Origin of the sequence: Micromonospora sp. NPDC047548 (assembly GCF_040642975.1) — a bacterium.
Lineage (GTDB): Bacteria > Actinomycetota > Actinomycetes > Mycobacteriales > Micromonosporaceae > Micromonospora.
Genome location: NZ_JBEYTI010000007.1, coordinates 170,981 through 228,257, shown reverse-complemented (window position 1 = coordinate 228,257; position 57,277 = coordinate 170,981). Strand labels below are relative to the sequence as shown.

The 57,277-nt window shown below is 72.9% G+C and carries 48 protein-coding genes and 1 riboswitch (2 of these 49 cut by a window edge); of the genes, 19 read left to right on the top strand and 29 right to left on the bottom strand.

Annotated elements, in window-relative coordinates:
- Nucleotides 1–1,614 carry the 5' portion of a hypothetical protein gene (locus ABZ807_RS10690; RefSeq protein WP_357155134.1) on the bottom strand. 72 nt of this gene lie to the left of the window's left edge, so only the first 1,614 of its 1,686 coding nucleotides appear in the window; it begins with the start codon at nt 1,612–1,614; the stop codon falls past the left edge of the window.
- Between the two features lie 707 nt (nt 1,615–2,321).
- Between ABZ807_RS10690 and ABZ807_RS10685 the strand changes: the two genes are divergently transcribed.
- A complete protein-coding gene (locus tag ABZ807_RS10685; protein WP_357155132.1) occupies nt 2,322–6,575 on the top strand; it encodes an ExeM/NucH family extracellular endonuclease in 4,254 nt (1,417 codons plus the stop codon).
- 159 nt (nt 6,576–6,734) lie between these two features.
- On the opposite strand, the gene ABZ807_RS10680 is transcribed toward ABZ807_RS10685, so the two are convergent.
- The 7 genes from ABZ807_RS10680 to kdpF all read right to left on the bottom strand — a co-directional run bounded on the left by ABZ807_RS10680 (nt 6,735) and on the right by kdpF (nt 15,961).
- On the bottom strand, nt 6,735–7,556 hold the full coding sequence (locus ABZ807_RS10680; protein WP_357155130.1) for a hypothetical protein: 822 nt from the start codon (nt 7,554–7,556) through the stop codon (nt 6,735–6,737).
- Between the two features lie 225 nt (nt 7,557–7,781).
- A complete protein-coding gene (locus tag ABZ807_RS10675) occupies nt 7,782–8,480 on the bottom strand; it encodes a response regulator (protein ID WP_357155128.1) in 699 nt (232 codons plus the stop codon).
- Complete coding sequence (locus ABZ807_RS10670; protein WP_357155126.1) at nt 8,477–11,029, bottom strand: DUF4118 domain-containing protein; 2,553 nt, start codon at nt 11,027–11,029, stop codon at nt 8,477–8,479. The genes ABZ807_RS10675 and ABZ807_RS10670 overlap by 4 nt, the downstream gene beginning before the upstream one ends.
- A gap of 96 nt (nt 11,030–11,125) precedes the next feature.
- Nucleotides 11,126–12,007 carry a potassium-transporting ATPase subunit C gene (locus tag ABZ807_RS10665; protein ID WP_357155124.1) on the bottom strand — a complete coding sequence of 294 codons (882 nt, stop codon included), beginning with the start codon at nt 12,005–12,007 and terminating at the stop codon, nt 11,126–11,128.
- The gene (gene kdpB, locus ABZ807_RS10660) at nt 12,007–14,196 is read right to left on the bottom strand and encodes a potassium-transporting ATPase subunit KdpB (protein WP_357155246.1); all 2,190 of its coding nucleotides are present in this window, start codon (nt 14,194–14,196) and stop codon (nt 12,007–12,009) included. The genes ABZ807_RS10665 and kdpB overlap by 1 nt, the downstream gene beginning before the upstream one ends.
- 20 nt (nt 14,197–14,216) lie before the next feature.
- Nucleotides 14,217–15,872, bottom strand: a complete 1,656-nt coding sequence (gene kdpA / locus ABZ807_RS10655; RefSeq protein ID WP_357155122.1) for a potassium-transporting ATPase subunit KdpA — start codon at nt 15,870–15,872, stop codon at nt 14,217–14,219.
- Complete coding sequence (gene kdpF / locus ABZ807_RS10650; protein ID WP_262287437.1) at nt 15,872–15,961, bottom strand: K(+)-transporting ATPase subunit F; 90 nt, start codon at nt 15,959–15,961, stop codon at nt 15,872–15,874. The genes kdpA and kdpF overlap by 1 nt, the downstream gene beginning before the upstream one ends.
- 696 nt (nt 15,962–16,657) lie before the next feature.
- Between kdpF and ABZ807_RS10645 the strand changes: the two genes are divergently transcribed.
- Nucleotides 16,658–17,578 carry a hypothetical protein gene (locus ABZ807_RS10645; protein ID WP_357155120.1) on the top strand — a complete coding sequence of 307 codons (921 nt, stop codon included), beginning with the start codon at nt 16,658–16,660 and terminating at the stop codon, nt 17,576–17,578.
- Between the two features lie 107 nt (nt 17,579–17,685).
- On the opposite strand, the gene ABZ807_RS10640 is transcribed toward ABZ807_RS10645, so the two are convergent.
- The 3 genes from ABZ807_RS10640 to ABZ807_RS10630 all read right to left on the bottom strand — a co-directional run bounded on the left by ABZ807_RS10640 (nt 17,686) and on the right by ABZ807_RS10630 (nt 21,093).
- Nucleotides 17,686–19,275 (bottom strand): tetratricopeptide repeat protein, encoded by a 1,590-nt coding sequence (locus ABZ807_RS10640; protein WP_357155118.1) that lies wholly within the window; start codon nt 19,273–19,275, stop codon nt 17,686–17,688.
- Between the two features lie 137 nt (nt 19,276–19,412).
- Nucleotides 19,413–20,027, bottom strand: a complete 615-nt coding sequence (locus tag ABZ807_RS10635) for a hypothetical protein (RefSeq protein WP_357155116.1) — start codon at nt 20,025–20,027, stop codon at nt 19,413–19,415.
- Nucleotides 20,028–20,196: 169 nt separating this feature from the next.
- Nucleotides 20,197–21,093 carry a LysR substrate-binding domain-containing protein gene (locus ABZ807_RS10630; protein WP_357155114.1) on the bottom strand — a complete coding sequence of 299 codons (897 nt, stop codon included), beginning with the start codon at nt 21,091–21,093 and terminating at the stop codon, nt 20,197–20,199.
- Nucleotides 21,094–21,181: 88 nt separating this feature from the next.
- On the opposite strand from ABZ807_RS10630, the gene ABZ807_RS10625 reads away from it, so the two are divergent.
- Both ABZ807_RS10625 and ABZ807_RS10620 read left to right on the top strand, forming a co-directional pair.
- Nucleotides 21,182–22,027: an NAD(P)-binding domain-containing protein gene (locus tag ABZ807_RS10625; RefSeq protein WP_357155112.1), complete on the top strand. Its 846-nt coding sequence runs from the start codon at nt 21,182–21,184 to the stop codon at nt 22,025–22,027.
- On the top strand, nt 22,024–22,431 hold the full coding sequence (locus ABZ807_RS10620; RefSeq protein ID WP_357155110.1) for a Rid family hydrolase: 408 nt from the start codon (nt 22,024–22,026) through the stop codon (nt 22,429–22,431). The genes ABZ807_RS10625 and ABZ807_RS10620 overlap by 4 nt, the downstream gene beginning before the upstream one ends.
- 245 nt (nt 22,432–22,676) lie before the next feature.
- Here ABZ807_RS10620 and ABZ807_RS10615 read toward each other — a convergent pair whose 3' ends face one another.
- Nucleotides 22,677–23,636: a zinc-binding dehydrogenase gene (locus ABZ807_RS10615; protein ID WP_357155108.1), complete on the bottom strand. Its 960-nt coding sequence runs from the start codon at nt 23,634–23,636 to the stop codon at nt 22,677–22,679.
- 147 nt (nt 23,637–23,783) lie between these two features.
- On the opposite strand from ABZ807_RS10615, the gene ABZ807_RS10610 reads away from it, so the two are divergent.
- Nucleotides 23,784–25,115: a low temperature requirement protein A gene (locus tag ABZ807_RS10610; protein WP_357155106.1), complete on the top strand. Its 1,332-nt coding sequence runs from the start codon at nt 23,784–23,786 to the stop codon at nt 25,113–25,115.
- Here ABZ807_RS10610 and ABZ807_RS10605 read toward each other — a convergent pair.
- From ABZ807_RS10605 to ABZ807_RS10595, 3 genes are all read right to left on the bottom strand, one after another.
- A complete protein-coding gene (locus ABZ807_RS10605) occupies nt 25,060–25,287 on the bottom strand; it encodes a hypothetical protein (RefSeq protein WP_357155104.1) in 228 nt (75 codons plus the stop codon). The two genes, ABZ807_RS10610 and ABZ807_RS10605, sit on opposite strands and share 56 nt — an antisense overlap.
- Before the next feature lie 126 nt (nt 25,288–25,413).
- Nucleotides 25,414–25,632: a hypothetical protein gene (locus ABZ807_RS10600; RefSeq protein WP_357155102.1), complete on the bottom strand. Its 219-nt coding sequence runs from the start codon at nt 25,630–25,632 to the stop codon at nt 25,414–25,416.
- Between the two features lie 141 nt (nt 25,633–25,773).
- Nucleotides 25,774–26,442 (bottom strand): DUF1707 domain-containing protein, encoded by a 669-nt coding sequence (locus ABZ807_RS10595; RefSeq protein WP_357155101.1) that lies wholly within the window; start codon nt 26,440–26,442, stop codon nt 25,774–25,776.
- Between the two features lie 282 nt (nt 26,443–26,724).
- On the opposite strand from ABZ807_RS10595, the gene ABZ807_RS10590 reads away from it, so the two are divergent.
- The 4 genes from ABZ807_RS10590 to ABZ807_RS10575 all read left to right on the top strand — a co-directional run bounded on the left by ABZ807_RS10590 (nt 26,725) and on the right by ABZ807_RS10575 (nt 30,019).
- On the top strand, nt 26,725–27,966 hold the full coding sequence (locus ABZ807_RS10590) for a DUF2786 domain-containing protein (RefSeq protein ID WP_357155099.1): 1,242 nt from the start codon (nt 26,725–26,727) through the stop codon (nt 27,964–27,966).
- 117 nt (nt 27,967–28,083) lie between these two features.
- On the top strand, nt 28,084–28,443 hold the full coding sequence (locus ABZ807_RS10585) for a YciI family protein (protein WP_357155244.1): 360 nt from the start codon (nt 28,084–28,086) through the stop codon (nt 28,441–28,443).
- Entirely contained in the window at nt 28,440–29,684 is a 1,245-nt protein-coding gene (locus tag ABZ807_RS10580; protein ID WP_357155097.1) for a DUF6596 domain-containing protein, read from the top strand. Before ABZ807_RS10585 ends, ABZ807_RS10580 begins: the two co-directional genes overlap by 4 nt.
- A 101-nt stretch (nt 29,685–29,785) precedes the next feature.
- The gene (locus tag ABZ807_RS10575) at nt 29,786–30,019 is read left to right on the top strand and encodes a hypothetical protein (protein ID WP_357155095.1); all 234 of its coding nucleotides are present in this window, start codon (nt 29,786–29,788) and stop codon (nt 30,017–30,019) included.
- A 174-nt stretch (nt 30,020–30,193) separates the two neighbouring features.
- On the opposite strand, the gene ABZ807_RS10570 is transcribed toward ABZ807_RS10575, so the two are convergent.
- The 3 genes from ABZ807_RS10570 to ABZ807_RS10560 are packed head-to-tail and all read right to left on the bottom strand — an operon-like array spanning nt 30,194 to nt 33,702.
- On the bottom strand, nt 30,194–32,452 hold the full coding sequence (locus ABZ807_RS10570) for a heavy metal translocating P-type ATPase (RefSeq protein ID WP_357155094.1): 2,259 nt from the start codon (nt 32,450–32,452) through the stop codon (nt 30,194–30,196).
- A gap of 15 nt (nt 32,453–32,467) precedes the next feature.
- Entirely contained in the window at nt 32,468–33,457 is a 990-nt protein-coding gene (locus ABZ807_RS10565) for a hypothetical protein (protein ID WP_357155092.1), read from the bottom strand.
- 35 nt (nt 33,458–33,492) lie between these two features.
- Nucleotides 33,493–33,702 carry a copper ion binding protein gene (locus tag ABZ807_RS10560; protein ID WP_357155090.1) on the bottom strand — a complete coding sequence of 70 codons (210 nt, stop codon included), beginning with the start codon at nt 33,700–33,702 and terminating at the stop codon, nt 33,493–33,495.
- 95 nt (nt 33,703–33,797) lie between these two features.
- Here ABZ807_RS10560 and ABZ807_RS10555 point away from each other — a divergent pair, with 95 nt between their 5' ends.
- A complete protein-coding gene (locus tag ABZ807_RS10555; RefSeq protein ID WP_357155088.1) occupies nt 33,798–34,097 on the top strand; it encodes a metal-sensitive transcriptional regulator in 300 nt (99 codons plus the stop codon).
- A gap of 162 nt (nt 34,098–34,259) precedes the next feature.
- The gene (locus tag ABZ807_RS10550; RefSeq protein WP_357155086.1) at nt 34,260–34,487 is read left to right on the top strand and encodes an SHOCT domain-containing protein; all 228 of its coding nucleotides are present in this window, start codon (nt 34,260–34,262) and stop codon (nt 34,485–34,487) included.
- A 73-nt stretch (nt 34,488–34,560) separates the two neighbouring features.
- On the opposite strand, the gene ABZ807_RS10545 is transcribed toward ABZ807_RS10550, so the two are convergent.
- The 3 genes from ABZ807_RS10545 to ABZ807_RS10535 all read right to left on the bottom strand — a co-directional run bounded on the left by ABZ807_RS10545 (nt 34,561) and on the right by ABZ807_RS10535 (nt 37,953).
- Complete coding sequence (locus tag ABZ807_RS10545; protein WP_357155242.1) at nt 34,561–35,157, bottom strand: DUF305 domain-containing protein; 597 nt, start codon at nt 35,155–35,157, stop codon at nt 34,561–34,563.
- A 103-nt stretch (nt 35,158–35,260) separates the two neighbouring features.
- Nucleotides 35,261–35,890: a hypothetical protein gene (locus tag ABZ807_RS10540; RefSeq protein ID WP_357155085.1), complete on the bottom strand. Its 630-nt coding sequence runs from the start codon at nt 35,888–35,890 to the stop codon at nt 35,261–35,263.
- Nucleotides 35,891–35,919: 29 nt separating this feature from the next.
- A complete protein-coding gene (locus ABZ807_RS10535; protein WP_357155084.1) occupies nt 35,920–37,953 on the bottom strand; it encodes a heavy metal translocating P-type ATPase in 2,034 nt (677 codons plus the stop codon).
- 215 nt (nt 37,954–38,168) lie between these two features.
- Here ABZ807_RS10535 and ABZ807_RS10530 point away from each other — a divergent pair, with 215 nt between their 5' ends.
- A complete protein-coding gene (locus tag ABZ807_RS10530; RefSeq protein ID WP_357155082.1) occupies nt 38,169–39,509 on the top strand; it encodes a YibE/F family protein in 1,341 nt (446 codons plus the stop codon).
- A 166-nt stretch (nt 39,510–39,675) separates the two neighbouring features.
- Nucleotides 39,676–39,806: riboswitch (cyclic di-AMP (ydaO/yuaA leader) on the top strand.
- Nucleotides 39,807–39,810: 4 nt separating this feature from the next.
- Nucleotides 39,811–40,830, top strand: a complete 1,020-nt coding sequence (locus ABZ807_RS10525; RefSeq protein WP_357155080.1) for a hypothetical protein — start codon at nt 39,811–39,813, stop codon at nt 40,828–40,830.
- Between the two features lie 63 nt (nt 40,831–40,893).
- On the opposite strand, the gene ABZ807_RS10520 is transcribed toward ABZ807_RS10525, so the two are convergent.
- Complete coding sequence (locus ABZ807_RS10520; protein ID WP_357155079.1) at nt 40,894–41,556, bottom strand: carbonic anhydrase; 663 nt, start codon at nt 41,554–41,556, stop codon at nt 40,894–40,896.
- A 231-nt stretch (nt 41,557–41,787) separates the two neighbouring features.
- Between ABZ807_RS10520 and ABZ807_RS10515 the strand changes: the two genes are divergently transcribed.
- Both ABZ807_RS10515 and mycP read left to right on the top strand, forming a co-directional pair.
- Nucleotides 41,788–42,117 (top strand): helix-turn-helix domain-containing protein, encoded by a 330-nt coding sequence (locus ABZ807_RS10515; RefSeq protein WP_357155077.1) that lies wholly within the window; start codon nt 41,788–41,790, stop codon nt 42,115–42,117.
- Nucleotides 42,118–42,259: 142 nt separating this feature from the next.
- The gene (mycP, locus tag ABZ807_RS10510) at nt 42,260–43,498 is read left to right on the top strand and encodes a type VII secretion-associated serine protease mycosin (RefSeq protein ID WP_357155075.1); all 1,239 of its coding nucleotides are present in this window, start codon (nt 42,260–42,262) and stop codon (nt 43,496–43,498) included.
- Nucleotides 43,499–43,663: 165 nt separating this feature from the next.
- On the opposite strand, the gene ABZ807_RS10505 is transcribed toward mycP, so the two are convergent.
- The 6 genes from ABZ807_RS10505 to eccCa all read right to left on the bottom strand — a co-directional run bounded on the left by ABZ807_RS10505 (nt 43,664) and on the right by eccCa (nt 51,946).
- Complete coding sequence (locus ABZ807_RS10505) at nt 43,664–44,929, bottom strand: hypothetical protein (RefSeq protein ID WP_357155073.1); 1,266 nt, start codon at nt 44,927–44,929, stop codon at nt 43,664–43,666.
- Nucleotides 44,930–44,946: 17 nt separating this feature from the next.
- On the bottom strand, nt 44,947–45,504 hold the full coding sequence (locus ABZ807_RS10500; protein WP_357155071.1) for a hypothetical protein: 558 nt from the start codon (nt 45,502–45,504) through the stop codon (nt 44,947–44,949).
- A gap of 33 nt (nt 45,505–45,537) precedes the next feature.
- A complete protein-coding gene (locus ABZ807_RS10495) occupies nt 45,538–46,998 on the bottom strand; it encodes a S8 family serine peptidase (RefSeq protein WP_357155069.1) in 1,461 nt (486 codons plus the stop codon).
- A 111-nt stretch (nt 46,999–47,109) separates the two neighbouring features.
- Nucleotides 47,110–47,388 carry a WXG100 family type VII secretion target gene (locus ABZ807_RS10490; RefSeq protein WP_357155068.1) on the bottom strand — a complete coding sequence of 93 codons (279 nt, stop codon included), beginning with the start codon at nt 47,386–47,388 and terminating at the stop codon, nt 47,110–47,112.
- Nucleotides 47,389–47,416: 28 nt separating this feature from the next.
- Nucleotides 47,417–47,725, bottom strand: a complete 309-nt coding sequence (locus ABZ807_RS10485) for a WXG100 family type VII secretion target (RefSeq protein WP_357108410.1) — start codon at nt 47,723–47,725, stop codon at nt 47,417–47,419.
- A 258-nt stretch (nt 47,726–47,983) separates the two neighbouring features.
- Nucleotides 47,984–51,946, bottom strand: a complete 3,963-nt coding sequence (eccCa, locus tag ABZ807_RS10480) for a type VII secretion protein EccCa (RefSeq protein WP_357155066.1) — start codon at nt 51,944–51,946, stop codon at nt 47,984–47,986.
- Between the two features lie 169 nt (nt 51,947–52,115).
- Here eccCa and eccD point away from each other — a divergent pair, with 169 nt between their 5' ends.
- Complete coding sequence (gene eccD, locus ABZ807_RS10475) at nt 52,116–53,513, top strand: type VII secretion integral membrane protein EccD (protein WP_357155065.1); 1,398 nt, start codon at nt 52,116–52,118, stop codon at nt 53,511–53,513.
- On the opposite strand, the gene ABZ807_RS10470 is transcribed toward eccD, so the two are convergent.
- Nucleotides 53,497–54,678 carry a type VII secretion protein EccE gene (locus ABZ807_RS10470; RefSeq protein WP_357155063.1) on the bottom strand — a complete coding sequence of 394 codons (1,182 nt, stop codon included), beginning with the start codon at nt 54,676–54,678 and terminating at the stop codon, nt 53,497–53,499. The two genes, eccD and ABZ807_RS10470, sit on opposite strands and share 17 nt — an antisense overlap.
- A gap of 163 nt (nt 54,679–54,841) precedes the next feature.
- Between ABZ807_RS10470 and eccB the strand changes: the two genes are divergently transcribed.
- The 3 genes from eccB to ABZ807_RS10455 all read left to right on the top strand — a co-directional run.
- Nucleotides 54,842–56,311: a type VII secretion protein EccB gene (eccB, locus tag ABZ807_RS10465; protein ID WP_357155061.1), complete on the top strand. Its 1,470-nt coding sequence runs from the start codon at nt 54,842–54,844 to the stop codon at nt 56,309–56,311.
- 98 nt (nt 56,312–56,409) lie between these two features.
- The gene (locus ABZ807_RS10460; RefSeq protein ID WP_357155059.1) at nt 56,410–56,778 is read left to right on the top strand and encodes a hypothetical protein; all 369 of its coding nucleotides are present in this window, start codon (nt 56,410–56,412) and stop codon (nt 56,776–56,778) included.
- A protein-coding gene (locus ABZ807_RS10455) for a WXG100 family type VII secretion target (RefSeq protein WP_357155058.1) crosses the window boundary here: on the top strand, nt 56,771–57,277 show its start. 717 nt of this gene lie beyond the right edge of the window; 507 of the gene's 1,224 nt are visible here — the first part of the coding sequence; it begins with the start codon at nt 56,771–56,773; its stop codon lies off the right edge, out of view. The genes ABZ807_RS10460 and ABZ807_RS10455 overlap by 8 nt, the downstream gene beginning before the upstream one ends.

Genomic DNA, 57,277 nt, shown 5'->3' with positions numbered 1-57,277 from the left:
GACGGGATTCGAAAAGCCGATCACGTCGCCGTCGGCGTTCCTGATCTCCACCCGAATGTAGCGACTGGTCAGGGTTGGGAGCACCAGGTGCGCGCGCTGCTCATGCTGGTCGAGCTCAAGCTGGCGCGAAGTGGTGGCGGGAGCTGGGTCGACCAGGCCGGCGTAGTCGACCTCGCCGGTGATGAGGTGCACCGTTGCGCCGTCGGGAAGATCCGTGGCCGAGATCGTCACCGGCGCCTGGGCGGCCGGTGTCACCAGGACACCCCCCATCGCAACGGTGCCGCGAACCAGGATGTCCAGCTGGCCGCGCCATTGCTGGGGATCCCAGAACCAGGCACGCCCGCCGCGCAGGGCCGCGAACAGCTCGCCCTCGTCGGTGGAGTCGGCCCAGACCGAGGTGATCCAGCGCTGCTTCTGGTTGACCCAGTCCGAGCCGCCGTGGTCGTCGCTGACGCCGGTGGCGGTCACGAACACCGCGTTGCGCGCCGCCGCGTCGAAACCGAAGACGGACTCTCCGAAGTCCTCCTTGCTGCCCACTTCGATCATGTCGGCGCCGAGCGCATTCGTCTCGATGAGCAGGCGGGCAAGCTGCGGTCCCGACGGGGCGTCCTCGAGCGGGTGGTTGAAGGCGACGAGGCCGTTGTTCGCGTGGACGAAGTTGACCATGGCCACGGCGGCTTCGACAGTGGTGATCTTGGTGGGTGGCGCGTCGCCATAGTCGGGAAGGGTGAAGTTCCCGCCGAAGGCGTTCAGGTGGCGCACCAGGGAAATTTCGGTTCCGTGGAACTGACGGACGGCCGGGTAACGGCCCGCGTACTCGCGCATCATCTCGTCCTGCAACGCCACCGACTCGTCACCGTCGCGGCGGGAGCGACGGAACCGCAGCCGGTCGACCACGCCCGAAGCCATGGCCCCGTTCCGCGATCGGCCGCCGATACGCAGCCGGTGGATGCCGCTGTCGGCGGCGACGACGTCCGGCCACAGGGCCGCGACGTCGGACTCCAGGTCGAGACGGAGGCGCTGCCACGTACCGGGCGCGACCTCCAGGCCGACGACGCCGAGCAGTCCGTCGTTCTCGGTCCACCGCCCGGTTCCCTGGCCGATGCGGTACTCCAGGGTGTATCGGCCCGCCCGTCGCCCAGCGGTGGCTGGTCGGTAGGAGGAAAGCACCCTGACCAGCAGTTCGGCGTCCGGGCCGAGGTTTTCGGCGAGGACGTCGAGCTCAAGGACGGTGGCGGCCAGGCTGGTGGTGTAGGTGCTGTTCCAGGCGACGCCCTCGTAGAGTAAGGCTCCCCACGCGGATGCCGGGGCCTGCACCTGAAGTCGCATGGCTTTGCCGGGCTCGTCCGGCGAATGCGGCTCGTTGACGAACGTGCCCACGGCGAGGTCGGGCTTGCCTTCGAGGATCTTGTTCCAGGTCCACGACCGCCCGCTCTCCGGCTCGCTGAGACCCTCGAAGCGGACGGCCTGACGGTAGCCGTGTGCCTGCATGCGGAAGTCGTGATCCGTCCACCAGATGACGTCCACTCCGTGTTCGGTCGCTTGCTGGAGATGGGCATCCATGCTCGCCGTTCCCTCACTGAAGGCGGAATGGATATGCATCGCCATGCTCACGGCGCGTCTGCCCAGAGGAGCAGCGGCAGCCGTGCTGTGCGCCGCGGCGGCGGGGACTGGACCGACGGCCGTGCCGATCCCGATCGCGGCTCCTAGCTTCAAGGCGCCGCGTCGCGAAATTGCGGATGTCATGGACCGACTCCTTCTCGCCAAGAGGGGGGCTCCCTGGCACGCTAGGAACCCCGGATGATCTCCGGCAGATCCCAGCTGGTCCGTAGCTGAACAGGGGAGGAACATCGGCGAGCAGGACGAATGCGGCGTCACGGGCGCGGCGGCGCCGGGCATCCCGAAGGAGGCCCGCAGCGGATCTGACTGGCGGTTCCCGGGCGAATCGGCCGCGACCGTCGTTCCATCGCACGGAAAGACCCGGGTTTGGTCGACTCGCGGGATTGAGTGGTGCAGGCCGCGTGTACGTGCCTGTTGATTGGCTCAAAATCGATGGGCGTGAGCCGCCCGAGGCGTCGTTGGCGTCAACCGGGAGGCAGTCCCTGCCACCCCACTTCGACTCTTTTGTACATATGGCGGATCCTGCCCAGCCACCTGGGCTGTCTACCCTCCATCCGCTCACCCCCCACCCGGAGGAACACCTGATGGAACGAAAAAGCCGCGTACGAACACGCAACGTGTTCGGCGTACTCGTCGCGAGCGGTGCGCTTGCCCTGGCCAGTGGGGCTGCCGCCCACGCTGAGCCAGCCTCCGCGGCACCCATGGTCAGTGAGATTCACTACGACAATGCCGGCACCGACACCGGCGAGGCGATCGAGATCGAGGCGCCGGTCGGCTTCGACCTGACCGGCTGGCAGATCGTCCTCTACAACGGCGCCAACGGCGCGGCGTACAACACGAGGACGCTGAGCGGCGCGGTGCCGGCGGCCGGCGTGGTCGTCGCCAACTACCCGACGGACGGCATCCAGAACGGCGCCCCCGACGGCGTCGCGCTGGTCTCCCCCACCGGCTCCGTGGCGGAGTTCCTCACCTACGAGGGGACGTTCACCGCCGTCGGCGGCCCGGCCAACGGGTTGACCGGGACCGACATCGGGGTCGAGGAGACCACGACCACCCCGGTCGGCCACTCGCTGCAGAAGATCAACGGCACCTGGAACCCCCCGGCACCCAACACCTTCGGCGTCCGCAACGGCGGCAGCAACCCCGACCCGGACCCCGAGCCGGCCCCCGGCTGCACCGTCACCGTCGACCGCACCATTGCCGAGGTGCAGGGCACCGGGAGCGCGACGCCGCTGCCGGGCACCCGGGTCACCGTCGAGGGCGTGGTGACCGCCGACCACCGCACCGGTGGTTACAACGGCATCTACGTGCAGACCGCCGGCAGCGGCGGGGACCGTGCGGTCGCCGCTGGCGCCGCGTCCGACGGCATCTTCGTCTACCTCACCACGAACACCGCCAACCACCCGCCGGTCGCAATCGGCGACCGGGTGCGGGTCAGCGGCACCGCCAGCGAGTTCAACAGCCTGACCCAGCTGAACATCGCCGCCAAGAGCGACGTGCAGGTCTGCGAGCACGGCGCGACGCTGCCCGCTCCGGTCCCGGTCAGCCTGCCGCTGAGCGACGACGCCCGCGAGTCGGTCGAGTCGATGCTGGTCGCGCCGGTCGGCCAGTTCACCGTCTCCGAGGTGTACAACACCAACCGGTACGGCGAGGTCGTGCTCGCCGCCGGTGACCGTCCGGCCCCGAACGCGACCGACGTGGCCCGCCCGGGTTCGGACGCCGCCAAGCAGGTGACCGCCGCGAACAAGGCCGGCCGGATCCTGGTCGACGACGGCAGGACCACCAACCTGTCCACCGCCGGGCTGCTGCCGCCGTACCTGTCCAAGGAGAACCCGCTGCGGGTCGGCGACTCGGTCGAGGCGTTCGGGCCGGTCGTGCTGGGGTACGGCTTCAGCGAGTGGCGGCTGCAGCCGACCACCCCGGTCAGCGCCGACACACCGACGGTCGGGCGGACCACCTTCAAGGCCACCAACCCGCGTACCGCGGCGCCCGTCAACGTCGGCGGCGACGTACGGGTGGCCAGCTTCAACGTGCTCAACTACTTCGTCCACTTCGGTGGCGACGCCCGCGGCGCGGCCGACGAGGCCGGGCTGGCCAAGCAGGAAGCAAAGATCGTTGCGGCGATCAGCGCGCTGGGTGCCGACGTGGTGGGGCTCGAGGAGATCGAGAACTCGGTCCGGTTCGACGCCAACGACCCGCAGCAGGCACTGAAGCGGCTGGTCAACGCGCTCAACGCCAAGGACGGCGCGGGGACCTGGGACTATGTCCGCAGCCCGGCCGAGCTGCCGGGCCCGGCCCAGCAGGACTTCATCACCACGGCGATCATCTTCAAGCCCGCGAAGCTCCAGCCCAAGGGTCCGGGTCGCTCGGTCAACGACGAGACCGTCTGGTCCAACGCCCGCGAGCCGATCGCGCAGACCTTCACCGCCGGGAAGATCTCCTTCACCGTGGTCGTCAACCACCTCAAGTCCAAGAGCGGCACCGGGACCGGCGACAACGCCGACGCCGGCGACGGTCAGGGCAACTGGAACGGCGACCGGGTCCGGCAGGCCAAGGCGCTGACCGCGTTCGTCGACCAGGTCAAGGACGACAGCGGCACCGACGACGTGCTGCTGCTGGGTGACTTCAACGCGTACACCCAGGAGGACCCGATGCAGGTCCTTTACGGCAAGCAGTACAAGGACCTGAACAACACCGGCAAGGCCACCTACGTCTTCGGTGGCGAGTCCGGCTCGCTCGACCACGCCCTCGCCTCGCCGTCGCTGGCGTCGCGGGTCACCGGGGTCGACGTGTGGCAGATCAACGCGGTCGAGTCGTTCGCCTTCGAGTACGACGGGCTGGCCCCCTTCTACGAGCCGACCCCGTACCGGGCCAGCGACCACAACCCGCTCGTGGTGGGCATCAGCACCAGCGCGAAGCCGGTCAACCTGCAGCTGCTGAGCATCAACGACTTCCACGGCCGGCTGGAGTCCCCGGCCACCGTGGGTGGTCAGCCGGTCGGTGGCGCCGCTCAGCTCGCCGGCCTGGTGGGTCAGCTGCGGGCGCAGAACCCCAACACCGCGTTCGTCTCCGCCGGTGACAACATCGGCGCGTCCACCTTCATCTCGGCGATCGACGGGGACAACCCGACGATCGACGCGCTGAACACGGCCGGGCTGGTCGCCTCGGCAGTGGGCAACCACGAGTTCGACCAGGGCATGGACGACCTCACCGGCCGGGTGTCCGGTCGCGCCGCCTTCCCGTACCTGGGCGCCAACGTCTACCGGGGTGACACCCGGGCGTTGTCGGCGTACTCCGTCAGCAATGTGGGTGGAGCCCGGGTCGGCTTCGTCGGCGTGGTGACCGAGCAGACCGCGTCGCTGGTCAGCCCGGGCGGCATCGCCGGCCTCACCTTCCGCGACCCGGTGGCCGAGGCCAACCTGGTGGCCCGCCAGCTCAAGGACGGCAACCCGGACAACGGCGAGGCCGACGTGGTGGTGCTGCTCGCGCACGAGGGTGCGGCGACGGAGAACATCACCTCCGCCGACGCGCTGGCGAACGACCCGGTCTTCGGCAAGTTCACCCGGGCCGACGCGACGATCGACGCCATCTTCAGCGGCCACACCCACCAGCCGTACGCCTTCAAGGTCCCGGTGCCGGGATCGGACAAGCTGCGTCCGGTGGTGCAGGCCGAGGACTACGGCAAGCGGCTGGGCAAGGTCACGCTCACCTTCGACCCGAACACCGGTTCGGTGACCACCGGCGACGCGCAGCTGGTCGACGTGGTCGGGGCGCCGCAGGACCCGACGGTGGCCGGCATCGTGGCCACCGCCAAGACCAAGGCCACCGAGCTGGGCAAGCAGCAGCTCGGTTCGATCACCTCGGACGTCAAGCGGGCCTACACCAACGGCAACGAGGACCGGGGCAAGGAGTCGGCGCTCGGCAACCTCATCGCCGACGTGCAGCTCGCCGGGACCAGGGACGCCGGCCGGGGCGGGGCGCAGATCGCGTTCATGAACCCCGGTGGCCTGCGGGCCGACCTGCTCTACCGGACCGATGGCACGGTGACGTACGCCGACGCCTTCGCCGTCCAGCCGTTCGCCAACGATGTGGTCACCAAGACCTACACCGGTGCGGACATCAAGCAGGTGCTGGAGGAGCAGTGGCAACCGGACGGCGCGTCCCGGCCGGTGCTGTGGCTCGGTGTCTCGAAGGGTTTCACCTACACCTACGATACCGAGGCGCCGAAGGGCTCGCGGATCACCTCGATGAAGCTGAACGGCACGCCGCTCAGCCCGACGGGCACCTACCGGGTCACGATGAACTCGTTCCTCGCCACCGGCGGTGACAACTTCCTGACCCTGGCGAAGCGCGTGGACCCGGTCGCCACCGGCGACAACGACCTCACCATGCTGGTGAGCTACTTCGCCGCGAACTCGCCGGTCACCGCGGACACCCAGCCGCGGTCCACGGTCGGGAAGGCCGGTCCTTCGTGCACCACGACGATCACCGGCAAGTACAGCAAGCCGCTCGTCGTCACCGCCGGCCTGACCTGCCTGGAGAACGCCACGGTCGCCGGCCCGGTCACGGTCAGCCCCGGTGCCTCGCTGGTGGTCACCGGCGGCAGCATCGCCGGTCCGGTGTCGGCCACCCGCCCGGTGCTGGTCACGCTCGCTGACACGACGGTGTCCGGTCCGGTCACGGTTACCGGCGCCACCGGCGAGGTGAAGATCAGCCAGGGCAAGGTGGGCGGCTCGGTGTCGGTCACCTCAAGCACCGGTGGGGTACGCGTCGAGACGGTCGCGATCAGTGGTCCGGTCACCCTGACTGGCAACACCGGCAGCCAGCCGGTGGTGGTCGCGGCGAACACCATCAGCGGGTCGCTGAGCTGTTCGGGTAACAACCCGGCACCGGTCAACGAGAGCCGGCCGAACGCCGTGAGGGGTGTGGCGACTGGCCAGTGCGCGCGGTTGTAGTCGGTAGCTGATCAACCGGTCCGCGGTCGGGTAGCCGACCGCGGACCGGTCTGCCGACCGCGCCAAAACCCATCGGCGCCGAGGTCGAACCCATCGGCCTGGTCGTACTCGCCCTCCTTGGCGGGCAACAGGCGAACTGCAAACGGTGTCGACGAGCCGTCACCGCAGTGGGGCCGGCCTCGTCTCGTCCGACGGCACCACCGGCGGCGCGTCCCGCCTGGTGACGCTCAGGTAGACGACCAGTCCCAGGATCGTCGCCAGGAACAGGACGCTGGTGACGACCATGCCCAGACCGAGGCCCCCGTCATCGGGGTCCTGCGACAGGTAGTCACCCAGCGACGCGCCGAGCGGCCGCGTCAGGACGTAGGCGATCCAGAAGGCCAGGATCGGGTTCAGCCAGGACCGGGAGTACGCGACCGCGACCACGGCGATCAGGCCGCCGAAGATCAGCCCCGAGCGCCAGTAGCCCAGATCCATGCCCTCCGCCAGGAGGTCTCCCGCGGCGGTGCCCAGGGCGAAGGTGAACAGGATCGCTGCCCAGTAGAACGCCTCCCGCCGCGAGGTGATGATCGTGTGGATCGACAGGGTCCGCTCGCTGCGATACCAGGCCGCAAACGTTCCCGCCAGCGCCACGGCGAACACGACCGTGGTGACCTCCAGCGGCACCCCGAGGTTGTCCACCAGGTTGTCGGTGATCAGCGTGCCGACGATGCTGACCAGGACGACCGCCAGCCAGTAGATCCACGGCACATAGCGGCCGGTTCTGAACTGGACGACGAGCACGGTGGCCAGCAGGACGGCCATCGCCACCGTCGTGCCGGTCAGGCCGAGGTGGAGGTCGACGTTGAGGAAGTCCGCCGCCGTCTCCCCGACTGTGGTCGACAGGACCTTGATGACCCAGAAATAGATGGTGACCTCAGGCACCTTGTTCAACAGTTGTCGAACCTGCCGCGTGGAGGCGTACTGATCGTCGATCTTCATGCCGGGCAGGCTTCCACCGCGATCCTGAGAACAGGCTGAGGCGCCGCCACCCTGCCAGTAGGGCGTCGCGCATGTTGATCACCGCCCTCGATGCCGTCGGGATGAACCGACGGGTTTGGCCACACACAAGGTCGCCGTACAAGGACTCGCCGCCGGCGCGGTGGGGGCGGCCGGAACAAGCCCGCCCAGCGCGACAAGGACGGCGAAGCAGAGGACGGAGGACGGTCATGGCCGGTAGCGGTAGCCCATGCCCGGTTCGGTGATGAGGTGGCGGGGGCGAGCGGGGTCGTCTTCGAGCTTGCGGCGCAGCTGGGCCATGTACTGGCGTAGATAGTTCGTCTCATGTTGGTACTCCGGGCCCCACACCTCGTGTAGCAACTGCCGTTGGCTGACCAGCTTGCCCGGGTGGCGCAGCAGCTTTTCGAGCATCGCCCACTGGGTGGGGGTGAGTCTGACCTCGGCGCCGTCGTCGCGGGTGACGGTGCGGTCGGCAAGGTTGATCGTGTGACGGCCCACCCGGGGGGCGGCGGTCACGGGGAGCGAAGCGGCGTCGGCCGAGGGCGCGGTAAGGCGGCGGGTGACGGCGCGGATGCGGGCGAGGAGTTCGTCCACGCCGAAGGGCTTGGTGACGTAGTCGTCGGCGCCGGCGTCGAGGGCGGCGACCTTGTCCTCGCTGCCGGCGCGGCCGGAGAGCACGATGATCGGCACGCTGGTCCAGCCGCGCAGCCCCCGGATGACGTCGACGCCGTCGATGTCGGGCAGACCCAGGTCGAGCACCACCAGGTCCGGCGGATGGCTGGCTGCGGCCTTCAGCGCCGCTGTGCCGGTCTCGGCGACCTCGACGTCGTAGCCGCGGGCGCGCAGGTTGATCCGCAACGCACGCAGGATCTGCGGTTCGTCGTCCACGACGAGGATTCGGGTCATTCCCGCGGCCCTTCCGACGTCGTCTGCGTGGTAGCGGGCAGACGCAGCACCATCGTCAGCCCGCCGCCGGGGGTGGTCTCAGGGGTGATGCTGCCACCCATTACCTCGGCAAGACCACGGGACAGGGCGAGGCCGAGACCGACGCCGGTCTGGTTGTCCCGGTCGCCGAGGCGCTGGAACGGCAGGAACACGTGTTCCCACTGGTCCTCCGGGATGCCGGGGCCCGTGTCGATGATTCGCAGCTCCACCTGCCCGGCGTGCGCGCTCGCGGTGATCGTCGGTGGTTGCCCGGGCGGGCTGTGTCGCAGGGCGTTGGCGACGATGTTGACCAGCACCCGCTCCAACAGGCCCGGGTCGGCTCTGGCCGCCGGCAGGTCAGCGGGAATGTCGGTGCTGACGTCGGCCGCCACCGGTCCCAGCTCGTCCAGCGCTCGCGGTACGGCATCCTCCAACCCGATCGCGATGGCGCTGACGCCCAGCACGCCGGCCTGGAGCCGACTCATGTCCAGCAGGTTCGCCACCAGCCGGCCGAGCCGGTCGAGGGACTCGTCGGCGGTGGCCAGCAGCTCGTCACGATCGTCCGCGTCGAACTCGATATCGGGGCTGCGCAGGCTGCTCACGGCGGCCTTGGCCGAGGCGAGTGGCGTACGCAGGTCGTGGCTGACGGCGGCGAGCAGGGCGGTGCGCATCCGGTCCGCCTCGGCCAGCGGCCGGGCGGTGGCGGCCTCCTCGGCGAGCCGTTCCTGGCGTAGCGCGACGGCGGCCTGGGCGGCGAACGCCTCGACGACCCGCCGGTCGGCGGCCTCCAGCCGCCGCCCGCTGAGCACCACGGTGAGCCGGTCATCCACCGGCACCGCCGTCTCCCCCGCACTGGGGCTGCCCGCCGGCGCCTCCCCCACACAGGCCACGACGCGCCAGGCACCCTCCTCGCGGGCGCGGCCGGGGCGCCCTTCGGCCTCGGCGGCCAGCTCCAGGACGCTGACCGCACGCAAGCCGAACGTTTCCCGCAACCGGTCCAGCAGCGCCGGCAGCGGACGCTCACCGCGCAGCACGCCGCCGGCCACCGTGGCCAGGGTCTGCGCGTCGGCGGACGCCCGCGCCGCCTCGCGGGTACGGCGGGCGGCGACGTCGACGACCCAGCTGACCGCGACGGCGACGCCGACGAAGACGCCGAGGGCGAGGAGGTTGCCGGCCTCGGCGATGGTCAGCGTGTTGAAGGGCGGGGTGAAGAACCAGTTCAGCAGCAGCGACCCGCCGAGGGCCGCGACCAGCGCCGGCCACCGGCCGCCGACCAGCGCCACCCCGACGACGCCGGCGAGGAACAGCAGGATGTCGTTGGTCAGGGTGAGGTCCGGCAGCGCCAACAGCAGCAACGTGAGCAGCGGCATGCCCAGCCCGGCGAGGGCGAACCCCAGCAGTCGGCGCCGGCGCGACAGCGCCGCCGGGACCCCGGCTGGGCGGCGACCGCGACCCGCCTCGGGATGGGTGACCAGGTGCACGTCGATCGGCCCGGACAGCGCGGTGGTGGTGACCCCGACCCCACGGGACAGCAGTTGGGCGAAGCGACCCCGGCGGCTGGCGCCGAGGACGAGTTGGGTGGCGTTGACCCCGCGGGCGAAGTCGAGCAGCGCGGCCGGCACATCGGTGCCGAGGACCTGGTGGTAGGTGCCGCCGAGGCTCTCCACCAGCACCCGCTGCCGGGCGAGCTGGGCGGGGTCCGCACCGGCCAGGCCGTCGCTGCGGGCGACGTACACGGCGAGCAGGTTGGCGCCCTTGCTGCGGGCGGCGATCCGGGCCGCCCGGCGGATCAGCGTCTCGCCCTCCGGGCCGCCGGTGAGGGCGACCAGCACCCGCTCCCGCGCCTCCCAGGTGTCGGAGATGCCCTGCTGGGCGCGGTACCGGTCGAGCTGCTCGTCGACCTTGTCGGCCAGCCAGAGCAGGGCCAGTTCACGCAGGGCGGTGAGGTTGCCGATCCGGAAGTAGTTGCCGAGAGCGGCGTCGATCTTGTCGGGACGGTAGATGTTCCCGTGCGCCATCCGTCGGCGCAGCGCCTCGGGGGTCATGTCGACGAGCTCGACCTGCTCGGCGGCGCGGACGACCTCGTCTGGCACGGTTTCCCGCTGGATGGTGCCGGTGATCTGGGCGACCACGTCGTTGACCGACTCCAGGTGCTGGACGTTGACCGTGGACAGCACGCTGATGCCGGCGTCGAGGATCTCCTGGACGTCCCGCCAGCGCTTGTCGTTGCGGGCTCCCGGCACGTTGGTGTGGGCCAGCTCGTCGACCACCACCACCTCGGGCCGGCGGGCGAGCACGGCGTCGAGGTCCATTTCGGTGAACTTGGCACCGCGATAGGTGATCGTGCGACGGGCCACCTGCTCCAGGTCGCCGATCATGGCGGCGGTGTGCGGGCGGCCGTGCGTCTCGACGAAGCCGAGCACCACGTCGGTGCCGCGTTCCGCGCGGCGCTGGGCCTCCTCCAGCATCGCGTACGTTTTGCCGACGCCGGGGGCGGCACCCAGGTAGATCCGAAGTTCTCCTCGTGACACGCAGAAGATCCTCTCTGGTCGGGGCCGCTGGTGAAGCAGTCTTCCCCAGCGCCGGGTCCGGCGGGACCGGCGCCGGGAACGAAGACGGTTCGGGCGTCAGCGGGCGGGAAACTCCTCGTCGAGGGCGAGGTTGAGTTCCAGGACGTTGACGCCCGGTTCGCCCATGAAACCCAGCGCCCGGCCGGTGGTGTGCTGGTCGACCAGGCGGCGGACCGCCGTCGGGTCCGCGCCACGTTCGCGCGCCACCCGGGCCACCTGGATCTCGGCGTACGCGGGGCTGATGTGCGGGTCGAGGCCGCTGCCGCTGGCGGTGACCGCGTCGGCGGGGACGGCGGGCTGCGCCGGCGCGTCTCCCCGGATCGGGGTGACGACCCCGCCCGCGGCGACGTAGTCCTCGCCCGGCACTGCCAGCTCGACCGGCACGCCCTGGTAGGAGGCGAGGAACGGGGTGGCCGGGCTGCTCTGGTTGACGGTGACGACCCGGGTCACCGGGCCGGTGAGCCCGTCGGCGCGGAACACGGCGAGCACCGCGCCGACCCCGTCCGGGGTGCAGTACGGGCGCCGACCGTCGACGCCGTCGAGGTCACCGATGGCCTTGCTGCGGGCGCAGACCTGGGTGAGCAGGCTCTGCGTCGAATCCTCGGGGTCGGTGGCGATGGTGTCGACGACGCTCTCCGGGCCGAGGTTGCTGGCCGCGGTGGAGGTGGGGTCGTAGCCGTCGCCGGCCGCCGAGGGGCGGGACTGGAAGTAGCGCGGGACGGGGTTGCCGTCGGCGTCGGTGAAGGCCTGCCCGATCAGGGCGCTGCCGACGGTGGCGCCGTTGGCGGTCAGCAGCGATCCGTCGGCGTGGGCGTCGAGGCCGGGGGTCCGGCCGGCGGCGACCAGTGCGAGCGGATAGGCGAGGCCGAGCAGCACGGTGAAGACCAACAGGGCACGTAGGGCGGCGAGGTGTTGGGCGAGCCAGTTGGGTAGGCGCATCACGAGATCCCTGGGATGAACTGGATGAGCAGGTCGATGAGTTTGATGCCGAGGAACGGCACGATGATGCCGCCGAGGCCGTAGACCAGCAGGTTGCGGCTGAGCAGCTTCGAGGCAGCGGCCGGCCGGTAGCGCACGCCCCGCAGGGCCAGCGGAATGAGCGCGATGATCACCAACGCGTTGAAGATCACCGCCGCCAGGATCGCCGACTCCGGGCTGGACAGCCGCATGATGTTGAGCGTGTCCAGGCTCGGGTAGATGCCGGCGAACATGGCCGGGATGATCGCGAAGTACTTGGCGATGTCGTTGGCGATCGAGAAGGTGGTCAAGGCGCCTCGGGTGATCAGGAGCTGCTTGCCGATCTCCACGATCTCGATCAGCTTGGTCGGGTCCGAGTCGAGGTCGATCATGTTGCCGGCCTCCTTGGCGGCCGACGTGCCGGTGTTCATGGCGACGCCGACGTCGGCTTGGGCGAGCGCCGGGGCGTCGTTGGTGCCGTCACCGGTCATCGCGACCAGCCGGCCGCCCTCCTGCTCCCGGCGGATCAGGGCAAGCTTGTCCTCCGGGGTGGCCTCGGCGAGGAAGTCGTCCACACCGGCCTCGTCCGCGATCGCCTTCGCCGTACGCGGATTGTCACCGGTGATCATCACGGTCCGGATGCCCATCCGGCGCATCTCGTCGAACCGCTCCCGCATGCCCGACTTGACCACGTCCTTGAGGTGGATGACCCCGAGCGCCCGGGCCGGCTGGCCCTCGACGTGTTCGGCCACCACCAGCGGGGTCCCGCCGGAGCCGCTGATCGCGTCCACGATCTCGCCGGCCTGCTCGGTGGGGTGACCGCCGTTGTCGCGTACCCACTTCATCACCGCCGCGGCGGCGCCCTTGCGGATCCGGCGTGCCGCCCCGTCGCCGTCGGGGGTCAGGTCGACGCCGCTCATCCGGGTCTGCGCGGTGAACGGCACGAACGTGGCATGGGGCATCAGCCCCGACTCGCGCTCCCGCAGCCCGAAGTCGTTCTTGGCGAGCACGACCACCGAGCGGCCCTCGGGGGTCTCGTCGGCGAGGCTGGACAGCTGCGCCGCGTCGGCGACCACCCCGGCGGTGACACCCTCGACAGGGACCAACTCGGCGGCCTGCCGGTTGCCCAGCGTGATGGTGCCGGTCTTGTCGAGCAGCAGGGTGTTGACGTCACCGGCGGCCTCGACCGCGCGGCCGCTCGTGGCGAGCACGTTGCGCTGCACCAGCCGGTCCATGCCGGCGATGCCGATCGCGGAGAGCAGCGCCCCGATCGTGGTGGGGATCAGGCAGACCAGCAGCGACACGAGCACCACCCCGCTGACACCGGCGTCGGTGATGGCGCCCGTGTCGGGTGCGGCGGCCTGGTAGCCCTTGGAGAAGATCGCCAGGGGCTGGAGGGTGACCACCGCCAGCAGGAAAATGATGGTGAGCGCGGCGAGCAGGATGTTCAGCGCGATCTCGTTCGGCGTCTTCTGCCGGTTGGCGCCTTCGACCAGGGCGATCATCCGGTCGATGAAGCTCTCCCCCGGCTTCTGGGTGATCTTCACGACGATCCGGTCGGAGAGCACCCTCGTACCGCCGGTGACCGCGCTGCGGTCGCCGCCGGATTCTCGGATCACGGGGGCGGACTCGCCGGTGATCGCGGACTCGTCGACGCTGGCGATGCCCTCGACGACGTCCCCATCGCCCGGGACGATGCTGCCGGCGTCGACCAGCACGATGTCGCCCTGCTTCAACTCCGGCGCGGGGACGGCCTCCTCCCGCCAGGTGTCCGCCTGGGCACCCGGCGTCCAGCCGCGCAGGCGGGTGGCGATGGTGTCCTTCTTCGCCTGGCGCAGGGTGGCGGCCTGGGCCTTGCCCCGCCCCTCGGCGACCGCCTCGGCGAGGTTGGCGAAGAGCACGGTCAACCAGAGCCAGACCGTGATCGCCCAGGCGAAGACCGAGGGGTCGGCCACCGCGAGGACGGTGGTGAAGGCCGCGCCGATCTCGACGATCAGCATCACCGGGTTGCGCCACAGCGTGCGCGGGTCGAGCTTGCGCAGCGCGTCGGGCAGGGAGCGGAGCAGCTGTTTCGGGTCGAGCAGGCCCCCGCCGACCCGGTCGCCCTGGGTGGCCGGGGTGCCGGCGGTCGGCTGTTCGCCGGTCCCGGATGTCACGGGCGTGACGGACATGTCCTCGTTCCTCATGATGGTCACCGCCCCTCAGCCAGCGGGCCGAGGGCGAGAGCGGGCAGGAAAGTCAGCGCGACGAGGATCACCGTGACGCCGACGACCATCCCGACGAACAGCGGTCGGTGCGTGGGCAGGGTGCCCTCGGAGGCGGGGGTGGGAGCCTGACGAGCCAGCGAGCCGGCCAGGGCGAGCACGAAGATGATGGGCAGGAATCGGCCCAGCAGCATGCAGAAGCCCAGCGCCGTGTTCCACCACGTGGTGTTGACCGTGATGCCGGCGAACGCGGAGCCGTTGTTGTTGCTCGCTGACGTGAACGCGTAGAGCACCTCGGACAGGCCGTGCGGGCCGGCATTCAGCGCGGTCGAGTTGTTGCCGGTGGCAAAGGCGGCCGCAGTGCCGGTCAACACCAGCGCCGGGGTGATCAGAAAGTAGAGGGAGGCGAACTTGATCTCCCGCGCGCCGATCTTCTTGCCCAGGTACTCCGGGGTGCGGCCGACCATCAGACCTGCCACGAAGACGGTGATCACCGCCAGCATGAGCAGGCCGTAGAGGCCGGAGCCGACCCCACCGGGGGCGACCTCGCCGAGCATCATGTTGACCAGCGGCATCATCCCGCCGAGCGCGGTGTACGAGTCGTGGAACGAGTTCACCGCGCCGGTGGAGGTGAGCGTGGTCGCGGCGGCGAAGGTCGCCGAGTTCGACACGTCGAACCGGACCTCCTTGCCTTCGAGGGCCGCCCCGACCGCCTGCGGCACCGTGCCGTTGCCGGTCAACTCGAAGACGTTGGTCAGGGTGATGCTGGCCAGCGCGAGGATCGCCATCACGGCGGCGATCGCGTACCCCTGCCGGTTCTGGCCGACCATCCGGCCGAAGACCCTCGGCAGGCTGAACGGGATCAGCAGGATCAGGAAGATCTCGACCCAGTTCGTCCAGGCCGTCGGGTTCTCGAACGGGTGGGCGCTGTTCGCGTTGTAGAAGCCGCCGCCGTTCGTGCCCAGCTCCTTGATCACCTCCTGGCTGGCCACCGGGCCGCCGGTGATGGTCTGGCTGCCGCCGGTCAGGGTGCTCACCTCGGTGCCGGTGGACAGGTTCTGCACCACCCCACCGAGCATCAGCACGAGCGCCCCGAGCACCGCGATCGGCAGCAGGATCCGCAGCACGATCCGGGTCAGATCCACCCAGAAGTTGCCCAACTGCCCGGTGCGACTGCGGGCGAAGCCCCGGACCAGGGCCACCGCCACGGCGATGCCGACAGCGGCGGAGAGGAAGTTCTGTACCGCCAGCCCGGCCATCTGCACCAGGTGACCCATGGTCGACTCACCCGAGTACCACTGCCAGTTCGTGTTGGTCACGAACGACACGGCGGTGTTCCACGCCCCGTGCGGAACCACCGGGTCGAAGCCCAGCGACAGCCAGAGGTGGTCCTGCACCCGCTGAAACGCGTACAGGAAAAGGATCGACACGGCGGAAAACGCCAGCACGCTGCGGGCGTACACGCCCCAGGACTGCTCCGCCGCCGGGTTCACCCCGACGAGACGGTAGATCCCCCGCTCGACGCGGGAGTGCCGCTCGCCGGAGACCACCCGGAACATGTGGTCACCGAACGGTTTGTAGACGGCAACCAGGGCCACCACCAGGGACAGGACGAAGATGATGCCCGCCGTTGTCATGGTCATCAGAACCGCTCCGGGAACAGCAGTGCGACCACCAGGAAGAGCCCCAGGCCGATCGCCAGCACCAGGCCCACGGCGTTGACGGCGCTCACAGCTTCTCCACCGCCCGCACCACCAGGGCGAGCGCCGCGAACAGCGCCACCGTCAACACCACGAACACCACGTCAGACACGGCTGACTCCCCTTACCGGAATGAGTTCGTCACGACCGCCACCCGGTCGCGCCGGGCAATCAAAGCGCCTCAGACACGCCGCCGGACAGGGTCGTTAACGCAACCATGACGGCGCCGGGCGGTTTCTTCACGCCCCTTTCACGCGAGACCGTGATCAGGTGAATCCGATCACCGATGGCGCGGCGCGTGGTCCGGCAACTCGCCGCCGTCCCGGGGCATGCGGCGCCGATGAAAACGTCCGGAGGTGGCGGCGATGTACGAGGGCCGAACGGGACGACAGCTCTCACCCAGGAGCCGTGGCAATGACCCCGGTGAAGCGGGGATCGCGCGTGCCCGGGCACCAAACGGGGCGAGGCTCATATGAGATCATGGATGTCAGGTTTCTCCCGCGTCGACCCTGACAGAGTGGACATCAACTCCGCCCTCCTGGCGCGGCTGCCGCAGGGCCCGCCACCGTCTTGTTACCGTCAGGCGACGGATCATCAACGGGTCACCGACGACAGGTTGAGGCTGTTCCGCCCGCCGCGCGACACCCCTCGAGCAGCCACCCGGTGCTGACGCCCCCCACTGAGGCACCCCCTGCACCGGCGCACCATTGCGACGAGGGAGGGGTGACGTGACCGAGGCTTCGGGCAGCGAGACGACCCCGCAGCGACGCCGGCGACGATGGATCGACCGCAGCAAACAGATCTGCGGCCAGGTAGTGGAGGGGTTGCACACCCTCTGGAAGCACCACCTGGCACCCGCCTGGCAGAAACTGAAAACCGCCGCGGCGGCGGAGCTCCCACCTCCCCCGCCCGACGAGCTCATCGAGCGACAGGAGGCGCTGGCGCCCTTCACGCTTCCCGCTCAGGGATATGTGTTCACCTTCACCGTGCGCGCGGTCTTCACCTGGTCGGCCAAGGGCGTACGCCCTGAGCTGTTGAGCTGGTATGCGCGGTACTTCATGCCGGATGCCATCCGCCGGGTGAAGCGAGTCGCCGCCGAGCAGGCCCGCGCGTTCCCGGCACACCGGGCTGGCGAGCTGGAGGTCTCGCTCCGGCGGGCGCTCGACGAGCAGGATCGGCCCCCGTGGCACTACAGGCGGGGCCAGGTGCACGTCGCGTGCCGTCCGGACGTGTCGGTACGGCTCGACGAGCGGGTCCGGCAGCTTCTCCAGCCGCACTCGGAACGCCTGATCGATCTCGAGTGCCAGAACGATCTTTACACGAGACGGGCGCAGTACGCCGAACAGCTCAACCGGCGCTGGGCGGCGATCATGGACGAGTTCGTCGACCACCCCGCTCCCGGCGAGGCGGGGGAGGCGATCAAGGAGGAGCTGAACCGGGCCAGGCGACACCTGATGGAGGAAGAGAAGGCCGCCGCGCAGTGGAACCAGAAGCTACAACGCGATAGGCGCCGCCATGAGGGCTTCGTCGACTTCTTGAATGCGATCGACATCATCCCGCAGAGATCGCAGGCTCGACCCGACGAGACCTCCGGGCAGTCGGAGCAGCCGACCGCGACCGAAGGAAGGCCCGCGTCCGACTCTGGTTGACCTGGTGCGGCATGGATGATCGATGGCTGCCACCGACTCCACCACGAGGTCGCTTCGGCGGACAACGCCAGCTCCGCCGGAGCCGCGCGGCAACCCGGCACCGTCGGTCAGCCAGCCATGGCGCGACGGCAGCGGGCCAGTTCCGCCCGCAGGTCGCGTCGCAGCGCCCGATCCAGGCTGGGCTGGGCGAGCGCGTGGGCGAAGTCGCGGGCGGCCTCGTCCCACCGCCCCAGCCGCATCAGCGCCGTGCCCCGGTTGTAGCGGGGCACCGGCGCCGCCGACAGCGCCACCGCCCGGTTCAGATCAGCCACGGCGGCAGCCACCTCGCCGCGTTCGAACCGGACGGCGGCACGGTTCGTCCATGCCTCGACCAGCTCCGGATCCCCGGCCAGGGCCCGGGTGAGCAACTCGTCGGCTTCGGCGAGGCTGCCGCGCTCCGAGCGGATCAGCCCGAGGGTGCACAGCAGCGCGGGCTCCTGCGGGGCCAGCGCCAGCCCGGCCCGCGCCCCCGCCTCGGCCGGATCCAACGCGCCGCACTCCACGTGCAGGTTGACCAGGGCGATCCGGGCGTCGAGGTGCCCGGGGGCGATGGCGAGCACGCGATCCAGGTCGTCACGCGCCCGCTCGGGGCGGCCCCGTTCCTGCTCGAGCACAGCCCGGTTGTAGTACGCCTCGGGCAGGTGCGGTCCCAGGCGGATCGCGGTGCCGTAGTCCCTGATCGCGGCCCGGGACCGACCCGCCGCACGGTGCAGTGCGGCGCGGTCCACGTAGTACTCGCAGTTGCCGGGATCGCGTGCGATCACGGTGTCGAGGTCGGCCAGGGCCTGCGCCGGATCGCCCAGGGCCAGGTGCACCTGCGCCCGGTTGTGGCGTAGCCGGGCCAGGTCCTGCGGGCGCTCGCCGGGGGCGAGCACCGCCGTCAGCCGGGCCAACCCGTCGTCGATCAGCCGCAGCGCGCGGGCGGGCTCGCCCGCCCTGCTGTCCAGCAGCGCCAGGCCCTGCTCGTAGAAGACCGTGGACAGCACCCGCTGCCGCGGGTCGTCCAGTCCGGCGGCGAGGTGGAGCGCCCGTTCCAGCCAGTGCCGCGCCCGCGCCGGGTCCTGGTCGGCCGCCGGCAGGTGCCGGGCGTACAGCATCGCGGTGGCGTACGCGGCTGACATGGTGATCTTCGGGTCGTCAGTGGCGGCGCGCGCCTCGTGGTAGAGGTCGAGCGCTTCGGCGGCGCGGTCCAGCGCCGCCAGGGCGGTGGCCAGGCCGGTGGTGAACGCCCACCAGTGCCGCAGGTCGCCGTCTGGAGTCACCGTGGCGCGCCCGCGCCGGGCGATTCGAGCCGCGTGGTGGTCGAAGCCGCGGGCCAGGCTGTCGCCCAGGACCGTGCGCGTCGCTTCGGGTGTCGGATCCACCGCGACCGGCTTGCGGGCGCCGCCGTCGCGCAGGTCCAGGCGGACCGGGGACGGCCCGAGCTGGCGGGCCAGGGCGTCCAGCAACTCGCGGGTGGTCTCGTCGGCGTCGCCGACGTGGTCGAACCGCACCGTGACCGGGTGCCGGAGGGTGCCCGCCCAGGCCGCCACGAACTCCGCCGCGCCGTAGGCCAGGCAGGCGGTGCGCCGGGCGGGATGGAACCGGATCGGCTCCACCTCGGCGGCCGGTCGTGCCGCGCGGTCGAGCCGGGGTGCGATGGCGTGCAGCTCGACCATGTGGCGGGACGCCAGGCGGGGACGGTCGGCGGCGATCCGGCCGAGAAAGGCCGCGACCCCGGCGTACGGCCCGTGGTCGCCAGAGCATAATTCTGATCAATATAAATATGTAGACTTCTCGTGATCGCGATGGCGGGTCAGCGGCGGGCGATGGACGTTCGAGATCGGTCCGTCGACGAATACGGATCGTACGTGCGGTCCTTGCAGCGGCGGCGGTAGTAGGCCCAGGTGATGGTGATCAGCAGTGGTCCCCACAGCAGCAGCGGGAGGTAGCACGCGACGAGCAGCGCCTCCCACCAACCGTTCGCGAACACCACGCCCCGCTCGGGCGTGCCGAAGACGGTCAGGACGAAGAAGTTGACCGTGGCGAAGGTCCAGATCGCCGTCAACGCGACGGCGCCTGTCGCGGCGACAGCGGTCGCGGCGACCGGTGGCACGCGACGGCCGCCGACAAGCGGGATCCAGCGCGGGAACACCTCGCCCCATTGCCGGACCAGGCCCAGAGAGAGCAGGGCGATGCCCTCGGACACGACCGTGAGCCCGAGGATGTACACCACTTCCCAGCCCCCTACGTGTCCCGACGCGGCATCGACGTCGGGCGCGACGCGGATGCCCATCGAGTAGCCGAGCGCGACGCCGACGCGCCACAGCCCGGACGGGAGCACGAGCACCGTGATCAGGTGCGCGACGCGGACCGCCCACCGCGGCGGTTGCCTCCCGTCCCAGGAGTCGAGGCGGCCGTCGGGTGGCACGGTCCTGGCTGTCGTCATGAGGCCCAGTCTCGTACCGGCGTACCGCCTCGCCATCCCGTCAGGGCGGGAAGCCCTTCCCCCTGGCGGGGGAACGAGGTCGGGGTGGCGGCCAGGCTGGCGAGGGGTAGCCGGGGCAGGGGTGCCGGTGCTCAGGCCGCCGACCGCCACGTCACCGCAACCCGGCCGTCGCCTCGTCGAGACGGGTGAGGAACCGTTGTACCGCCGGAGGTCGGCTGCGACCGGCCACGGTGGCGGCGAAGACCCGCCGGACGGAGGCGTCGTCGGGGTGCAGGCGGAGCAGGGCGAGGTCGGGCGGGGTGGCCCGCACGGCCAGGGCGGGCACCAGTGCGACGCCCAGCCCCGCCGCGACGCAGCCCAGCTTGCCGGTCCACTCCGCGGCCACGATGTCGATCCGGGGTCGGAAGTCCGCCGGCAGGGTGGCCCGCAGCAGGGTCTCCTCGGCGGTGGCCGAACCGGCGATGAACGCGTCATCGGCCAGTTCGCGCAGCCGGACGGTGCGTCGGTGGGCGAGCCGGTGCGTCCGGGGCACCGCCACCAGCAGGACCTCGTCCACGAGGTGGTGCAGGTCGAACCGGTCGCCGTCGAGGGGCTGGTCGGGTGCCGCGCTCACCACGGCGACGTCGGCGTCCCCGGCGAGCAGGCGGTCCAACAGCCCGGGCGTCAGCCCCTCGACCAGGGACAGCGCCACCTGAGGATGGGCGGACCGGAACGCGGCCAGGGCACGTGGTACGAGCGCGGCCACCGCCGTCGGGAACGCGCCCACCCGCAGCCGGCCGGCGGTCAGGTCGCGGAGCGCGGCCAGGTCCCGGCGGGCGGCGTCGAGCCGGTCGAGCACCGCCTCGGCGTGGCCGAGCAGGCAGCGGCCCTGTTCGGTCAGGGCGACGCCACGCGGCAGCCGGTCGAACAGGGGGGATCCGGTCTCGGCCTCCAGTGCGGCGATCTGCCGCGACACCGCGGACTGGGTGTAACGCAGGGTCCGGGCTGCGGCCGTGATGGTGCCGTGCTCGGCGACGGCGCGGAAGACCTGGAGGGCGTGCGGCTGCATGCCACATTCTGCCATGCCACTGGCGCATGGTGGTGATGCGGAACATTCGCTGGTGACATGGATTCGCACCACCTAGCGTTCCGCGAGCATGGACGTCATCGCACTGCTGGGCACCGGCACGATGGGCACCGCGGTCGGCCGCCGGCTGCTGGCCACGGGGCAGCGGCTCACGGTCTGGAACCGCACCCCCGCCCGGACGGGGTCGCTCGTCGCGGCGGGTGCGCGGGCCGCCGCCACCCCGGCCGAGGCCGTCCGGGAGGCCGACGTGGTGATCACCATGCTCACCGACGCGACCGCCGTCCGGGCGGTGCTGTGCGGTGCCGACGCGGCCGTCCTGCGGCCCGGCACCCATCTGGTCGAGATGTCCACGATCGGCCCACGGGCCGTACGTGAGCTGGCCGGGCTGCTGCCGGCGGGCGTACCGCTGGTGGACGCGCCCGTCGCCGGCAGTGCCGGCGCGGCCGAGGCGGGTCGGCTCGTGGTGCTGGCCGGCGGTGAGGAGGCGGCCGTCGACCGGGTCGCCCCGGTGCTGGAACGGCTCGGCACGGTCCGCCGCTGTGGGGGTCCCGGCAGCGGCGCCGCGCTGAAGCTGGTGCTCAACACCGCCCTGGTCACCGCCGTCACGGCCGTCGCCGACGCGCTGGCGGTCGCGGGAGCGGTCGGCGCGGACCGGCGTACGGCGGTGGAGGCGCTCGCCACCGGACCGCTCGGCGGCGCGGTCGCCCGGGCGACCGCCACGGACGCCGCGTTCGCCGTCGCCCTGGCCGCCAAGGACGCCCGGCTCGCCCTCGACGCGCTCGGCGAGGTGCCCGCGCCCGTCCTGCGCGCGGCCGCGTCGGTGCTGGCGGCCGCACCCCACCCGTACGGCGACATCGCCACTCTCACCGACGTCCGCCCCACGGACGCCGCCGCCCACCACAAGGAGCCATCGTGACCGTGACCCTGGACAACCCCGCGACCGTCTCCGCGCCGTTCGGCGACCGGTTCGCCCACGTCGCCCGTTTCGACCTGCCGGGCGGTGCCCTGCTCGTGCTCTCCGGCCAGGTCGGGGTCGACGACGACGGCGCCGTGGTGGCGCCCGGCGACGTCCGGGCGCAGTCCGAGCGGATCTTCGAGCTGATCGGCGGCCTGCTCGCCGCGCACGGCGCCACGTTCGCCGACGTCATGCACGTCCGGACGTTCATGACCGACCTCGGCGACCTGGCCGGCTACGCGGCGGTCCGCGACCGGTACTTCCCGCACGCCAACCCCGCCAGCACCACGGTGGAGGTGAGCCGGCTCTTCCTGGACGGCGCGGTGCTGGAGGTGGAGGTGACCGCCGCCGTGACCACGGGCTGAAGCCGCCTGCCCGGCGGAGCCTGGTCCGCTCCGTGGACGCCGCGACGGAGGTCGGCCGTCCCGAGGCTTACCCACCGGCTGGGCGACGCGCGCCTGCTCGCCCAGCGCGTGGCGGCCTCGTTCACCGCCAGCATGGTCATGTTCGCCCTCGTCGTTGCCCTTGGTGGCCGCGTCGAGCGTTCGCGTGACCTCCGGCCCCGTCCCGGCACCCGCCAGCCCGCCGGCCGGCGGAAGAGCTGGTCGGGTCAGTCGCCGACCTTGACGACGATCTTGCCGTGCGCTTTGCCGCCAGCGAGGGCGGCCAGGCCGTCGGCGGCCCGGTCGAGCGGCAGGACGGTGCTGACGCTGACGGCGAGGGTGCCGTTGGCGGCCTGCTCGATGAGCGGGGCGACGACCTCCCGGACGGGTTTGGCCATGATGTTGCTGCCGGTCAGCCCGGCGGCGGCCAGGACGTCGCCGTCGGCGGCTCCCAGGGTGCTGGCCACCTTGCCGCCCCGGCGCACGGCGCTCAGCGGCAGGCCGTCAGGGCCGTGGGCGACGAGGTCGATGAGCCCGTCGACCCCGTCCGGATACCGGGCGAGGACCTGGTCGGCCACCGGCCCGGTGGTGTAGTCGATCACGGTGTCGGCGCCGAGTTGGCTCAGCCGGTCGGTGTCCTCGGCCCTGCCGGTGGCCACGACCGTGGCGCCCCGGCCGGCGAGCAGTTGCACCACGTACGAGCCGACGCCGCCGCCGGCCCCGACCACCAGCACCGTGCGACCGGGCTGCGGGTCGACCGCGTCGACCGAGGCGAGCGCGGCCGCGCCGGCCAGGGGCACGGCGGCGGCGGTGACGAAGTCGAGCCCGCTGGGCTTGGCGGTGACCGCGGTGGCGGGCAGCAGGGCGTGCTCGGCGAGGGTGCCGGCGTGCACCGGCGGGGCGAGCAGGACGTGACCGACCACCTCGTCCCCCACGCCGACGTGGTCGACGCCGGCCCCGACGGCCTCGACGATTCCGGCGGCGTCGCGGCCGAGGACCAGCGGGTACTCGTGCGGCATCGTCCCGGCCATCATCCCGCCGGCCAGGGCGTTGTCGATGGCGTTGAGGCCGGCCGCTTTCACCCGGACCAGGACGCTGCCCGCGGTGACCTCCGGGACGGGCAGCTCGGACAGTTGCGGCTGCGCGCCGGCAGCCGGGACGTTGAGCGCGTGCATGACTTCTCCCATGGGGAGATGGTGACCGTCGGAGCCGGTCGCCGGAGGACAAATGGCGGAAGGACCTGGTCGTCTCCCGGCGACGCCCCGGTCACCCGTTGTGAGGGCTTACCGCGACACCGCCAACCGAGCACCGGCCCGACCGCCACACTTGGGCCGGTGAGCACGGACGAGGGCCTGGTGGGCACCCATGGGCTGGAACCGGCCGCGCCCGGCGCCAAGGTCACCCGGTTGGAGCTCTTCTACGACCTCGTCTTCGTCTTCGCCTTCCTCAACGTCACCACGGTGTCCGCGAAGTACCTCAGCCCGTCGGCGCTGTCGCGCAGCTTGCTGGTCCTGGCCCTGCTCTGGTACGTGTGGACCAGCTTCGCCACCCTGGGCAACGCCATCCGTACCGACCAGGGCATCATGCCGCTGTTCGGATTCGGCATCATGGCGGCGATCTTCCTGGCGTCGGTCGCGCTCCCCGAGGCGTTCATCGACATACCGACGGGACTCCCGGGGGACCTGACCTTCGCGGCCTGCTACCTGCTGGCGCTGGGCCTGCAGGTGCTGGCCTTCTGGTACGCCGTCCGCGGCGACCCGCAGCTGCACAGGTGGTGGCGCAGACTGGCCGTACCGCCGCTGGTCACGACGGCGCTGCTGCTCGTCGCCGCGCTGGTGCCGCGGCAGTTGTTCCGGGGCGACGCCGAGATCCGCGCCCGACTCGGCCTGTGGGCCCTGGCCGTGGCCGTCGCGTACCTGCTGGGCGCGCTCACCCGGAGGCCGGGGCTGACCATCGTCTCGGCCGGGCACTGGGCGGAGCGGCACGCCCAGATCGTCCTGGTCGCGCTCGGCGAGTCGATCCTCTCCCTCGGGACGGGGCCGAACCTGCTGGCGGGGCTGCCGCTGACCTGGCCCATCATCGGCGGGGCCGTCCTGGGGATCGCGGTGGTCGCCGCCCTCTGGTGGGTGTACTTCGACGCCCGGGTGATCGCCGGGGAGCAGGCACTGCACCGCGCCCACGGTGCGGCGCGGCTCGCGCTCGCCCGGGACGCCTACAGCTACCTGCACCTACCGATGATCTTCGGGATCATCCTGTTCTCCCTCGGCCTCAAGCACGTGCTCGCCCTCATCGCCGATCCCACCGTGCCGTGGGACCGGGACCTACTGGGCGGGATCGACCTCGCTGTCCTGTACGGCGGCGTGCTGCTCTTCCTGCTGGCCGTACTGGGGCTCCAGATCCGTACCGTGCACCAGTTCAGGTGGTTCCAGATCGGCGCGTTGCTGGTGCTGGCGGCGCTTATCCCCGTCGCCGGCCAGCTGTCGGCCTTCGGGGCGCTGGTCCTGCTGGCCGTGGCCGTGGTCGGCGCGGCGACCGTGGACAGTCTCAGGAATCGGCAACCGCGGCAGCGCCTGCGCCGGGCGAAGCTGGAGGAGGAACGCGCGCTGGAGGTCAGGGAGACCGAATGGCGGCGACGCGAGCACCTCCGGCGGCCTCCCGAAACGTGAACCGTTCGGGTCCGGCCCGGACGCCGCCCGCCACCTGCTCGGCGGCGACGAGGGCCTCGAAGGCCGGCCGGGCGAGCACGGGAACCACCGGGTTCGAGTCGGTGATCTCCACCAGGACCCGGTCGGCGAAGGGGCTGACCCGCAGGCACAGCGGGGGCGGGCCGTACCGCACGGCGTTGGGTGATGATCTCGCTGGTCAGCAGCACGACGGTGTCGGCGACCTGGGGCGGGACCACCCACCGGCACGGGGGACCACGCCGGTGGGACCGGCGTCAGTCCCCCAGTGGCGCGGCTGCGCTCAGCGGGGCAGCTCGCGCCAGGCCGGATTACCGCCGCGCCACGCCCCGGCGAGGATGCTCGCCGAGGTACGACTCGGGCACTCCTGCACCTTCGAACGGCCGTACGCGCCGCCGATCTGTGCCTGTACCTCCCAGCGCAGCCCGTCGCTGCGGATGTACACGTCGCGGCGACCGCGTGCCGTGTGGTCCCCGTTCCACCAGTGCTCCTCGACGATCACCTGGCGACCGTATCTCAACCGGCGTCCGAGCGGCACTGCCCGGTGGCCCACGTCCAGCGGCGCGACCGGCCGGTCGGGCCGCGGGCCCCGCGTGCGGGGCCGCCTCCGGCCCTACCGGCGGAGTCGGGCGACCAGCCCAGGTCAGTCGTCGGACTCGGGCGACCAGCCCTCCAGCTTCTTCCGCTTCTTCTCCACCTTGCGCATCCGGGCCTCCCGCGCGGAGGGCTTGCGCTTGATCGCCACCCCGCCCCACAGGGCGAACCCGCCCACGGTGATCGTCGGGGCGCCAGGCGCACCCGGCCCGCTGGCCCGGTGGTCGAAGCCGCCCATCACCCCGACCCCGGTCACGTGCACGGTGGCCTGCTCGGGCACCCAGATCTCCAGGCCGCCCATCAGGGCGTAGGCCCTGATCCGCACCGCGCCAACGGTGAAGATCGCGTCCCGCAGGTCGACCAGACCGCCACCCCAGAACGCCAGGCAGGTGAATTCCGGGCCGACGCTCCACGGGCCCGACCGTTCGAACTTGCCCGCCAGGGCGTAGCCGCTGCGCGACACCGGCGCCGCACCGTCGTACGTCGGCATCGGGACCGGGAACAGCGGCGACCCGACCGCCGGGAGGTCCTGGGTCAGGGGTCCCAGTTCGGCGTAGGTGCGGGCGGCGTAGAGGCGGCCCAGCCGCTCGTCCAGTTCGCCCAGATCCAGCCGGCCCTCGGCGGCTGCCTCGCGCAACACGGCCGCGACCCGCTCCCGGTCGGCGTTGGAGGCACGGATCTGTCCCGGGTGGACCGGTTCTGGAATGAGCTCACTCACATAGAGGAGGGTAGAACAACACCGCGTCGGCGGGCCCCTCGCACCCGCCCGGGTCGCCGGCTCACGGCGGCTCGGCGCAGGCCGGGCCCACACCCTGCGGCGAGGTCCGGGCCACGACACACCCGGAACCGGCTTAGGACGCCGCTACGGAGGGTAAACCGGGATCATGGCGCGCGGATGAGTGATCCGCTGGTCGAATCCGCACCCGGGTACCGTTGCCGGGCAGACACTCCCGACGATCCGGACACCACCCGGGCGTCTCCCTCTCAGGAAGGACCACCCGTGCCGGACGCCGACGCCCTCATCGCCGACGCGGTCGCGGCGATACGCGGCACCGACGTACGCGACGCGGAGCGGAAGCTGGACCGGCTCGTGGTCGGCACCGGCGCCGTGGACGGCGCGGCGGCGGTGGACGCCGCCCTCCTCGACCGTTTGGCGGGCGCCCTCGCCCGGCTCTGGCCACGCGGCTGGCAGCCGGTCGACGTGGCCCGGATGGTGACCCGCCGCCTCGGCGCGCGACCCGGCCGGCTGGTGCGCGACGCGCTTGCCGCCCAGCGCCGGGGGCAGGCCGGCGACGTCCCGCCGTGGTGGGACGAGCAGCTCGACGGGCTGGCGGCCCGGGTGTGGTGGGACGACGACGCCGGCTGGCTGGCCCGCTGGGCCGCCCGCGAGGGTGAGGACCGGATCACCGCGCTGCGCGACGCGGTCGAGGTGCTGGCGCTGCTCGACGGCCTGCCACCGGTCGCGGTGCTGCGCCCGCCACCGGGCGGGAGCGGGCCGGCCGTGGCCCGGCGTGGCGGCCCCGGGCGGAGCGGTTCCCCGATGCTCGACCGGGTCCGGGCGCTGCTGGCCAAGGCCGAGTCGACCACCTTCCCGGCCGAGGCGGAGGCGCTGACCGGCAAGGCGCAGGAGTTGATCGCCCGGCACAGCCTGGACCGGGCGCTGGTCGACGCCGCCGCCGAACGCCCCGACCGGCCCGGCGGGCTGCGCCTCGGCACCGAGGCCCCGTACGCGGGCGCGAAGGCGCTGCTGGTGCAGGAGGTGGCGGCGGCGAACCGGTGCGAGTCGGTCTGGTCCGACGATCTGGGCTTCGCCACCGTGCTCGGCTTCGCGGGCGACCTGGAGGCGGTCGAGCTGCTCTACACGTCGCTGCTGGTGCAGGCCACCGCCGCCATGCTGCGCGGCCGCACCGAGCGGAAGCGGGGCAGCAGCCGGCGGACGAAGGCGTACGACGAGTCGTTCCTGCACGCGTTCGCGTTGCGCATCGGCGAACGGCTGCGAGCCGCGACCGAGGCGGCCGACCGGCAGGCAGCCGAGGCGGCCGGCCCGGAACGGCTGCTTCCCGTGCTGGCCGCCCGCTCCGACGCGGTCCGCGAGCGGATGGAGACCCTCTTCCCCGGCGTCACCCGGGCCCGGCTGACCATCCGGGACGCGGAGGGCTGGCACTCGGGTACGTCCGCCGCCGACCGGGCGTCGCTGGACGCCGGCGCGCCGCCGGCCCGGCCGCTGCCCGGCCGGCGTTGACCGCTCGGAGAAGATTTCTCCGGCGGCGGTGTCGGATCCACCGTGCGGGCACCGACCTGTCACCGAGGGCCACGACCGGCGTGGCCACGCGAGCTCAGGAGCACCATCGTGAAGTACATGTTGCTGATCTGGAACCGGCCCGGCTTCGTCGAGGGGCTCTCCGAGCAGGAGCGCACCGCGCTCTTCGGCGAGGTGGACGCGATCATGAAGGAGCTGACCGAGTCCGGTGAGCTGGTCGGCGGCCAGGCGCTGGCCGACCCGTCGCAGACCCGGACGGTCCAGCTCCGTGGCGAGCACCCCGAGGTGACCGACGGGCCGTTCATGGAGAGCAAGGAGCAGTTCGCCGGCTACCTGATGGTCGACTGTGACAGCCCGCAGCGGGCCGTCGAGATCGCCGCGCGCTGGCCCGACGTCCGGATGGGCTTCGGCGTGCTGGAGGTGCGCCCGGTGATGGACGAGGCCGGGACCGAGATGTGACGCCTCGGGAGGTGGAGGACCTGCTGCGTGCCCTCGCGCCGCAGGTCCTCGGCATCCTGGTCCGCCGGCACGGCGCCTTCTCCGCCTGCGAGGACGCGGTGCAGGAGGCGCTGCTGGCCGCCGCCACGCAGTGGCCGGAACGGGGCGTGCCGGACAATCCCCGCGGGTGGCTGCTCACCGTCGCCGGCCGTCGGCTGACCGACGAGTGGCGCAGCGAGCGGGCCCGCCGCGACCGTGAGGTCGCGGTCGCGCTCCGGGAGCCGGGGTACGCGGCGGTCGCCCCGCCCGCCGACGAGGCACCGTCCACCGGGGACGACAGCCTCACGCTGTTCTTCCTCTGCTGCCATCCGGCGCTGCCCCGGTCGGCCCAGCTGGCGCTGACCCTGCGCGCGGTGGGCGGCCTGAGCACCGCGCAGATCGCGCAGGCGTTCCTGGTGCCGGAGCCGACGATGAGCCAGCGCATCCGCCGGGCCAAGCAACGCATCGAGGCGGCCGGCGCGCGGTTCGTCATGCCGTCGCCGACCGAGCGGGACGAGCGGCTGCGGACGGTGCTGCACGTGCTGTACCTGATCTTCAACGAGGGCTACACGGCCTCCAGCGGGGCGGACCTGCACCGGGCCGAGCTGACCGGGGAGGCGATCCGGCTGACCCGCCAGCTGCACCGGGCGCTGCCCGACGACGGCGAGGTGGCCGGCCTGCTCGCGTTGATGCTGCTCACCGACGCGCACCGGGCGGCGCGGACCGGGCCGGGCGGGGAGCTGGTCCCCCTCGCCGAGCAGGACCGCAGGCGCTGGGACCGGACCGCCATCGCCGAGGGAGTGGCCCTGGTGACCGAGGCGCTGACCTGGTCGCCGCCGGGCCCGTACCAGCTCCAGGCGGCGATCGCGGCGGTGCACGCCGAGGCGCCCTCGGCGGAGGAGACGGACTGGCGGCAGATCGGCGCGCTCTACCGGGTGCTGGCGGCCGTGGCACCGAACCCGATGGTCACCCTCAACCGGGCCGCCGCGGTGGCCATGGTGGACGGGCCGCGCGCCGGGCTCGCCCTGCTCGCCCCGCTCGATGTCGACGAGCGGATCGCCGGCCACCACCGGCTGGCCGCCGTCCGGGCCCACCTGCTGGAGCTGGCCGGGGAGCCGGAGGCGGCGCGGGAGGCGTACCTGCTGGCGGCCCGGCGGACCACCAGCCTGCCGGAGCGGCGCTACCTGGACCTGCGCGCGGCCCGCCTCGCCAGCGACCGATGAGTTCCGGCGACGACGGCGGGCAGGGAGGCGGCCCGCCCTCGCCTGATACCCGGACGGCCGGGCCTTCTCCCGCCCAGTTGCGGAAGGTTAGGCTTCGGCGCATGTCGAGCTGGCGATGGCACGGCCGGGCGGCGAACACGGCCCTGGTGCTGGTGGTCGGCCTGGTCGCCCTCGTCGGCCTGGTGGTGCAGTCGCATGGCATCGACACCGCCGCTGAATGGGCGGCCCTGCTGGCCGCGGCCGCCGGCGCGGCAAACCCGAACCCCCGAGCAGGGCGGCTGCGGAGGCGGCAAGCAGGTGACGGACGTACATCGAGGATCCCTTCGCTCACATGACGAGTGCAGGCGGCAGCCTATGTACCGGCGTGGTCACGAGTCGTCATGCCGGAGTTGCCGATGGGCCTACCACCCGGGTTGTACGCGCTCGGGGCGTCGTACCACCGTGGTTGTCTCCCCCGGCCACGACGGGCGCCGCCGGCCCCGCGGACGAGACCGGCGGCGCGTGACGGCTCAGCCGACCGGGCGGAACCCGCGCAGCCGGAGGCTGTTGGCGACCACGAAGACCGAGGAGAAGGCCATCGCAGCCCCGGCGATCATCGGGTTGAGCAGGCCGGCGGCGGCGAGCGGCAGGGCTGCCAGGTTGTAGGCGAAGGCCCAGAACAGGTTGCCCTTGATGATGGCCAGGGTCCGCCGGGAGAGCCGGATGGCGTCCACCGCGGCGGTGAGGTCACCGCGCACCAGGGTCAGGTCGGACGCCTCGATCGCCACGTCGGTGCCGGTGCCCATGGCCAGCCCCAGGTCGGCCCGGGCGAGCGCGGCGGCGTCGTTGACCCCGTCGCCGACCATGGCGACGATCCGCCCCTCGGCCTGGAGCCGGGTGACCACGTCGACCTTGTCGGCCGGCAGCACCTCGGCGATCACCTCGTCGATGCCGACCTCGGCCGCCACCGCCCGGGCGACGGTGGTGTTGTCGCCGGTGAGCAGCACCGGTGTCAGCCCCAGCCCGCGCAGCCCGTCGATCGCCGCCCGGCTGGTCGGCTTGACCACGTCGGCGACCGCCAGGACGCCCCGGGCCCGGCCGTCCCAGCCGGCCAGCACGGCCGTCCGTCCGGCGGCCTCCGCCTCGCCCGCCGCCCGGACGACCTCCTCGGGTACGTCCAGGCCCCGCTCGCGCAGCAGCCGGAGCCGACCGACGACCAGCTCGTGGCCGTCGACCGTGCCGGTGACGCCGAGCCCCTCGGCGTTGGCGAAGCCGGTCACCGGCGGCAGCTCGCCCGCCTCGGCGGCACCCGTCGCGACCGCGCGGGCGATCGGGTGCTCGGAGCCGGCCTCCAGCGCGCCGGCGAGCCGCAGCAGCTCCGCCCGGTCGACGCCCTCGGCGGGGAGCACGTCGACCAGGGTCATCCGGCCGGTGGTGACCGTGCCCGTCTTGTCCAGCAGGACGGTGTCGACCTGGCGGGTGGACTCCAGCACCTCCGGCCCCTTGATCAGGATGCCGAGCTGGGCCCCCCGGCCGGTGCCGACCAGCAGCGCCGTCGGGGTGGCGAGGCCGAGCGCGCACGGGCAGGCGATGATCAGCACGGCCACCGCGGCGGTGAACGCGGCCGTCGGGCCCGCCCCGGTGCCGAGCCACCAGCCCAGCGTGCCGGCGGCCAGCGCGATCACGATCGGGACGAAGACGCCGGAGATCCGGTCGGCCAGCCGCTGCACGGCCGCCTTGCCGGTCTGCGCCTGCTCCACCAGCTTCGCCATCTGGGCGAGCTGGGTGTCCGCGCCGACCCGGGTGGCGGTGACCACCAGCCGGCCGCCCGCGTTGACCGTCGCGCCGACCACGGTGTCGCCCGGGCCGACCTCGACCGGCACCGACTCGCCGGTGAGCATGCTGGCGTCGACGGCCGAGGTGCCCTCGTCCACCACCCCGTCGGTGGCGATCTTCTCGCCGGGCCGGACCACGAACCGGTCCCCCACCGCGAGCTGGTCGACCGGGATCCGGGTCTCGGCACCGCCGCGCAGCACCGCGACGTCCCGGGCACCCAGCTCCAGCAGGGCCCGCAGGGCGGCGCCGGCGGTCCGCTTGGAGCGGGCCTCGAAGTACCGGCCGGCGAGGATGAACAGAGTGACCCCGGCGGCCGCCTCCAGGTAGATGTTGCCGGCCCCGTCGGTGCGGGTGATGTCGAGCCGGAACGGGTGGGTCATCCCGGGCATCCCGGCGTCGCCGAGGAAGAGCGCCCAGAGCGACCAGCCGAACGCGGCCAGGGTGCCGAGCGAGACCAGGGTGTCCATGGTGGCGGCGCCGTGCCGCAGGTTGATCCAGGCCGCCCGGTGGAACGGCAGCCCGCCGTAGACCACCACCGGGGCGGCCAGGGTCAGCGACAGCCACTGCCAGTAGGTGAACTGCCAGGCCGGCACCATGGCCAGCACGATCACCGGCACGGTCAGCACGATCGAGACCCACAGCCTGGTCCGCAGGCCGCGCAGCTCGTCGGCCGGCTCGGCGGCCGGTCCGGCCGTACCCGCCGGGGTGGGCGGGGGCGGCACGACGGCGGTGTAGCCGGTCTTCTCCACCGTGGCGATCAGGTCGTCCGGGGTGACCTCGTCGGCGTACCGGACGGTGGCCTTCTCGGTGGCGTAGTTGACGGTGGCGGTCACGCCCTCCATCCGGTTGAGCTTCTTTTCGATCCGGGCGGCGCAGGACGCGCAGGTCATCCCGCCGATGGCGAGCTCGATCTGGTGGGGTGCGACCGGCAGGGACTTCGCGGTCTGGGTCATCGCAGCACCTCCGAATCAGTTGTGCCCGTGGCCGGGGGCGCCGTGGCCGGCGCCGGCGGTCGGGGTGGGAGCGGCCGGGGTGGTCGTCGGGGCCGGCGGCACGTCGCCGGCCAGCACCGTGAACTCGGCGGTGTGCACCGCGCCACCGTGCCGGAAGTCCAGGTAGAGCCGGTAGCTGCCGGCCGAGGGCACCTCGGCGGAGAAGGTCACCGCCGGTCCGGCCGGGGTGCGTCCGTCGCCGGGCACGCCCTCCGGGTGCACGTGCAGGTACGCCAGGTCGCCCTGGCGCAACGCCACCAGGTGCCCGTACGCCCCGAGGTAGGGCTCCAGGTCGGTGACCGGCTGCCCGTCCCGGCTGACGGTCAGGGTCAGCTGGCTGGTACGGCCCGGCTGCGGGGCGCCGGCGAGGGTGACGGTGTAGCCGTCGACCGTGGTGCTGGTGGCCGGGGCGGGCAACGGCCGGGGCTGGAGCTGGCCGGGAAGGGCCACGTCGACCCCGAGGGTGAGCGGCTCGCCGCCCGACGGGGTGAAGTCGGCGAAGGCGCGCCAGACGCCCGGGCCGCCCAGCGGGGAGGCGACCCGCCAGGTGCCGTCGGCGTCCAGTTCGGGGTGGACGTGCCGGAAGCCGGACAGGTCACGCCGCGCGACGATCAGGTGCATCTGCTTGTCGTGGGCCATCTCGTAGCGGGTCACCGGCGCGCCGTCGGGGCCGGCGATCCGGAAGGCGAACTGCCCGGTCGGGGCGTCCACCGGCTGCATCGTGTAGCCACGGTCGGAGACGAGCAGGCCGCCGGGCAGGTGCGCGGCGCCACCCGGGGCGCCCGCGGGGCCGCCGCCGTGGGAGTCGGAGTCGTGGGAGTCGGAGTCGTGGGAGGGGCTGGCGGTGTCGTGGCGGGTGTCGGCGGCTGGCGTGACGGGACCGGCCAGGTGGCCGACCCCGTACGCCGTGCCGAACACCGCCGCGAGGCCGAGGGCGAAACCGCTCAGCTTCGTCGCCGTGTTCATCGTGGTACCTCGGTTCTCTCTCCGTCGGTGACGCGTCACGCCTCGACGAGGTCGTACCCGGCCTCGTCGACCGCGGCGCGCACGGAGTCGGTGTCCAGCGGGCTCTCACTGGTGACGGTGACCTGGCCGGAGGCCAGGTCCACCTGGACGTCCTTGACGCCCTCGATCGCGCCCACCTCGGCGCTGACCGAGTTGACGCAGTGCCCGCAGGTCATGCCCTGCACCTGGTACGTGTTGGTGACCATGGCAGCTCTCCTCTCGTAACCGATGCTATACCCCCCAGGGGTAGCTCGCCCAAGGACCGTAGCATACCCCTGGGGGGTAGGCTATCCTTGTCGCCATGACCACACCGAGCACCCCGACCCGGGGCTACACCGCCAGCAAGGACCAGCTGCTCGCGCGGCTGCGCCGCGTCGAGGGCCAGGTCCGCGGCGTGGAGAAGATGGTCGACGACGACCGGTACTGCATCGACGTGCTGACCCAGATCTCGGCGATCCAGGCCGCCCTGGACAAGGTCGCCCTCGGCCTGCTCGACGGTCACGCCCGGCACTGCATGCGCGAGGGGGCCGCCGAGGGCCGCGCCGACGAGATGGCCGCCGAGATGATGGCCGCCGTCGGCCGCCTGATGAAGCGGGGCTGACCGGGCGACCGCTTCCGGCCGGGACCGGGACCTTCGACCCGGCCACCGCGGGCCCACCGCCCCCGGACACCCGCCGTCGGCGCGACTAGCGTCGGAGGTGGCGACCGGGGCCGGCGCCACCGGCACCGGACCGGCCGCCCGAGTCACGGACGGAGGGCGGCCATGATGGGTTACGCCCCGATGGCGGGCCTCATGTGGATCTGGCCGCTGCTGGTGCTGGCCGGCCTGGCGGCCCTGGGCTATCTGACCTACCGGCTGGCGCAGACGCCGCCGTCGACGGCCGCCGCCTCCTCCTCGGCGCGGACGATCCTCGACGAGCGCTACGCGCGCGGCGAGATCGACGACGAGGACTACCAGCGACGGCGGTCGGCGCTGCGGACCGGGGGCTGACCGGCGCGGTCACGCCGACGGGGCCGGGGGCGTCCGGAGCCGCAACAGCTCCGGACGCCCCGGTCGTGACCGCTCAGAGCCGGGCGAGGATCGTCTTCATGGTGTCGATCTCGCCCTGCTGGGCGGAGACGATCTGCTGCGCCATGGCCTTGGCGGCCGCGTTCGCGCCGCTGGCCAACTCCTCCTGCGCCATGGTGATCGCGCCCTCGTGATGAGCGATCATCATGGTCAGGAACTGCCGGTCGAACTGCTGGCCGGAGGCGTCCGCCAGCTTCCCCATGTCGGCGTCGGACATCATGCCCGGCATGCCGTGGTCCAGGTGGCCACCGGCCGGGCTGCCGGACGGGACGGGCCGGCCCCAGGCGGCGAGCCAGCCGGTCATGGTGGCGATCTCCGGCGCCTGAGCGGCCTTGATCTGGGCGGCGAGGCGCTTGACCTCCGGATCCCGGGCCCGGCTGTCGGCCAGCTCCGACATCCGCACCGCCTGCTGGTGGTGCGGGATCATCATCTGGGCGAACATCACGTCGGCGTCGCCGAACGCGGCGGACGCGCCCGCCGAGGGGCCGCCGCTGGCGCCCGCGGCCGGCAGGTCGTGGCCGGAACCGGTTGAGTGGTTGTCGCCGCCGCAGGCGGCCAGGGCGAGAGCGGCGGTGAGGGTCACGCCGGCCATGGCGGCGCGGCGCGCAATGGTACGAGTAGACACGATCGAAACCTTTCGGTGTGGATGACGTACGCAGCGGACTCCGGACGCGGCGTGGCCGCGTCGGGGCGTCCTATCTGCGCAGCACCGACACCGTGGCGAGGCGGAGCCCGACCGGGCGGGGTGGCGGGGCACGCGGCCCACGCGACGGCCCGGCCGAGTGGCGGAGCGCGACGGCGGGGCGGGCCCGGCCGAGCAGCAGCGCCACCAGCAGCAGCGCGACCGTGACGGCGCCAAGCACCGCCAGACAGACACTCCAGCCGCTCGGGGCATCCCCCGGCTCGGCGGGAAGCGCCAGCGCGCCGCCCGGGTGGGCACCGGCCGGCAGCTCAGCGGGAGCGGCCCGCGGACAGCCGTCCCCGGCGCAGCCATCCCCGGCGCAGTCGTCACCGGCCGCCACCCCGTCGAGGTGGCCGGCGAACGACACCGGCGCGGCGGCGTGGGCGACCGGGGCCGCTTCGACCAGGGCGGCGGCGACCCTGACCGCTTCCGAGAGGGCGGCGGGGGCGACCCTGACCGTCTCCGGGAGGGCGGAGGTGACCAGCGCCCGCTGCGACATGGCGGCGACGTGGTCGTCCGGGTGGGACGCGGCGGAGTGCGTGCCGTGACCGATGGTGTGCATGGCGGCCAGCCCGAGCAGGGTGCAGGCGAACAGCAGCAGCCGGGCCCACCACCCGGCAGTCGACGCCGTCGCCGTCCGCATCCGACCACGCTAACCGACCGTTCGAAGGATCAGAGGCGTACCCGGCGCAGCAGCTGGGCGTTGAGCGCCACCACGATCGTCGAGGCGGACATCAGCACCGCGGCGAGCGCCGGGCTGAGCGCCACGCCCGCCCCGGCCAGCACCCCGGCCGCCAGCGGCAGCGCCACCACGTTGTAGCCGGCCGCCCAGGCGAGGTTCTGCCGCATCTTCCGGTACGCCGCCCGGGAGAGCCGGACCACCCCGGCGACTCCGCGCGGGTCGGATGAGGCGAGCACCACCCCGGCCGACTCGATCGCCACGTCGGTGCCCGCCCCGATCGCGATCCCCACGTCGGCCCGGGCCAGCGCCGGTGCGTCGTTGACCCCGTCACCGACCATCGCCACCCGCAGCCCCCGGCGTTGCAGCCCGGTCACCTGCTGGTCCTTGTTGGCGGGCAGCACCTCGGCGAAGACCTCGTCGACGCCGGGCCGGAAGCCGAGGTCCGCGGCGACCGCCTCGGCCACCGTCCGGGCGTCCCCGGTGACCATCGCGATGGTCCGGATCCCCTCGGCGCGCAGCTGGACGATCGCCTCCCGCGCCTCGGGGCGTACCTCGTCGGCGAGGGCGAGCAGGCCGAGGACGGTGTCCGGCAGGCGGACCAGGTGCAGCACCACCGCGCCGCGCTCCGCCCAGCGCCGGGCCGCCGGCTGAAGCGCTTCGGGCAGCTCCAGCCCCCGCTCGCGCAGGAGTGCGAGGCCACCGACCGCGTACGGCGTACCGTCGATGTCGGCCCGGACGCCGCGCCCCGGCAGCGAGCGGAACCCGGCGGCCGGGGCCCGGCCCCCGCGCCCGGCGGCGGTCGCGACGATCGCCCGGGCCAGCGGGTGCTCGCTGTCCGCCTCGACCCCGGCGGCGAGCCGCAGCACCTCGTCCTCGTCGCGGCCCGGCGCGGCGGCGACCCCGACCAGCGCGTGCTCACCCTTGGTGAGGGTGCCGGTCTTGTCGAAGAGCACCACGTCCACGGTGCGCATCCGTTCCAGCGCCAGCCGGTCGCGGACCAGCACGCCGGAGCGGGCGGCCAGCGCGGTGGAGAGCGCGATCACCAGTGGGATGGCCAGGCCGAGCGCGTGCGGGCAGGCGATCACCAGGACCGTCACGGTGCGCACCACCGCCTCGTTCCGCTCGCCCAGCGCGGTCCATACCAGGGCGGTCAGCACGGCGGTCACGGTGGCGACGTAGAAGAGCCAGGCGGCGAAGCGGTCCGCGAGCACCTGCGCCCGCCCGCCGGACTGCTGCGCCTGCGCCACGAGACGCTGGATGCCGGCCAGGGTGGTCTGGTCGCCCACCGCGTCGACGCGTACCCGGATCGCCGAGTCGGTGGCCACGGTGCCGGCCACCACCCGGTCCCCGACGGCCCGGGGCACCGGGCGGGACTCGCCGGTGACCATCGACTCGTCCAGCTCGGCGGCGCCGTCGACGACGCGCCCGTCGGCCGGCACCCGGCCACCGGGGCGCACCAGCACCACGTCTCCCACCCGCAGGTGGCTCACCGGCACCCGCTCGGTACCGCCCTGCGGCCCGATTCGTTCGGCGTCGTCCGGGAGCAGCGCGGCCAGCGCCGCGAGCGCGCCCCGCGCCTGGCCGATCGCCTTCATCTCCTGCCAGTGCCCGAGCAGCATGATGGTGACCAGGGCGGCCAGCTCCCACCAGAAGTCCAGGTCGAAGGCGCCGAGGCTGGTGGCGAGCGAGGCGGCGTACGCGACGGTGATCGCCATCCCGATCAGCAGCATCATCCCCGGGGCCCGGTCGCGCACCTCGCGGACGGCGCCGACCAGGAACGGCCAGCCACCCCACCAGAAGACCACCGAGCCGAGCACCGGCCCGACCAGGGACCGCCCGGGGAACTCCAGGGAGTAGCCGAACCAGTCCATCACCATGTGGCTGGTGGCGACCACGGGCAGCGTCAACGCCAGGCAGACCCAGAACCGACGGCGGAACATCTCCGGGTCGTGGCCGGCGTGCTTGTCGTGCCCGCGAGGCCGGTCGGGCCCGGGGTGCGCAGCGTGGCCGGCATGCTGGTCCATGCCCCCAAGATGCCCCCTGGGGGCGCTGCCGGTGGTACGAACCGGGCGGATCCGCACCGACCCTGGCTACCATTCTCCGGCCATGACACTCCGCCCGCAGCCGCGCCGGCACCCGGAGGGCGGGACCGGGATACGCGTCCCGGTACGCGCGTCCCGCCAGTGAACCGACCGGCCGGCTGACACGTACCCCGCTCTGGATCGTTGGGAGATTCGAAATGGGCGCCGACCACACCCGTCCCGCTCCGTCCGCCCCGCCAGGTGTGCGGCGGATCCTCGTCGCGGTGGTGGTCCCGCTGTTCGTCGTCACGGTGATCGCCGCGTTGGTGCTCTGGCCGGGTGACTCCGGGCAGACCGACGGCGGCACCGAGCCGCCGCGCCACCACGGCACGGTGACCCGGGTGGTGACCGAACCCTGCCCGTCGACGCCGGAGGCCCCCGGAGGGGCGGCCGAGGGCCCGTGCGGGACGGTGACGGTCCGGGTCGAACAGGGCCCGGACAGCGGCAGCCAGGTGGAGACCCCGGTGCCGGCCGGCCCGGGCGCGCCCAGCGTGGCGGTGGGCGACGAGGTGGTGCTGGTCCAACTCTCCGACCCGGCCGCCCCCACGGCCAGCAGCTACCAGATCGCCGAGCACCAGCGGGGCAAGCCCCTGCTGCTGGTGGTGGCGCTCTTCGCGGCGGCGATCGTGGCGTTCGGCCGGCTGCGCGGGCTGGCCGCGCTGGCCGGGCTGGGCGCCAGCTTCGCCATCCTGTTGGCCTTCGTCGTGCCCGGGATCGCCGCGGGCGGCTCACCGCTGCTGATCGCGATCACCGGCTCGGCGTTGATCATGTTCGTGGTGCTGTACCTGACCCACGGAATCACCGCGCAGACCTCGGTCGCGGTCCTCGGCACGCTGGGCAGCCTGGTGCTGACCGGGCTGCTCGGCACCCTGGCCATCGCCGCCACCCACCTGACCGGGTACGGCAGCGAGGAGGCCACCACGCTGTCGATGTACCAGCGCGACGTCGACCTGCACGGGCTGCTGCTGGCCGGCATCATCATCGGCTCGCTCGGGGTGCTCGACGACGTCACGGTCACCCAGGCCGCCACGGTCACCGAGCTGGCGCACGCCAACCCCGGGCTGTCCCGGACGCAGCTCTACCGGGCCGCCACCCGGGTCGGCCGGGCACACATCGCCTCCACGGTCAACACCATCGTGCTCGCGTACGCGGGCGCCTCGCTGCCGCTGCTGCTCCTGCTCACCGCGGACAGCCGGCCGGTGGGCCAGATCCTCACCAGCGAGTTCCTGGCCCAGGAGATCGTCCGCAGCGCGGTGGCGACGCTCGGCCTGGTCGCCGCCGTGCCGCTGACCACCGGGCTGGCCGCGCTGGTGGCCACCGCCGGCCGTGGCCCGGCCGCCGATCCGGCGCGGGGTGCCGGTCCGGCGCCCACGCCCCGCCCCTCCGCCGACCGGGACGCGGCGCTCGAGGCGCTGAGCGCGCCGCGTCACGGCGGACCGTCCACCCCGGCCCCCGCCCGGTGGCCCGAAGCGGAGAGGAGCACGGACACCGTATGGTGACACTCCGCTGCGTGACCGACGACGACGCGGAACCTGACGAACGCGTCACTCGTCACGCAACGCTACGACGAAATAACGCGATTAGTCGGGTTCTGGACGTAGATCCCCGGCACGACTGTCAGGTACCCTCGCTGCCGGTCACCGCCGAAGGCGCGCTGCGGCGCCTGCGGTGCCGCCGCCCAATCGCCGTACGGCGAGCCGGGGAACCAGGTACATGGGGTGAATCCGCGCGAGCGGTAGGGGCCACTTCCGTCCCGAACCCGTCAGCTAACCCGGTCGGCGGTCGACGGAAGGGAACACTGTGACGGCACCCCTGCGCCACTGGTTGACACCGGTGGTGGCCGTGTTCGCCGCCCTGGCCATCCTCGCCGGGCCGACAGCCGCGATCGCCGCCCCCTCGACGCCCACCCCCTCCGGGCACGAGGAGGACGACGAGCCCAAGCTGCTCACCGACGTCATCGAGCTGCGCAACCGCGAGTACTCGAAGGCCAAGACGCAGCTGGAGAAGTCCAAGAAGCGCCAGCAGCAGCTCGGGCTGGAGGTGCGCCGCGCGCAGGAAGAACTGGTGGCGTTGCAGCCGCAGGCCTCCCAGATCGCCGCGCAGTCGTACCGGACCGGCCGGATCGGTGCGGTGGCGATGCTGCTGGAGAGCGACACGCCGGACTCGTTCGTCAGGCGTGCCGCCGCGCTCGACGAGCTGAACATGGTCAACGCACAAAAGCTGGCCGAAATCACCTCCGCCAAGAACCGCGCGGAGCAGGCCAAGCTGGCGCTCGACGCCGAGGTGCGCGAGCAGCAGAAGCTCACCAACGACATGGCCCGGGAGAGTCGGGAGGCGGAGAAGGCCCTCGCGCTGGTCGGCGGCCGGGGCTTCACCGGCGGCCTGGTCGACGCGACGTCGCCGGTCGCCCGCATCGGTCCCGGCCGGACGGCCGACGGCGGCTGGCGTTCCGAGTCGCGCACCGAGAACGACCCGACCACCTCGGGCCTCATCACGCCGCGCACCCTGCACGCGTACAAGGAGGTCCGGCGGGCCGGCTTCAACCGGTTCGCCGGCTGCTACCGGGCGGGCGGGCCGTGGGAGCATCCGAAGGGCAAGGCCTGCGACTGGTCGTTGCAGAACAGCGGCTTCGCCCCGTGGTACAACAAAGACACCCGGATGTACGGCAACAACCTCGCCGCGTTCCTGATCCGCAACGCCGACCGGCTCGGCATCTATTACGTCATCTGGAACCGGCAGATCTGGTTCCCGGCGACCGGATGGAAGTCGTACAGCGGACCGTCGAACCACACCGACCACGTGCACATGTCGATGTTGTAGCGCGCGACACGTACCGAACGAGGGCCGTCCCCGGTGGGGGCGGCCCTCGTCGCGTCGCGGGATTCAGCCGGCGACGGCGGCCGCGCGGTCGGCCTGGGCCGGCGCGGCGGCGGGCCCGCCGGCGGGCACTGCGGCCACCGTCCGCGCCTCGCCGGCGCTGAGCCGGTACGACATGCCGACCACCGCGCACCGCCCGGCGGCAACCGCGCCGGCCAGGACGGCGGAGTTGCCGAGCAGCGCCTCCACCGTGTGCGCGATGTGGATGTCCACGATCTCGTCGATGTCGTCGACGCCCTGCTCGGCGGCCCGCCGGAGGCTGGGCGCCACCGCGTCCACCACCGCCCGCAGGTGGCCGGCGGGCGACGTGCCGGTACGCGCGGCGTCCCGGGCGGCCTGCACGGCCCCGCAGGAGTCGTGACCGAGCACCACCACCAGCGGGGTGCCCAGCACGCTCACCGCGTACTCGACGCTGCCCAGCACCTCGGGGCCGGCGGTGTGCCCGGCGGTCCGGACCACGAAGAGGTCACCCAGGCCCCGGTCGAAGATGATCTCGGCGGCGAGGCGGGAGTCGGAGCAGCCCACGATCACCGCGAACGGGTGCTGCCCGTCGGCGACCGCCGCCCGGTGACGGGAGTCCTGGTTGGGGTGGCGCTGCGCCCCCGTGACGAAGCGCCGGTTGCCGGCGTGCAGTTCGGCGAGCGCCTGCGCCGGATCGGTCAGGGTCATTGCCTCACCTCGGGTCCTCGCGTGATCGGCCTGGTCACACCGGCCGGCGACGGAGGCGGCCTCGCTCCCCACGGTCACACGCAGCGAAAGGTGCGTCAAGATTTACGTGATATGGATTTCATGCTTCACCGCAGACTGGCGGGCCGGGCCGGGCCGGGCCGGGCCGGGCCGGGCCGCAAAGGTTCCGGTGCGGGGAGGCCAGGGCCGTAAAGCCGACAGGCTGGCCATACCATGGCGGGCATGGCGACGACAGCGGAGAACGGGAGCACCCGAAACTGGACGTTCCTCACCAACCACGCGCACGTGCTGCTCGCCATCGCCCGCAACCCCACCGCCCGGCTGCGGGACGTCGCCAGCGAGGTGGGGGTGACCGAGCGGGCCGCACAGGCGATCGTGGCCGACCTGGAGGCCGGCGGATACCTGCGCCGCACCCGGGTGGGCCGCCGCAACGAGTACACGGTCAACCCGCGCGGCCACTTCCGGCACCCGGCCGAGGCCGACCGCCAGGTGGGCGACCTGCTCGCCCTCTTCACCAGCGAGCCCGCCGAGTCCACCTCCTGACCGCCGCCGCCGTCGCCCACCGGAGGCGGCCGAGCATCCGCCCGCACGTCCGGCCGCCGTTCACCTCCGGTGCGAGCCGGGTACGGAGGCGGCCGGGATGCCCGTCGCCCCGCGGCCGGCACGACGGCGGTAATCTCAGCGCGTGCGCGAAAGCTTCCGGCCGGCTGAGACGGCGGTGACCGGGCCCGCCGGGCGTCCATCCCGGACGGTCCTCGGTGGAGTGTTGGCGGCCCTGCTCGCCTCGCTCGTCGTGCCGCCGGCACCGGCCGGGGCGGCACCGAACTGCCCCGGCCCGGCCGGCGGTGCCGCCCCCGCCGAGACACCGTGGGCGCTGCGCCGGCTCGACCCGGCGGCCGCCTGGCGGATCACCCGGGGCGAACGGGTCACCGTGGCAGTGATCGACTCAGGTGTCTCCCCCACCCATCCGCTGCTCAAGGGGCAGGTGCGCGAGGGCCGCGACTTCAACGGCCTGCCCTCGATGCAGGGCCGGTGCGACCTGGCCGGCCACGGCACCATGGTCGCCGGGATCATCGCCGGGCGGGACGACACCGGCGCCCCGTACAGCGGCATCGCCCCCGCGGCCCGGATCCTGCCGGTCCGGGTGCTGCCCAACACTGAGCGCACCAACGACCTCGAACTGCCCGTGCAGATCGCGAACGCGATCCGCTGGTCGACCGACCAGGGCGTCCAGGTGATCAACCTGTCGCTGGTCACCGTGGACCATCCCGAGCTCGCCCGCGCCGTCGACTACGCGCTCGGCAAGGGCGTCGTGATGGTGGCCGCCGCCGGCAACCGGCAGCAGGAGCAGCAGGACCTGCCGGCGTACCCCGCCGCGTACCCGGGGGTGATCGCGGTGGCCGGGGTCGACCGGGAGGGCGGTCACGTCGGCAGCTCGGTCAGCGGCAACTACGTGGACATCGCCGCTCCCGGGCTGGACATCGTCGGCCCGGCCCCGTCCGGTCAGGGCTACCGCGCCGAGCCGCAGGGCGGCACCAGCTTCGCCGCCGCGTACGTCTCCGGTGCGGCGGCGCTGGTCCGCTCCGCCCGGCCCGACCTCACCCCGGAACAGGTCGCCTACCGGCTCACCCGCACCGCCGACAACCCGCCCGAGGGGCACGACCCCGAGCTCGGGTACGGGGTGGTGAACCCGTACCGGGCGCTGACCAGCCTGCTCGGCACCCGGACCGACCCGCCGGTCGGGGCGATGCCGCCACCCGGGGCGACGGCCGACCCGCTGGGCTGGCAGCGCACCGTGTCGCTCTGGGTCGCCGGGGCCGGGGCGGTGCTCGCCGTGGCGCTGCTGGCCGCCCGGCCGATCGTGGCCCTGGGCCGCCGGCGGAGGTGGCGGCCCGGCCGGCGCACCGAGACCGCCGACACCTGACCGACGGCTGACGGCTGGCGGATGACGGCCGGTGAACAGCCCTCGCGGCCCCGACGAGTGGCACCGGCTCCGCCCGGCCCGACCGCCCTGCCCGACTCGACCGTCCTGCCGGGAACGGCGGAGCGCCGCCCACGTGACCGCGGGCGGCGCTCCAAAGGTGAAGCCTCAGCGCAGGATGCCGGGCGCGGCGTCGCCGTCCGCGCCCCAGACGTCCTCGTCCTCCTCCAGCCAGCTGTTACGGGGAGCCTCCTCCTCGCCGTAGCCGGCACCGTGGCCCGCGCCCATGCCGCCGATGCCGCCCTTGACGCCGGCGCCCCGGGCGGCCGCGCCCTTGCCGGCACCGGCACCGCCACGACCCGCGCCGCCCCGGCCGGCGCCCGCACCGGCCCCGCCACCCATCATCCCGGGCATGCCGCTGCTGACCGCCTTGCCGAGGGCGCCACCGCCGGGGATCGTGCCGGTGGCGCCGCCGGGACCGGCACCACCGCCGAGACCACCGCCGGAACCGAGGCCCGTGGTGCTGGGCAGGCCACCGCCGCCGAGACCCCCGCCGAGCGGGGTGCCGCCGCCGCCGGCACCGGCCAGACCGCTGCCGTACTCGTCGCCGAGGCTGCCGCTGCCGCTGCCGCCGTAGCCGCCGTAGCCGCCGGCGCCGGAGGCGAGGTCGGGGTGGGCGCCGGAGCCGATGGCCGGGCCGCCCGAGCCGAGGCTGGGGGGCGGGTCGATGCCGCCCCCCGGGGGCTTGTCGCCGAGGCTCCCGATGGGGGGCTTGTCGCCGAGGCTCCCGATGGAGGGCTTTCCGCCGATGTCCGGCACCTTGCCGTGACTACCGCCGCCGCCGCCATCGTCCAGGTTCGGCTTCTTGAAGTCGTCGTGGATCGTGGGGGTCTTGGTGGTGTTCGGCTCGTCGAGATTCGAGTCGATCGTCAGGTACTCGCCGCTGACCTGCTGGTAGACCTTGGTGGCGTCGCCGGTCTTGTCGTTGAACCAGTCGACCATCGAGCTGATCGGGTCGGCCAGGCCGAGGAAGTCCGGCTTGACCTTCATCTCGAAGAACCCGGCGTTGATCGTGATCCGGCCGTTGCGGGCCTCCAGCACGTCGTTGACACAGCTCGCCGGGATCGGGAACTCGGCCTGAGCAACGCTCAGCTTGTCCGCCGCGTCCTTCAGCGAGTGCACGATGCCGCCCCGGCTCTCGGCGTCGGCGACCACCTCGCCGGTGCTCTTCGCGAGCCCCTCGATGTGGGTCTTGAACGCCTCGTACGCCGGGCCCTTCCAGGTCTCGCCGAGATCCTTGACGTTGGTCTCGAGGTTCTGCTTGACCGTGTTCAGGTTCTTCAGCAGCTGCTCCCAGCCGAAGGCGGCGCTGGTGACGTCACCGGGCCTGCCGTCGATGACGATCTGCTGGCACATCTCTTCCCAACTCGGCATCTGCCGCCTCCCCCGACTCAGTTCTTCCCGGCGCGGCTGGACGCGCTGTTGAAGGCGTTCTCCATCTGGTTGGCGTTCATCCTGTTGCGCTCATCGGCCGTGTCGTAGTTCTCCTTGACCTTCCGGAGCGCGTTGGCGGCCTTCCAGAGCTCACCGGCGAGCTCCCGCAGCCTCCGCTGGGTGCTCTCGTAGAGACCGGCATGCTTCGTGGCGAGGGCGTTGGCCCGCTCGAAGCTGCCGAGCGGGCTCTTCTCACCGCCGGCGCCCGGCACCGCCGAGGCGGCGTTGCGCATCCACTTCCGGATGTCCTCTTCCATCTTGTAGGACTGCTGGTTGAGGAACTCGGCGTGGTCGTCCAGCCACGTGATCGCCTTGTCGAGGGTCGAGGCGTCCCACTCCGTCTTGGCACCCGCTCCGCCGGGGGCGGGGGTGAGATGCGTCGGCTTGTGCGCCTTGTTGACGTTGTCCAACGAGACGCCGTCGTAGTAGACGAACGGCGTGATGGTGGGTGCCACCGGGACGTTGGGCGTGTCGATCTCGATCCTGTCCGACTGCTGCGTCCTGTCGTCCGTCATCGGTTCCTCCCCGTCGCCGACAGACTCTCTGGCTTACTGGTGGTGCCCGCCGGGGCCCGGTGGGGCCGCCGGTGGGGGCGTCGCCCCGGGCTGGGGCCAGGGGGCGCCCTGCGGTGCCGCACCGGGCGGGCCGTAGGCACCCGGTGCCTGCGGCGGGACCGCCCCGGGCGCCCCGTACGGCGCGGGAACGGCCGGTGGGTACGGGCCACGGGCGCCCGGCACGGTGGCCGGCGGCACGGCGTAGCCGGACGGCCCCGCGTAGCCGGACGGCCCCGGGAAGCCGGACGGTGGCGGGAAGCCGGGGCCGGCCGGCGGGGCAGCCCGCCGGCGGGACCGGCGCACCAGCACGATCACCAGGATCGCCACCGCGATCGGCACCAACAGGCAGAGCGCGCCCTGGATCAGGGCACCGGTGCCGTTCGTCACACCGAACGAGACGAGCGGGCCGTCGTCCTTCGACCGCTCCGGCAGCGGCTGCGACCCGTTCTCGGCGTCACCCCCGGCCGGCGCGCCGGCCAGCAGCGGGTTGCTCGACACGTTCGGCACCGAGCGGGTCAGCGCCGCCACCGGGTCCACCGCCCCGAACCCGTACGCGTCGTCCCGGCCGGCGGGACCCCGGTCCTGGGCCGTGCGGATCAGGCGGTTCACCACGTTGGCCGCGTCCAGGTTCGGGTACTTCGCCCGGACCAACGCCGCCACGCCGGACACGATCGCCGCCGACTCACTGGTGCCGCTGCTCACGCCGTAGCCGTTGTCGGAAACCGAGGTGGGCAGCGGTGTGATGATCTCCTCCATCGGCGCGGCCAGCACGGCCTCCGGGCCCCGCACGCTGCCGCCGAAGAAGGAGCCGTCCTTGGCCACGCCGGTCACCGCGATGACTCCGGGGATGTCCGCCGGCGTGGCGACGTCGACGTAGCCCTGCTTGGTGTTGCCGGCGCCGGCGACGAGCACCACGCCCTTGTCGAGGGCGTAGCGGACGGCCGCCACCTCCTCCGGCGTCGCCGCCCGCTTGGCGCCCAGAGACATGTTGACCACGTCCGCGCCGTGGTCGACCGCCCAGCGGATGCCCTCCGCGAGCTCTCCGGCCTCAAGCGTGCCGCCGATGGAGACCGGCAGGATCTTCGCCTCCGGCGCGATGCCGAGCTGCCGCATCGCGCCGCCGCCACGCCCGGCGATGACGCCCGCCATGGCCGTGCCGTGCGCGATCTTGTCGTCGGTGCCCCAGCCCTTCGCGGACGCGTCCGTGCCGGTGCCGTAGCCGGGGAGGACCTGGCCGCGCAGGTCGGGGACGTCGGGTTCGACGCCGGTGTCGAGGACGGCGACGACGACGCCGCGCCCCTTGGTGATCTTGTGGGCCTGCGGGATCTTCAGCTCGTCGAGATACCACTGGAGGCCGCGTACCGTGTCGGCCGCGCGGGCCGGCGCCGGCGTCACCAGCGGAACCGTGCCGGCGGCGACCACCAGCGCCAGCGCGGCCATGGTGGACCTCAGCACCGGCCGGAGATTTTTCCGCATACGCATGACACTCCCAGGACCTCGACGACTGGCAACGCAGTGCGGCTCCGGTCCGGTCGAGCCGGACCGGAGCCGCGACGGCTGATTATCTCAGCCCCACACCTTGGCGTTGCTCATCTCGGTGGAGACGTAGTTCTCGCGAGCCACGCCGACCGCACCGCCGATCTCGTTCAGGATGCGGTTGATGTCGCGGACCGCGCTGTCCCACTGCGCCTGGTGCTGCTCGTAGGCGGCCCGGTCCTGGCCGTCCCACTGGAGCTTCGACAGCATGGAGCGCAGCGTGTCCAGCTTCTCGTCGATGGTCCGCGAGATGGACTGCATCTGCTGGTTGGCGCTCTCCAGGACCGCGTAGTCGACCTTGATGCTCATGAGTTCCTCCCCTGCTCTTCTCGGCGGATCACGGGTTGAGAGCAGAGTGGAACTTGTCCAGCATCTGCTGCTGCTCTTCGTCGTTGACCTGGTGCGTCGTACCCGACTTGTCGAGCAGGTCGGCGATGTCGTCCATCGCCGTCAGCAGCTTGACCGTGTCCTCGTTCCAGCGCGTCATCAGCGACTGGAAGCCCGTGGACGCCTGTCCCTTCCAGGCGATGGCCAGGTCGTCGACCACGTTCCACAGCTTCTTCAGCTCGCCGTCGACCTCGCTGCGCGTGGACCGCACGTCACTCGCGGCGGTATGCAGAGTCGCTGCTTCGACCTCGAACGCCATGCTTCACACCCTTCCGTCATGTTGTGGCGGCGGAAACTGCCGCGCCCTCCCCCGCGGCAAGGCCAACACCCCACCGACGGACACTCCGTATAAGACGGTAGCCCACTGCGGCCAGCCTGCGCAGCCCTGCCCGAGCCGGCACTGATACGCACCGTGACTCATTGTGGACAACGCCGGCGTCCCGCGTCGAGAGGTTCCCACCAATCGACCACCGCGCCTGTCGTGTCAGGGCGACCGGGCCAAACCCGGCCGCCCCGGTCACACCGGCTCGATCCAGGCGGTCTGGATCAACTGCTGGCCGTCCCGACGACGGACCAGGGTGCCCCGGCCGGGCGGCTGCGGGCTGGGCCGCAGCGTGCCGAAGACCGCGCCCTCCTCCCGGTTGCCGGACATCAGCAGGCCCGGCGAGTCCAGCTCGCGCAGGCGTTGCAGCACCGGCTCGTAGAGGGCTCGGGCGATGCCGCCGGCCCGCCGGGTGATGATCAGGTGCAGGCCGATGTCACGGGCCTGTGGGAGCAGCTCGTGCAGGGCGCTGAGCGGGTTGCTGCCGCCCGAGGCGACCAGGTCGTAGTCGTCGACCAGGATGTAGAGGTCCGGCCCCTTCCACCAGCTGCGGTCCCGCAGCTGCGCGGTGGTGACGTCGGGACCGGGCAGCCGGTTCTGCAGGGCGGTGCGGATGGACCCGAGGCCCTGGCTGAACACCTGGTTCGACGGCGCGTAGTCGAGCAGGTGGTCACCCTCGACCGCGCCGAGCAGGCCACGCCGGTAGTCGGCGATGACGATCCGCGCCTGGGCCGGGGTGTACCGCTCGGTGATGCCCCGGGCGATCACCCGCAGCACGTTGGTCTTGCCGCACTCCGCGTCGCCGAAGATCGTGAGGTGCGGCTCGTTCGCCAGGTCGAGGTGGACCGGCGCGAGCGCCGACTCGTTGACCCCGATCGGCAGGCCCGGCGCCGACCGGTCCGCGATCCGGACCAACTCGGTGAAGGGCAGCTTTCGCGGCAGCAGCCGGACCTTCGGGGCCGGACTGCCCGGCCAGGCGTCCGCGACGTGCCTGGCCAGCTTGACCGACGCCTCGGTCAGGTCGTCGATGTCACGACGGTTGTCGATCCGGGAGACCGCGGTGAGGAAGTGCAGCTTGTCCCGGGTGAGGCCGCGGCCCGGCACGCCGGTCGGCACGTTCGCCGCGGCCCGCCGGTCGATCTCCGACTCGTTGGCGTCACCCAGCCGCAGCTCCAGTTTGGTGCCGAGCAGGTCCCGCATGTTGATCCGGACCTCCGCCCAGCGCACCGCGGTCAGCACCACGTGCACGCCGAAGCCCAGGCCACGGTTGGCCAGGGTGGTGATGGTCTGCTCCAGCTCCTCGTACTCCTGGCGCAGCGTGTTCCAGCCGTCCACCACGAGGAAGACGTCACCGAACGGGTCGTCGGCGAACTCACCGGCGGCCCGGCGCCGGCGGTAGCTGGCGACCGAGTCGATGCCGTGCTGGGCGAAACGGTTCTCCCGGTCGTCCAGGACCGCCACCACCTCGGCCACCGTACGGCGCACCGCCTCGGTGTCGCGGCGGCCGGCCACCCCGGAGACGTGCGGCAGCCCGTCCAGGCTGCGCAGCGCCCCGCCACCGAAGTCGAGGCAGAAGAACTGCACCTCGCGCGGGGTGTGGGTGAGCGCGAGCGAAGCGATCATCGAGCGGAGCAGGGTGCTCTTGCCGCTGAGCGAGGCGCCCACGATGACCACGTTGCCGCCCGCGCCCGCCAGCTCGACCATCATCGGGTCGCGCCGCTGCTCGTACGGGCGGTCGACCACGCCGACCGGGACGCTGAGCTGCCCCCGGCCCGGCCAGGTCGCGGTGCAGAGCCCGAAGGTCGAATGGACGGCCAGCGGCGGGAGCAGCTCGGACAGGCTCGGCGGCTCGGCCAGCGGCGGCAGCCACACCTGGTGGGCCGGGGCACCCCGACTCTTGAGCCGCTCGATGAGCACGTCCAGCATCGCCACGGCCTTGCCGTCGGCCGGCTTCTCCTCGGCCGGCGCCACCTCGACCGGCGTCTGCGGCACCTGCACCGGCACGAAGTTCACCCCGTACGGCACGATCCGGCGCTGCACCAGCGCCCGGGACGACCGGGGATTCTGCCCCGGCGCCCGGTACGGCCCGGAGACGTACGCCGCCCGGAACCGCAGCATGGTGCTGGTGTCGGTCTTCAGGTAGCCGTGACCCGGCGCGTTCGGCAGCTCGTACGCGTCGGGCACGCCGAGCACGATCCGGCTCTCCACCGCCGAGAAGGTCCGCAGACCGATCCGGTACGACAGGTGGGTGTCGAGTCCCCGCAACTTCCCCTCTTCCAGCCGCTGGCTCGCGAGCAGCAGGTGCACGCCCAGCGAGCGGCCGAGCCGGCCGATCATCACGAAGAGGTCGATGAAGTCCGGCTTGGCGGCGAGCAGCTCGCTGAACTCGTCGCAGATGATCAGCAGGCTCGGCATCGGGGCGAGCGGCTCACCGGCGGCCCGGGCCTTCTCGTAGTCGAACCGGGAGACGTAGTTTCCGGCGGCCCGCAGCACCTCCTGCCGGCGGGTCATCTCACCGGCGAGCGCGTCGCGCATCCGGTCGACCAGCGGCAGCTCGTCGGCCAGGTTGGTGATCACGGCGCTGGTGTGCGGCAGCGCGTCCAGCGAAGCGAAGGTCGCGCCACCCTTGAAGTCGACCAGGACGAAGTTGAGCTCCTCGGACGAGTGGGTCACCGCCAGGGCGCCGACGATGGTCCGCAGCAGCTCGCTCTTGCCGGAACCGGTCGCGCCGATGATCAGGCCGTGCGGTCCCATGCCCTCGTGCGCGGACTCCTTGAAGTCCAGTTCGACGACGTTGCCGTCCGGCCCCACGCCGAGCGGGATGCGCAGCCGGTCCCGGTGGCTGCGGGGCCGCCAGGTCTGCTGCACGTCCACCGCCGCCGCGTCGCCGACGCCGAGCAGGTCGGGCAGCTCCATGCTGCGGGCCAGCGGCTCCTCCGAGGTGGTCTGCTGCTGGGAGAGCCGGTACGGCGCGATCTGCCGGGCCAGCCCCTCGGCGGCCTCGGCGCTGAGCCGGTCCGGCGTGCCGAGGCGGGAGCTGGAGCTGCCCCGGACCAGCTCCAGCGAACTGCCGTCACCGGCGTCCAGGCAGAGCAGCCAGCGGCCGGCGTCGCGGGGGATGGCGCCGGAGAGATCGATCGTGGTGGCGCCGAGCAGGCCCGGCCCCATCAGCTGGCAGGTCGCCGACACCTCACCGCCGTCGATCACCACCACCACGTGCGGGGCGGTGGTCAGCGGCTTGGCCTCCGGGGCGAAGCGGGGCCGCCCGGCCAGCTCGGCGGCGAGCGACTCCTCGGCCTCGGCCAGGCTGGCGAAGACCAGCCGGCGGGCCCCGGCGGCGTCGGTCCGCGCGCTGTGGTGGACGTGCGGCAGCCACTTGACCCAGTCCCACACCTGCTGCCGGTCGGGCGCGGCGACCACCGCCAGGATCAGGTCGTCGGGGGCGTGGAAGGTGGCCAGCTGGGCCAGCGCGGCCCGGGTCAGGTCCAGCACCGGCTCGCGGTCGCCGCGCAGCACGATCCGGCTGAACGCCCGCAGGGACAGCGCGGTGGGCAGCTCGGGCACGCTGGAGTGGGCCCGGACGAACCGGCGCAGCGCGATCGCGCTCATCGGCTCCAGGTCCTCCACCGGCTTGGTCTCCGGCGGGACGATCTCCACGGCGAGGCGCTGCGGGCCGGTGGCGATCCGGGCCTCACCGAAGTCGTCCTCGGTGATCCGCCGCTCCCACATCCGCCGGGAGGCGGCGATCGACCAGAGCGCGTCCGGTTCCGGGTGCCGCCAGGTCATTGCGGCCCGCTGCTGCTCGGCGGCGCGGCGGGTCCGCTTGCGCATCTGGGCCAGATAGCGCATGTAGTCGCGCCGCTCGGCGTTCAGCTCGGCCTTGTCGTTGCCGCCGTTGCCGAGCGTGCCGATCGCCATGCCCAACATGGACACGCCGAACAGGCCGCCGACGACGTACGTCATCATGCCGCCGCCCCGGCCGGCGTAGAGGAACGCCATCGCGCCGACGCCACAGAACATCGGCAGGATCATCAACAGCTGGCCCATGCCTCGAGGCGTCTGTTCGGGCAGCTCCGGAGGGGACTCCAGCAGCACCTCGCCGCGCGGCAGCGCGGGCCCCGATTGACGCGGAAGCCGGCGGAACACCACCGTGCTCACGGCTGTCTCCTCCCCAGAAGCGGCCCTGATGCGGTTTCGCGACCGACCTGAGTCGTCGGGTGGGCATCGTACGTGCCCGCCATCGTAGGTAATCTCCCCTGGGCGTCGTGGACCCACGGGGGCGAGGCCGCCGGCCGAGGTGGATCTGACAGAGCACGAGGAGGCCACAGTGGCGACGAAGTCGGCGACCGGCGGGTTGAGCCGGATCACCATCGTGGCACCCCGGACGAGGATGGATCTCGCGCTCCCGTCCGACGTGCCGCTGGCCGACCTGCTGCCCACCCTGCTCCGCTACGCCGGCGAGGACCTGGCCGACGAGGGTGTACGGCACGGTGGCTGGAGCCTGGCCCGGCTCGGCGGCCAGCCGCTCGACGGCGGCCGTACCGCCACGCAGCTCGGGGTCCGCGACGGCGAGGTGCTCTACTTCAACCCGCGCGCGGCGGCGGCCCCGGAGATCGTCTTCGACGACCTGGTGGACGCGGTCGCGACGGCCACCAACCAGCGCCCCGGCACCTGGCAGGTCGGCACCACCCGCTCGTTCTCGGTGCTGCTGGCCGCGGTGACGCTGGGGGTCGGCGCGGCGGTGACGCTGCTCACCGGCCCGCCGCAGCTGCCCGGCGCAGTGGCCGCCCTGCTGATGGCGGTCCTGCTGGTGGTGGGCGCGGCGGTGCTGTCCCGGGCGGCCGGCGACAGCCGGACCGGCTCGGTGCTCGCCCTGGCCGGCCTCGGGTACGCCGCCGTCGGCGGCCTGCTGGTGCTGGCCGGCGACCGGACGCTGACCGAGCTGGCCAGCCCGCACGTCCTGCTGGCCGGTACCGCCGTGGTGCTCTTCGCCGCGGTCGCCGCGCTGGCGGTCGGTGACCGGATGCCGTTGTTCTTCGGGGCCGTCGCGGTCGGTGCCGCAGTGGGTCTCGGCGCGCTGCTCTCGCTGGCCTTCGACATCGGGGCCGCGGCCGCCGCCGCGATCGTCGCCACCGTCGCGTTCGCGACCCTGCCAGCACTGCCGATGACCGCCTACCGGCTGGCCCGGCTGCCCGTGCCGTCCGTCCCCACCGGCCCGGACGACCTGAAGACCGACACCGAGACGGTCGACGGCCGCCGGGTGCTGCGGCTCAGCGAGCGCGCCGACCAGTTCCTCACCGGGCTGCTGTGGACGGTGTCGCTGCTGGTGCTGGGCAGCCAGGCGGTGCTCGCCGGCAACGGCCGGCTGCCCGCGGTGCTGCTCTGCCTGGTGCTGGCGCTGCTGTCGCTGCTGCGGGCCCGCCCGTTCATCGGGCGCGCCCAGCGCACCCCGGTGCTCTTCGCCGGCACCACCGGGCTGGCCCTGACCGCGGCGGCCACCTTCGCCGGGGGTTCGCTGGCGACGCGGCTCGGGCTGGTCCTCGGCGGCCTGCTGCTGACCGCGGTGGTCAGCCTGATCTACGGCCTGGGCGTGGCGGGCAAGCCGATCTCGCCGGTCTGGGGCCGGACCCTGGACATCGTCGAGATCCTGCTGATCGTCTCGCTGGTGCCGATGGCGTTCTGGGTGTGCGGGCTCTACGGCTGGATCGTCAACCTCCGACCCTGACCGTGCCGGCTGCGGTGGCCACCGGCGTGGTGGCGTAGACCCCGGGCCCGTGCTGGCCGTCCAGCGGCCGGGCCGGGATGCCGCACCGGCGGGCCATGTCGCGGACCGCCTTGACCAGGGCCTCGACGTGGCCGTCCATGGCGGCGACGCGCAGCAGCGGCGGCATCGGCCGCCCGCCCGGCACCACCACCGCCGCCACCGTGTGCGACGGGGCCGAGGTCGAGGTGACCGCGTCCACCAGGGTGCCCAGCGACGCCTCGGGCCGCTTGCGCAGAGTCAGGCACAGCTGCGTCCAGCCACCGCCGCGCAGGCCGGTCCAGGTCTCCGCCGGGGGCGCCGGGGCGAGGTCGAGGCCCGCCGCGGAGACCACCGCGGCGCGCAGCTCGTCCCGGCCGAGCACGCGGTGGCTCAACCCGGCCGCGTTCAACGCCTTGCCCAGCCGTCCCACGCCGGCCGCGACCGTGCGGTGCACGCCGTGCATCCCGCCGCCCCGAGCCACCGTTTCGGTACGGGCGTCCGGCACCGACAGGCGCAGCGCCACCCAGACCGTCCGGTGGGCGGCCGGCGGCGCGCCCGGCGCCGGGTACCAGACCAGGGTGTGCGACACGACCTGGGTGAGGGTGAACGGGCCGGCGAAGTCCGCGAGCACCTGGAGGGCGCGGTCCACGACGGACGCCTCGATCGAGCCGGCCGGCGCCCCGGGCCGGTCGGTCAGCGCCACCGCGGCGAACCAGCCGCGTCCGTCCTGACCGATGCCGAGCCGGGTGCCCCGCTCGGTGAGTTCGATCACATTCAGCTCGGGGGTGAGCGCCGCCAGCCGGGGATCGACCACGGCACCCCGGGCGACGGCCTCCCGGGCCTGCTCGCGGCGACGCCCCAGCCGCCGGCGCAGCAGCAGATCCTCGTACCACCAGCGGCCGCCGCGCCGGGCGAACGCCGCCGCCGTCACCAGGAGCGCCAGGCCCCCGACCACGCCCACCACCCAGCCGGGCCCGCCCAGCGCGGCCCAGACGCCGAGCGCGCAGAGCTCCAGCACGACGAGCTGGCCGACGGCGACCGGACCGATCCGACCACGTCCGCGCCGGTCGGCCGGCACCACCGGCCGGTCGGCGGGGACGGCGGGAACGGCGGGGGTACGACCGGGTGGCGCCTGGAGCTGCGTCATCGGTGAGCGTCCCTTCTGGACATCATGGGCATCCGGTGGGGTGGTGCGGTGCCGGAGGACGGGCGGGGGTCCCGATGACCCGCCCACGGCCCCTTATCGTAGGGAAGCCCGCGGCGGAGTTCGGACCTGATCGTCGCGGACCCACCCCCGCCGGAGGTCAATCATGCGGACCCGCCGCGATCAGGTGCAGGCGTACCGCTTCGTCACCCGCCGCATCGTCTCCGCGCTGCTCTCCGGCGACCCCGAGACCACCAACCTGCCGATGCGGCGGCTGGGCATGGCCGTGATCGGCAGCGTGCTCACCGCCGCCATCGTGCTCGGCGGGGCCGGGGCGTACGGCCAGTTCACCGGGAACACCGCCCCGCTCGAGCCGAACACGCTGGTCATCGAGCGGGAGACCGGCGCGACGTACGTCTTCGCCGAGGGCGTGCTGCACCCCACGTTGAACTACGCCTCGGCGCGGCTGATCCTCAACGAGGCCGACCCGCCGACCCGGACGATGTCGCGCGCGTCGATCGACGACCGGCCCCGCGGTCGTACCGTCGGCATCGTCGGCGCCCCCGACGCCCTGCCGGACCGCAAGTCGCTGGTCGGTCTCCCCTGGTCGGTCTGCAACGTGCCGGACCCGGGCGACTCCCGGCGGTCGACCACCCAGGTGGTGATCGACCGGCCGCTGGCCGGCGGGACGCCGCTGGCGGACCGGGCGGTGCTGGTGCGCGGCGACGGGCAGCGCTTCCTGCTCACCGGCGGCCTCCGGCTCCAGATCGTCGGCGGGGACCCGGCGCTGGCCGCGCTGAGGATGGCCAACGCCAGCGTCCTCGACGTCGGCGCGCAACTGCTCAACGCGGTACCGGCCGGGCCGGCGCTGCGGGAGTTGGGCATCGACGGTGACGGCACGCCGAGCGGCCGGTCGGTCGGCGGCCGCCCGGCCCGGGTCGGTCAGGTGTTCCGCGCCGCGGGCGAGCACTACGTGCTGACCCGCGACGGCCTGGTCTCGATCGGCGAGGTGAGCGCCCTGCTCCTGCAGAGCGACGGCGCTCAGGTGACCGACATCAGCCCGGACCAGGTGCGTGAGCTGTCCGACCGGCGGCTGGAGCCCGAGGGCATGCCGCAGGCGCTGCCCGCGCTGCACCCGGTCCGCCCGGGGCAGACGGTGGTCTGCGCGAGCTACCGGCCCGGGCCCGCCGGTGCGCCGACCACCACCCTGGAGGTCTTCGACCGGACGCCGGCCGAGCTCTCCGGCGCCGACGGCGCGACGGCGGCGCGGCAGGGCCCGCGCGACGCCGTCAAGACGGCCGAGGAGGTGCTGCTGCCCGGCGGCAAGGGCGTGCTGGTCCAGGCCGCGCCGGGAGCCGGCGAGGGCACCGAGGCGGCGGCCGGCGCCACCATCTACCTGATCACCCCGCAGGGGGTGCGGTACCCGCTGGGCAAGCCCTCGGACCAAACGGCCACCGCGCTCGGGTACGGCGGGGTGAAGCCGCTGGTCGTACCGGCGTCGCTGCTCTCGCTGATCCCGACCGGCCCGACGTTGCAGCGGCAGGACGCGCTGGCCTACTTCGCTCCCGCCGACGGCCCCGGCACCGCGTCGCCGACGGCGAAGACGGCCAGCGGGGCGCCGACGCAGGGCGGCTGAGGCGTGGGACGGCGGGTTCACGGGTCGCCCCGGCTGGCGCCGGTCGACTAACCTGGACGCGGCCGACGGTATCGACTATGGACAACGGGGATGCTGCCATGACCGGGCGTACGACAGTCGACGTTCTGTCCCTGGAGGACTTTCACCAGCGGTTGGCGGACCGGCTGACCCAGGCCGAGACGGCGCTCAGGAAGCTCACCACCGAGCTCCAGTGCCGTCCGCCCGCACTCGGCTCCTTCACCGACGCCAGCAGCAACGCCCGCCGCTACAGCGAAATGCAGGCGAGCTACGCCGAGCGGGTCGCCCGGCTGCGCCAGGCGGTCGAGGCGTCCCGGACGGCGACGCACACGATCATGACGAACTACCGCACCACCGAGGCGCGCAACGCGGCGAACGCCGCCGACATCGAGGCCGCGCTCAACGGGGTGGACAAGGCGCTCAAGGAGCGGGGAGATCGTCGTGTCTGAGTACACCCAGCGCTATCAGCACGTCAGCCACCGCGAGCTCTACGACGCGGTGCACGCCGGCGACCCCAAGCAGATCGACGAGCTGGCCAGCCAGTGGAGTTCCCTGCGGGACACGCTCGACGGCCTCTCCCGGGACCTCGACGCCGACCTGGACAAGCTGGCCCCCGCCTGGACGGGCGACGCGGCGCGCGAGTTCCACGACCGGCTGTCGCTGGTGGTGCGCTACTCCGCCGACCTCGCCGAGGGCACGGCCGACGTTCGGCAGGCCCTCACCCTGATGGCCGGGCAGCTGCGCACCGCCCAGCGGCAGGCGGAGAGCCCGGAGGCCACCGACGACCACGACAAGGCGATCGACGGGGCGACCAGGGGCCTGGTCCTCGGCGTGCCGGGGATGATCGTCGGCGGCATCATGGGCCACCAGCAGGACAAGGCCGAGCAGGAGAAGGCCCACCAGCGAATGGTGCAGGTGGTGGCCGACCTGGCCGCGGGCTACGAGGTC

Coding starts and splice junctions, on each gene's coding strand:
- ABZ807_RS10685 (WP_357155132.1), top strand. CDS start 2,322: ATGGTCAGTGAGATTCACTACGACAATGCCGGCACCGACACCGGCGAG.
- ABZ807_RS10680 (WP_357155130.1), bottom strand. CDS start 7,556: ATGAAGATCGACGATCAGTACGCCTCCACGCGGCAGGTTCGACAACTG.
- ABZ807_RS10675 (WP_357155128.1), bottom strand. CDS start 8,480: ATGACCCGAATCCTCGTCGTGGACGACGAACCGCAGATCCTGCGTGCG.
- ABZ807_RS10665 (WP_357155124.1), bottom strand. CDS start 12,007: ATGCGCCTACCCAACTGGCTCGCCCAACACCTCGCCGCCCTACGTGCC.
- kdpB (WP_357155246.1), bottom strand. CDS start 14,196: ATGTCCGTCACGCCCGTGACATCCGGGACCGGCGAACAGCCGACCGCC.
- kdpA (WP_357155122.1), bottom strand. CDS start 15,872: ATGACCATGACAACGGCGGGCATCATCTTCGTCCTGTCCCTGGTGGTG.
- ABZ807_RS10640 (WP_357155118.1), bottom strand. CDS start 19,275: ATGGTCGAGCTGCACGCCATCGCACCCCGGCTCGACCGCGCGGCACGA.
- ABZ807_RS10630 (WP_357155114.1), bottom strand. CDS start 21,093: ATGCAGCCGCACGCCCTCCAGGTCTTCCGCGCCGTCGCCGAGCACGGC.
- ABZ807_RS10625 (WP_357155112.1), top strand. CDS start 21,182: ATGGACGTCATCGCACTGCTGGGCACCGGCACGATGGGCACCGCGGTC.
- ABZ807_RS10615 (WP_357155108.1), bottom strand. CDS start 23,636: ATGGGAGAAGTCATGCACGCGCTCAACGTCCCGGCTGCCGGCGCGCAG.
- ABZ807_RS10585 (WP_357155244.1), top strand. CDS start 28,084: ATGTTGCTGATCTGGAACCGGCCCGGCTTCGTCGAGGGGCTCTCCGAG.
- ABZ807_RS10575 (WP_357155095.1), top strand. CDS start 29,786: ATGTCGAGCTGGCGATGGCACGGCCGGGCGGCGAACACGGCCCTGGTG.
- ABZ807_RS10570 (WP_357155094.1), bottom strand. CDS start 32,452: ATGACCCAGACCGCGAAGTCCCTGCCGGTCGCACCCCACCAGATCGAG.
- ABZ807_RS10565 (WP_357155092.1), bottom strand. CDS start 33,457: ATGAACACGGCGACGAAGCTGAGCGGTTTCGCCCTCGGCCTCGCGGCG.
- ABZ807_RS10560 (WP_357155090.1), bottom strand. CDS start 33,702: ATGGTCACCAACACGTACCAGGTGCAGGGCATGACCTGCGGGCACTGC.
- ABZ807_RS10555 (WP_357155088.1), top strand. CDS start 33,798: ATGACCACACCGAGCACCCCGACCCGGGGCTACACCGCCAGCAAGGAC.
- ABZ807_RS10550 (WP_357155086.1), top strand. CDS start 34,260: ATGATGGGTTACGCCCCGATGGCGGGCCTCATGTGGATCTGGCCGCTG.
- ABZ807_RS10545 (WP_357155242.1), bottom strand. CDS start 35,157: ATGGCCGGCGTGACCCTCACCGCCGCTCTCGCCCTGGCCGCCTGCGGC.
- ABZ807_RS10540 (WP_357155085.1), bottom strand. CDS start 35,890: ATGCGGACGGCGACGGCGTCGACTGCCGGGTGGTGGGCCCGGCTGCTG.
- ABZ807_RS10535 (WP_357155084.1), bottom strand. CDS start 37,953: ATGGACCAGCATGCCGGCCACGCTGCGCACCCCGGGCCCGACCGGCCT.
- ABZ807_RS10530 (WP_357155082.1), top strand. CDS start 38,169: ATGGGCGCCGACCACACCCGTCCCGCTCCGTCCGCCCCGCCAGGTGTG.
- ABZ807_RS10520 (WP_357155079.1), bottom strand. CDS start 41,556: ATGACCCTGACCGATCCGGCGCAGGCGCTCGCCGAACTGCACGCCGGC.
- ABZ807_RS10515 (WP_357155077.1), top strand. CDS start 41,788: ATGGCGGGCATGGCGACGACAGCGGAGAACGGGAGCACCCGAAACTGG.
- ABZ807_RS10505 (WP_357155073.1), bottom strand. CDS start 44,929: ATGCCGAGTTGGGAAGAGATGTGCCAGCAGATCGTCATCGACGGCAGG.
- ABZ807_RS10500 (WP_357155071.1), bottom strand. CDS start 45,504: ATGACGGACGACAGGACGCAGCAGTCGGACAGGATCGAGATCGACACG.
- ABZ807_RS10490 (WP_357155068.1), bottom strand. CDS start 47,388: ATGAGCATCAAGGTCGACTACGCGGTCCTGGAGAGCGCCAACCAGCAG.
- ABZ807_RS10485 (WP_357108410.1), bottom strand. CDS start 47,725: ATGGCGTTCGAGGTCGAAGCAGCGACTCTGCATACCGCCGCGAGTGAC.
- ABZ807_RS10470 (WP_357155063.1), bottom strand. CDS start 54,678: ATGACGCAGCTCCAGGCGCCACCCGGTCGTACCCCCGCCGTTCCCGCC.
- eccB (WP_357155061.1), top strand. CDS start 54,842: ATGCGGACCCGCCGCGATCAGGTGCAGGCGTACCGCTTCGTCACCCGC.
- ABZ807_RS10460 (WP_357155059.1), top strand. CDS start 56,410: ATGACCGGGCGTACGACAGTCGACGTTCTGTCCCTGGAGGACTTTCAC.